Consider the following 56277-nt stretch of genomic DNA (forward strand, 5'->3'; position numbering starts at 1 on the left):
TGGCGGCGGAGACCTGCGGGATATCGTAATGGAGAAGTGGGGTAATCATATGGACTTGTAAATCGGCGTTTATCAAAATCGACGCGAATAAGCACCGTATGCGTCATAAGTCGGTCTCTGAGTGTCCTCACCGTATGAACAATACGGCTCCGGTACTCAGAGACCGGCTTATTTAGCCTACGGCACTTCTTCGCGCCGATTTTCCTGTTATCATGTAAAATTCACAAAACCTATTTACATTTTTTATAGAAAAGAGATAAATAGCTATTTATCTTCGATGGGGTCGATGATAAATTACGGTTTAACCTCTAGCCCTGATAGCCTCCCTCTCTGAGGGAGGTGTCGGCCGCCTGTTTTTGGCGGCTGACGGAAGGAGTGTTGCTCTGTATGGCGCGGGAACCGCGCCATACAGAGCCCGCGGCAAAAGCCGCGGAAGAACATAAGGTCAACTCTCCCTCACCCCGCTTCGCGGGGAGCTCCCTCAAAGAGGGCGCCTTTAAGGGCAAAGCCAAAAGCTAAACCGCTGTTTATCATCGATAGGGTAAAAGCTAAATCGTGATTTATCTTTTTCCTAACCTGATTTACGGTGCGGTTGTCACTTCGTCAAGGCAGTCGAGACAGAGAAGTTTACCTTCGCAGACGCGGAGCCAGGGTTCGGCGGTCGGTTCGCCGCAGCGGGCGCAGCGGCGCGACTGGTAGATTTTTGCCTCGCGCGGCAGGGCGAAGCGCGCCTCCTCGATCTTGAATATCTCTTCCGTGGGGGCTTCGCGCATGAATTTTCGTTTTTCCTCTTTGGAGGCGAATTCTTTTTCTTTCAGCACGATACGGAAGGAATCGCCGCTTTTTCTATTGAAGAAGGTAAAGGCCTGTTTGCCGCGCAGCCGCAGGATGAGGTTGCCCTTGCCGGCAGTACAGCCAAGCAGCGCCTGTACCGCGTCTATCCCGCAGGCGTCGTTCTCCGCGACGCAGACGATTTCTTCGTCGGGCGACGGCTCCGTGAGCGCGAACTGTTCCATCGCGCAGAGCGCCGCGCGGAAGCCGATGAGCAGGCCGCCGCAGCTGTGGCCGTGAAAATCGACGCATTTTTTATATAGAAGTTCTTTATCCATCTGTCTGGCCTCCATTGTATTTGCAACTTAATTTCCCTGGGAATTATTATATCGAATAAAGATAAAAAAGATAATTTGCAATTCAACTTATATGGAGTTAAACTTTTTTAATCGGATTTGTGCGGAGGTATGGAATATGAAAAAAGAAGACGTATTTGCAAAATCGCTTGATATGCACAGGGAGCTGGGGGGCAAACTGGATATCGAGTGCAGAAAGAAGATAGAGAGTATGGCGGACCTCTCCCTCGTATATACGCCGGGGGTGGCGGAGCCATGCCGCGCTATTGAGCGCGATCCGGAGGAGCTCTGGAATGTAACGATAAAGAATAATCTGGTGGCCGTCATCACGGACGGCTCGGCGGTGCTGGGGCTCGGAGATATCGGCCCCGCAGCCTCGATGCCGGTGATGGAGGGCAAGAGCTGTCTCTTCAAGCGTTTCGCGGGGATAGATTCGATCCCGCTTGCGGTGTCGACGAAGGATGTCGACGAATTCGTCAGCGTGGTGTCGAAGATCGCCGTTTCATTCGGCGGCATCAACCTTGAGGATATTTCCGCACCGCGCTGCTTCGAGATCGAGCGCCATCTCCAGGAGAGGCTGGATATTCCCGTCTTTCACGACGACCAGCACGGCACGGCGGTGATCGCGCTCGCCGCCTATAAGAACGCCCTGCGCCTGACGGGACGCGGCATTGAGGACGCGGTGCTCGTCATTAACGGCGCGGGAGCGGCGGGCAGTTCGATCGCGCGTTATTTTCTCGCCGCGGGTGTAAAGAATATCATTATGTGCGATGTGGGCGGCGCGCTCTGCGAGGGATATACGGAGGGGCTGAATCCGGCGCAGATCGAGCTTTCCAGGATAACGAATCCCGAAAAGCGGCGCGGCAGCCTCGCCGAGGTGATAAGAGGAGCAGACGCCTTTCTCGGAGTTTCGCGCCCCGGTCTGCTCACCGGCGAGATGGTGCGCGGCATGGCCACGAACCCCGTCGTTTTTGCGATGGCGAACCCGACGCCGGAGATTTTTCCCGACGAGGCGCTTGCCGCCGGCGCGGCGGTGGTCGCTACGGGGCGAAGCGATTTCCCAAATCAGGTGAACAACTGTCTCGGTTTTCCGGGGATTTTCCGCGGCGCGCTTGATGTGCGCGCAAGGTGTATAAATGAAGAGATGAAGCTCGCCGCCTCGGAGGCGCTTGCCTCGCTGGTATCGGAGTCGGAGCTTTCCAGGGAGTATATTATTCCCTCCGCTCTCGACCCGCGCGTGGTGCCGGCGGTGGCTGCGGCGGTGGCCGCGGCCGCGCGCCGCACCGGCGTATCCAGGATATAGGAGGAAGGCTGATGTTTCTGAAAAACGAAGAGGCCTTTGAGATAGTCCGGGAGTTTGGTTCTCCGGTCTATGTCTACAGCGAGGATATATTGAGGCAGAGGTGCCGAGAACTGCTTGACGCCTTTGACGGGCGGCTTTCGCCGAGTTTTTCCGTTAAGGCGAATTCCAACCTCTCTCTGCTCCGCATCATCCGTGAAGAGGGGATCGGGGTGGACGCGATGTCCCACGGCGAGATTTTTCTTCTTGAGCACGCCGGTTTCAGCGGCGATGAGATTTTTTATATCGGCAACAATGTCTCCGCCGACGAACTGCGTTACTGCATAGACAGGGGGATACTCGTCAGCGCCGATTCGCTCTCCCAGCTGGAGAGCCTTGGGCGGATAAACCGCGGCGGGCGCGTCGCCCTCCGTTTCAATCCCGGCGTCGGCGCGGGGCACTGTGAGAAGGTGGTGACGGCAGGCCACAAGACGAAGTTCGGCATCGATCCCCGGTTCTGCGCGCAGGCCAAGGAGCTGCTGGCGAAGTATGATATGAAGCTCGTCGGCATAAACCAGCACATCGGCTCTCTCTTCCTGGAGCTGGAGCCCTATGTCGAGGCGGCGAAAAATCTGCTGGCGATGGTGCTGGAGAATTTTCCCGGCCTTGATTTTATTGATTTCGGCGGCGGTTTCGGCGTTCCCTACCGCCCGGATGAGAAGCGGCTGGATTTCGCCGCTCTGCGCGGACAGCTTTTCCCAGTTCTTGATTCGTTTGTCGAGAGTTATGACAATAAGTATGTCCATTTTAAATGCGAGCCCGGACGTTATCTGGTCGCCGAATGCGGCCTGCTTCTCGGCACGGTCCATGCCGTGAAGGAGAATTACGGCGAGACTTATGTCGGGACCGATATCGGTTTCAACGTCCTGATGCGCCCCGTCCTTTATGATTCATATCATGAGGTCAATCTGCTGAAAGGCGGCGGCGAACATGACGGCGGGGCGGAGAGAGAGGCTTCACCGGTGACGGTGGTCGGCAATATCTGCGAAAGCGGGGACATTCTCGGGGCTGAGCGCCGGTTGGACGGCGTGCGCGAGAATGACTTGATCGCGGTGGAGAACGCGGGAGCCTACGGTTATTCGATGGCCTCGAATTATAACTGCCGTCTGCGTCCGGCCGAGGTGCTCAAGACGTCGCAGGGTGAGATAAAACTTATCCGTGCCGCGGATACGCTTGAGAGTCTGATCGAGAATTTTTAGAGAGAATAGTGATGGGAGGGGACGGATTAGAAAAAATCCGTCTTTTTTCTATGAGGCGCAACCGTTGATTTTTATTGTGGTAAAATAAATTCGTTATCGTTGAGCCGTTGTTGGAATGCAGTTATCTTTGATTCATAAACTTGGAAGGACTGAATCATTTGAATAAAGAGTTGTTGGTCTCTGCCGGAATAGATTATGACGGAGGTGTCCGGCGTTTTATGGGAAACGCCCCTCTATTTGAAAAGATGCTTTGCAAATTCCTCACGGATCAATCCTTCGCGGAGGCACGGAAGAGTTTTGAAAGCTGCGAATGGCAGTCTTTTATGCGGAATGTGCACACTCTAAAGGGACTCAGCGGAAATCTCAGTATAAATGTCATTTACCATACGGCCTCACAAATAGTTTCATTGCTGCGCGCTGATGACCTCACGGATCAATCCTTCGCGGAGGCACGGAAGAGTTTTGAAAGCTGCGAATGGCAGTCTTTTATGCGGAATGTGCACACTCTAAAGGGACTCAGCGGAAATCTCAGTATAAATGTCATTTACCATACGGCCTCACAAATAGTTTCATTGCTGCGCGCTGATGACCTAGAAGGGGCAAAGGCGCTGTTTCCCTCGCTGGAGGAAGAATACGGCGCCGTCTCTAAGGCTATAGGGCTGGCCGCAGAGGCAGACCAGCGATGACGGCTGAAAAAGGCGTTCTCATCGTTGACGATCTTGAGTTAAACAGGATATTGCTGGCGGAGATATTCAAGGGCAGTTACAGGGTATTTGAAGCCGGCAACGGTATCGAAGCCCTTGAACTGCTGCGGCGGGAGACGCCGCGGATAGACATGGTGCTCCTGGATATCGTGATGCTGGTAATGGATGGTTTTGAGACTCTCGCCGAGATGCGGGAGGATGCCGGGCTGTCCGGTATTCCGGTGGTGGTCATCACGGCGGGGGACGACCCCGACGACGAGATAAAGGCGCTGAACCTTGGGGCCACGGACTTTATCACCAAACCCTTCGATCCGCGCGTCGTCATGAGCCGTGTGCGCAACATAATCGAACGGCGCAAGATAGACGAGATAAAACTTGAAAATAAGATGCTGCGCAGACAGACGCTCGCGCAGGTCCAGCTTCAGGCGATCCTGGACAACATGATCGGCGGCGTCGCGCTTATTGAGTTTTCGGAACAGCCGCACGCGATCTATATGAGTCCGGGGTTCTATAGTCTGACAGGCTGTTCAAAAGAGGTATTCGAGGCTCACAAGGATGATTTCTTTTTCCGGGTCCACCCGGACGACCGTCCGAAGCTTGAGGCGGAGATCAAGGCTGGGATGGACAGGAAGGCCCCCATCAGCTGTGAATTCCGCGTGATCAGAGTGGATGGCAGGCCCTGCTGGGCTCATGTTCAGGGGATTAAGATATCATATCCCGACAGCCCTCACCCGGTCATGATAATGATATTCACCGATATTACGAATGAGAAAGAGAACGAGCGGCAGCTTATGGAGGCCAACGCCGAACTGCGTTATATGGCCTATCATGACTCGCTGACCACGATATTCAACCGAGAAGCCTTCTCAGATATGACCAGCGCGATGCTGCGGAATAACCCCGACAAGGAGTTTGTGCTCATATGCTGGAATGTGGAACGGTTTAAGTTTATAAACGAGCTCTTCGGAAAAGATACCGGGGATCTTATTCTTAAGGATGTCGCGGCGCTTTTGAAAAGAGAGATTGCCCATATCGGAACGTATGGAAGGCTGGAGGCCGACCATTTTGCCGTCTGTTTCCCTAAAAATGATATCGATATTGACGCTCTGATAAGAAGGATAAAACCCTGTGAAGACTTCCAGCGGAACCATTATGAAATAGTCATCCATGTGGGGATATACGAGATAGAGGACCCGACGGTGCCGGTAGACCAGATGTGCGACCGCGCGAACCTTGCCCTCCAGTCCGTTAAGGGCAATTATCTGCGGCGCTGCGCCTATTACACCGACGATCTGCGTTTCCCGCTGCTGCGCGAACAGGAGGTAGTGCGGGAGATGAGCCAGGCTCTTGAGGAGGGGCAGTTCGTCCCCTGGCTTCAGCCGCAGTACAACCATGCCACTGGGCGTATCTCCGGCGCGGAGGCGCTGGCGCGCTGGGAACATCCAGTACGCGGACTGATCCCCACCGGCGGCTTCATTCCTATTTTTGAGAAAAACGGTTTTATTTCAAAGCTCGACGAGAATATCTGGGAGCAGGTCTGCCGTCTTCTGCGGCGGTGGCTTGACGAGGGACGTCCGATGGTTCCAGTATCGGTCAATATCTCGCGGGTAGATATCTATAACCCCAAACTTGAATCCATTCTCACCGGCCTTGTCAAGAAATATGACATCCCTATCTCGCTCTTCCGTCTGGAGATCACTGAATCAGCCTGCGTAGAGAATCCCGCTCAGCTTATCAAGGTCATCAGCTCCCTGCGTGAGAGAGGCTTTTTCATAGAGATGGACGATTTTGGCAGCGGCTACTCTTCGCTCAATTCTTTGAAGGATATGCCGATAGATCTTGTAAAGCTGGATTTGAAGTTTCTGCTTGGCGACGATGAGTACCAGCGGGGAGGAAATATTCTCGCCTCTGTCGTGCGCATGACGAAGTGGCTCAGCCTACCCGTAATCGCCGAGGGAGTGGAGACGGCGGCGCAGGCTGATTTCTTAAAAAGTATCGGCTGTAACCTGGTTCAGGGCTATCTCTACGCGCGTCCGATGCCGGTCGGAGACTTTGAGGCGCTGATGGCCTCATCCTCTTTTGACACGGAGGAGCTTGTAAGAAAATCGGAAAATATAATTGACGTTAACGAGTTCTGGCGCCCAGATTCGCGGAGTTCTTTTGTTTTTAACGCGCTGCTCGGTCCGGCGCTGGTATTTGAATATAACGATGGAAGTATCGACATGCTGCGGGCAAACGACGGGTTCTTTTCCCTGCTCGGCCTTGACGGCGACCACGCTCCATTCCATAAGCTGTCCCTCATCGACCAAATTTGTGACGGCGACAGAGAACGGTTCATCTCCATGATCGAAGCGATGTCTGAAAGCGGGGAAGAGCGGGCCGCCAGTCTCTGCTGGAGGAACGGCAGCGGGGAAGAGCTGCGGCGCATAAAGGTGCGGGCGCGTATGCTGGCCGAAAGCGACGGCCGCAAGATAATCTTCGCCTCCCTGGAAGATATCACCGATTTTTGCTGAAGCTAAATGAAATAAAAACCCGCGGGGCCATTTCGCTCCGCGGGTTTTTTGTTGTGCCTCTAATAATAGGGGTGAATTGTTATCTTACCGAGCAGACGCTGCCAGCCGCCGTCGGAACTATGAGGCGGTCCCCCGCGATCGCTGGTGTCGCCACGATGTCGCCCTCAAGCTGCAGCTGCCAGGCAGGGTTTCCCGTGTTTATATCGAGGGCGTATAGGTTGTCGCTGTTTGAGCCGATATAGACGCGGTCGCCGAGCGCCGCCGCCGAGGAGAAGACGGAGCCGCCGGTGTTGTATACCCAGGCTTTGGAGCCGTTCTGCGCGTTGAGCGCCGTCACGTTGCCGGAGATGTCGCCGAAGACCACTTTGCCGTTATGCACGAGCGGCGCGGTCTCGATCTGCGCCTTCACGTCGTAGCGCCAGATCACCGCCTGATGTTTGATGCGCGCGCAGTAGATCTTGCCGTCCTGGCTTGTAAAGTAGAGCAGGCCGTCCGCCACCGCGGGAGCCGCCGTTATCGGCCCGCCGACGATGGCGCGCCATTTTAGTTTGCCGGTCGCGGTATCGATGGCGTACATTTTGCCGTTGCGGTTGCCGATGTAGACCACGCCGTCGGCGACGACCGGCGAGCCTGTGACGGCGGCGTCGGTCTTGAATTTCCATTTCTGCCATCCGGTTTTGATCGAGACGGCGTAGACGTATCCGTCGTTTGAGCCGAAGTAGACGGCGTCATCGGCGACGGCGGGCGAGGTCGCCACGCTGTTGGAGGTCGTGAACTTCCATATCTGTTCACCGGTATCGGCGTTAAGGCAGTAGAGACGGCTGTCAAAGCTGCCGACATAGACCCGTCCGTTGACCACGGCGGGAGATGAGGTTACCCAGTTGTCGGTGGTGAACTTCCACGCCTGCTGTCCGGTGTTGATGTTGAGCGCGTAAACTACGCCGTCGTTTGAGCCGAAGTAGACCTTGTCCTTGTAGACGGCGGGCGAAGAGGCGATGTTCTGCCACAGCTGCGTCGTCCATTCGCGCTGACCGGCGAGGCGCGCGGACGAGACGGTCTCTGTCGGCATCGTACCGCTGCGCAGAGCGTTGTTTTTGAAGAGCGGCCAGTTCTCCGCGTGGGCGGTAGCCGCCGCGGAGATGATCGCCGCCGCGGCGATAATGACCTGTATCTGTCTTTTCATGATTATGTTACCTCCATTAATCATTTATTTTGGCGTGATTATACTATACTTCCTGGCAAAATAGCCTTCATTCGCAGTCATTTATCTTTAATGGTAACGGCAGATTTTTTTAAGGTGCGTTGTGGTATAATTACCAGCTTCAATCCTGATAGTCGCCGCGCTCCGTCACCACCTCGTAGCCGATGGCGCGCATTCTCTTTTCGAGCGAGGCCCGCGCTTCCGCCGCTTCGTCGCCCGTGCTTATCTTATTGTCGTAAAGCATGTATTTTTTGCGCACGCTGAGCGGTGAGAGGTTGGGCATCACGACGTTGCACCCCGCAAGCACGCCGAGCTCGCGTCCGTTGTCCTCGATCGTACCCAGCGCCGTCGTCGCCGGCAGCAGTACCTTGGGATTCATGAGGCGCACGATCGCCAGAAGGAAGAGCATGAGCTCCGCCGTCCCCGCCCTTTCGTGCGCGAAAGGGGTGTCGTGGTGGGGGATGAAGGGCCCCATGCCGACCATCTGCGGGGCGAAGCTCTTTATAAAGAGCAGGTCGTCGACGAGGTTTTCGAGGGTCTGGTAGGGTGAGCCCACCATCGAACCGCAGCCGACCTGGTAGCCGATTTCTTTCAGGCAACGCAGGCACTCGATCCTGTTTGCCAGCGAGAGTTCCGCGGGATGCAGCTTCGCGTAGTGTTCCGGCGTCGCCGTCTCATGGCGCAGCAGATAACGGTTGGCCCCCGCGTCATAGAGCCGCTGGTAGCTCTCCCGAGTTTTTTCTCCGAGCGAGAGGGTGATCGCGCAGTCGGGATATTTTGCTCGGATGGCGCCGATGATCTCCGCCATCATATCGTCGGTGTAATACATGTCCTCGCCGCCCTGGAGCACGAAGGTGCGGAAGCCGAGGCCGTAGCCCGCTTCGCAGCACTGCATGACGTCTTCTTTCGTGAGGCGGTAGCGCTGGGCCGCGGCGTTGCTGCGGCGGATGCCGCAGTAATAGCAGTCATTGCGGCAGTAGTTGGTCATTTCGATGAGGCCGCGCACATATATTTTGTTTCCGAAATGGGCGCGTGCCACGGCGGCGGCCCGTTCGAACAGCGCTTGGGAAATATCGGCGCTGCGGTTTTCTATCAGCCAGAGCAGGTCTTCGCGCGAAGCCTCCTGTTTTTTATAAAGGGAATCTATTATATCTCTTGCCCTCATGGCTCTCACTCCCATATTTGAAAACGTTTGAAATACTAGTGGCAATTATATCTTATTTTCCCCTAAAATATGTTAGAATGGACCGTTCGTATTCTACAGTATATTTTGAGGCCAGCTTTTTAGGAAAGAAAGGGTCACCATGTTTGTAAATGATTCAGCATTCAGCGTAACCAAGGGAGTACTTTCCCTGATAAATGATAAACTCGTCGACCACGGCGTCCGCACCGCCTATATATTGAAGTCCATGATGTCTCTGCAGGGTGAGCTTGACCGGGAGACGATGAAGAAGATCCTCTTTCTCGGCATCTTTCACGACGTCGGTGCGAACAAGACCGAAGAGATCGCCAATTTGATGGAATTCGAGACGACAGAGACGGTCCCGCATTCTGTTTACGGCTACCTTTTTTTGAAATATCTCTCGCGGCTAGGCGACTGTGCGGAGACGATCTTATATCACCATCTTGCCTACGCTGAGCGCGGCGGCTGCCGCTCCGACTACAGGGAGCTCGCCCTCAAGCTGCATCTCGCTGACCGCGTCGACATCTGCGCGATGGGCGAGAGTTCCGACCGCCTTGTGATAGAGACGGTGGAAAGGTACGGCGGAGAGCAGTTCGACCCGGCGGATATAGAGCTATTCAAGGCCGCCGACAAAAAATTCGGCGTCATAAGGACTCTTCGCGGCGGCGGCTGCGAAGAGGATGTCAGGGAGTGTTACCGGGGGCGCTGGCCTTTTCCGAGGATGAGCTTATGGATCTTGTTCAGACGCTTGTATTCGCGATAGACTTCCGCAGCGAGCAGACGGTGCTCCATACTATACAGACCGCCAACTACGCAGAGATGCTAGGGGAGCACTCGGGGCTGGGAAAAGATGACTGCCGTAAGCTTTATTATGCCGGATTGCTGCACGATATCGGTAAGATCAAAGTTCCGGTGGCGATCTTAGAGAAGCCCGGCGCGCTGACGCGCGAGGAGATGTTGGAGATGCAGAGGCATGCCACCTATACGCGGCGGATAATCGAGGGCCATGTCGACGGGGAGATAGTTGAGATCGCCGCCCGTCATCACGAAAAGCTGAACGGTTTGGGGTATCCTGACGGGCTCACGGGGGCGGAGCTGACTCTTCCGCAGCGTATCATGGCGGTCGCCGATATCACGAGCGCCCTCTTCAGCCGCCGCTCATATCGTGAAAAGATGCCGAAGGCCGACGTCCTGGATATTCTTGGAAAAATGGCGCTGAATGACCAGCTAGATGCCGCGGTGGTGGGGATCATGACAGAGCGGTATGACGAGATAACCGCCGCCAGCGCCGCCAAATCCTCCGATATCGTACGCAGCTACGAAGCTCTGAAAAAAGAATATCCCCTGTGCGTGAAGGAATATATCAAAGGGGCAAAGGATGCCTGCCGCCGTTCGGAGCTCTTTTTCTAAAAGGGGAGCGCTGTCATTGCTGAGATATCAGGGTTTGCCCAAGGCAAACGTATAAGTTGGCAGCCTGTGCCCGCGATGCCGGACAGCGCCATTTTTATCGTTTTCACAACGTTCGCCGTAAGTTATCTTAGAGATATTAAGAAAAATTTCTCGGTTTCCAATCTGTAAATGTTCACCGCGCCCTGCCGCTGCCATGTGAAAGCGAAAAATGCCTCCGCCCGCCATCGCGGGCTGCTCAATGATTGCCAAAAGACTTGATAAGTTTGCCGCCAAGGTTTACCCTCCGCCGTATTCACGTCCGTCTTTTGCCCGCGATAATGGTATGATATTTATAGTATTGGCGGAGCCGCCCGGCGATCCTGCCGTCCGGCTCCTTTTTATAGCTTCGGCAGACTGGACTGCCCGTTGACTGACGGAGGGTAATGATGGCGGCGACGATCGAAAGTTACTATAACATCACGGAAAAAGAATACAGGCTGCGCGCCTTTTACAATAAATACGGTGCGGAGGCGCTGTTTATCGTACCCTCCGGCCTTGACCGGGATGCGCTGCTTGACATTATCTGCGGCGGCGATCCCTATTTCGGAGACCGCCCGACGGTCTGGACCGTCGGCGACCTGTATAAAGAACTGCAGCGTATCACCGGCTCGTCTGTGCGGGTCATCGACCCACCCGACCACAACCTGATCCTGCGCTGGCTGCTGGAAGAATTCCTCTCCGAGATGGAGGAGGCGGGCGTCGCGCTGGCTCCCGGCCTCTACCATAAGGGGTTTGTCTCCGTTCTGGGAGATAATATAAAGGAGCTGCTCTCAGAGGAGGTTTCCTGCGAAGGGCTTTCGCAGGCGCTTTTTGAAGAGGAGGAGCCAGATCCGGCTCTGCCTGAGGCGATCCTCATCACTTTGTATGAACGGTATACGGACTATCTTGCGGAGTACGGCCTCGCCGACGCGGCGCAGATCGCCACCCTGACGCGGCTGAAGCTCAACGTGCCGGAGGCGCTGGAATTCGCCACGGGCAAGAAGCTGGTGCTCGCCGGTTTCCTCTCCTTCACGGGGGCGCAGCTGAAACTTGTCCGCGCGCTCTGCGATATCGCCGAGGTGCTGATGCTGCAGCCTGAAACGGGGCTGGACAGTTTCCATGACGGCATCAGCCAGCTGGGAAGCGAATATTACGGCCGTCCCGAGTGGAACGTCCCCATCGTGAAGCTCGAAGCGAGCAACGCCTATCTCGAGCTGGAGGCGCTGGCGCGCGAGACGGCGCTCTGGATCGAGGGCACGGGCGGTTTTACGGAGCTGGGCGGCCTCGACGACTACGGCGAGGTGGGGCTGCTGATATCTCCCGACCGGCTGCCGGTTATGGAATACGCGCTGTCGCGCTACAAGATACCTTACAATATCCAGGTACGGGGCACGGTCGGCGAAACGCTGGCCGGAGATCTGCCTTCGATGATATGGCGGGTCTGGAACTCTAACTGGGACAATTACAACACTGCGATACTGCTCGCGAATCCGCTGCTCTTCTCGGAGGAGGGCGGATTTGCGGCGGAATATGACGAGAGCTCTTTTCCCGAGGGTTACGACGAATGGCGGCGGGCGCTCTCTCCTTCGGCGCGAAAGAGGCTGGCCGAGATACGCGCGCTCTGCCTCGCCTTTGAAAAGGGCGGCACGCCGGCGGATATACTATCGCTATGGCATGATTTTCTAGAGGGGGCCGATGTAGTCGGCGGCGCGGTAAGCGTCGCCTCCGGCGAACCTGCGCTTGACGAGAGGGTGAAGGATGTTTCCCACGCCCTCTATGAGCTCAAAAAAAAGATAAAAAACCTTAACGACGAGGCGAAATACATCGGCCCGGCGGCGGGGGTGGTGCTGCGCGGCGGCGAGGCGGTTGCCTTCATCAACGACTGGGGCCGTACCGCCACGCTGCCGATACAGCTGCCGCAGAGCCACTCTCTGACGCTGTACGCGGGGATGCCGCCTATACTGACGGAGCACCGCTACTGGCTGATGGCGGGCGTCGATTACAACAGCTGGCCGGGGATGCTGAGGGAATCTTTGCTGCTGCGCAATGATAACAAGGTGAGGTTCAACGCCGGTTCGACGGAGGATGATGAGCATCCCCATCTGCCGGAGATACGCGAAGAGCGCGAGCAGAAGGAGGCCATTTTCCGCCGCCTGCTCGCTACGGGTAGAGAGGGCCTGGTCATCGCCCGCTCTCTGACCGATGCGAGCAAAGATCCCGTAGCCGAGTCTCAGTTTGTTGCTCCGCTGTTTAAGCGGAGGGACCCTAAAAGGGGCTGGCATGAGGCGGGGAAGGTCTGCTACCCGCTTGACGCTGCGCTTCCGGACGGAAACGGCCCGTGGTTTCTGCAGGCGGAGATAATCTGCACGCCGGTAAGCTCCTCCCCAGCGCAGAAGATACCTGAGGGACGCGCCGATGAAGAGGGAAAACCCGTCGTGCGCATCAGTGACATCGATACATGGAACGTCTGCCCATATCTCTACTGGTGCCAGAGCCGTATGCGTTTTGAACGGCCGCGCTCCGAGCTGTATGACCCGCGCGTTGCGGGAACGCTCTCCCACCGTATATGGGAGGAGGCCATCCAGGCCAAAGCGGCAGAGCCGAAGCTCTCTCTGCAGGGATATGTGATGGAAAACTGGCGCCGTTTTAAAGACGAATGTTATCCCGCGCTCGACGCGGACCCGCGGCTCGCGCGGCATGAGAAAAATCTCATGCGCCAGCTGTTCGGGATGGCGGCCCTGCAGGATGAAATAGAGGGGCGTATCCCCGAGGGCGCGCGACTGAAGATAGAGACGGAATGCGCTCTGGACAGCTTTGAGCTGAACGGCGTTCTCTTCAGGGGGCAGGCTGACAGGATAGATTATTACGCCGACGGAGCCGTCGTGATGGACTATAAGCTTGGCAGAAGCGCCGCGCATGAGAAAGAGCTGCAGGTTCCAGCCTACTGCGCGATATTGAAAGAGGCGGGGATCGCGGTGCAGGGGCTCGGGTGGTTTGGACAGCGTGACTGCTCGGTCTCCGGTTATTTCAACGGCGGATATTTTGATATTTACGCGGCGGGCGGAACGAAGCGAAGCCGTCAGAGCGCCGCCGAGAGGATAGAAGAGGCGCTCTCGGTGATGGAGCGGATGGCCGAGTCCGTTAAAAACGGGAGATACCTCCCAAAATACGACGTAAAGGCCCTGCGGTGCAAGAGCTGCGCCTTTTATGTGCTTTGCCGCAAGCGCGATACGCAGGGCTATATAGCGGCGGAACCGGAAGAGAGCGAGGGGAATGGCGATGAGTAGCGGCGGCCCGCGGTGGCATTCGCTTATCAAGGGCACGGAGGCGCAGATAGAGGCGCTGACGAGCGATAAATACCTGACAGTGGTCAGCGCGGGCGCGGGAACGGGCAAGACGCAGACTCTGGCGCAGCGCTTCGCCTGGCTGCTCGCCTCCGACCCGGAGTGCGGCGTCGGCGAGGTGCTGGTGCTCACCTTCACCAAGAAGGCGGCGCGCGAGATGCAGGAACGTATAAAGGGCACGCTTGAAAGGTGGTACGCGGAGTGTCCCGACGAGCTGTCACACCTTAAAAGCAGGATCGAGGGCATCGACGACGCCTACATATCGACGATCCATTCATTTGCGATGAAGCTCATCCGCGAGTCGGGGCTTGCGCTTGACATCGATCCCACGGCCTCGATCATGCCGGCGCCAAAGGCCGATATTTGGTGGCGCGGGTTTGCCTCGATGCTTTCCGCGGCCTCCGAAGAGAGGATACTGGCGGCTCTGCCGGACGAGTGGCGCGTGCGCGCCTCGGCGCTTATGCGCGAGCCGGAGTTTATCGAAATGCTGAACGCCTTCGGTCCGGAGGCGGTGGCCGAGGCGGCCAAGAGCTGTTCGGAAAAGCTCTACTGCGCGGGGCAGAGCCCGGAGTCTCTGTGGGAACATGACGATACGGAGCTGACAGCCTCGATAGATTCCCTGAAAGAGCTTAAAAAAGATATCTATGTGCTTTGGTCGCGCGACGTTTTCCCAGCGATATTGTCGACGCCCGAATTCAGCGGCGGCAGAAATAGGAAGCCCACGAAGGCCAAAGAGAAGCTCGCCCCCTTCATCGAGCGCTGGCGCGCCGCTCCGGCGGCTTCGGATGATGAGCTCCGGCAGTTCTGCGGCGAGCTCTTTGAAAGCGTCCTCATTCCGCTGCCGGGCGGGAAGATCAAAGATGCGATCAGCGAGGCGCTGGGCGCAGGCCTCAAGGAATGGCGCGACGAAACGAAGGCTCTGCTGGCGCTCGCCGTCTCTCCCTCAAAGGAGGAAAAGAGGATCAACTGCCTTCTCTGCCGCGTCTGCGCCATAGGCTGGGCCTGTTGGGACGAGTTCCGCCGCCGGGAGAATCTGCTGTCTCTCTCAGACCTCATCTATTACGCCTCCGAGGTGCTGCGCTCCTCCGCCGACTACAAAAGAAAATTCAAGCACATCATGGTCGACGAGTTTCAGGACACCGACCCCCTACAGGACGGCCTCATCGAGGCGCTTTGGGTGACACCGGAGACGGAGAGCGACTTCCATAATACGCTTTTTCTTGTCGGAGACCAGAAGCAGTCGATCTACCGCTTCCGCCACGCGGACCTTACCCTCTTCCGCGGATATATAGAGCGCTGCCGCCGTCACGGCGCGGAAGAATACTGCAAATATGTTTCGCTGGACCAGAATTTCCGTACGGCGAGCGGCTTGCTGGAAAAATTCAACGGCCTCTTCGGCGAGCTGTGGGGCGGCGGTTCGGAGATCTTCTACGAGCCGCTGCTGCCGCCGCAGGACGAAGAGATCCGCGGGCGGCGCAACGCCTCCGTCGGGAAGCCGCAGCTTGAGCTGTTGTGCGCGGTATCCCCCTATGGCGACAAAGACGAAAAGATATTGATGCCGGAGCTCCGCCTGCGCCTCTACAGCGAGCTGGGGCGCAGGATGGCGCGTATGCGCGAGGAGGGGCGGCTGATATGGGATAAGGGGCGGGGAGAATTCCGCCCTGTGAAGTGGCGCGACTTCGCCGTGCTCGTACCGGCCCGCACCGAATACGCAATGATCGAAAGGGCCTTTGAGCGGCTCGGCCTTCCCTATCTGCTCTCCACGAATAAAAACTATTTCGCGCGCGGCGAGATCGGCGACCTTGTAAACCTCATCTCGCTGCTCGCCGAACCCGACGAGCCTCTCTTCCTCGGAGGATGGCTGGCCTCGCCCTTCAGCGGGGTATCCATCGAAGAGGCGGAACGGATGCTGGCGGCGGCGCTGGAGAGCAGGGAGAGCCGAAAGGCGCTGCCTCTCGCGGAGGTCGTCCGCCGCGAGCATCCGGAGCTATGCGCGCGCCTGGAGCACCTTCGCCGGACGGCGCTTCTTTCTGGCGTCTCCGCCGTGATCCTCGAAATACTCAGGGAACCCTCGTTCCTGGAAAACTACGGCGGTCTGCGGCGGCGGCGCGTGAACGCCAATATCGTCTATCTCGCCCAGCTTGCGGAGGAGTACGAACGCTCACAGGGAAAATCGCTGAAGGGCTGTGCGGAATATCTGCTCTCGGCGGCCTCCTCCGAGGGTGCGAAGGAGGAGCCGGACTCCGCCGACGAGGATACGGACGCGATCCAGGTGATGACGATACACGCCTCCAAGGGGCTGGAGTTTCCCGTTGTGGCGCTGATATATGCCGATAAGAGGGGGCCGCGGAGCTCCGCGCTCCAAGTGTCGAAAAGGTACGGCGTCATCGCGAAAGAGACGCCGGATTTTCTTCTCCGTGACGAGCCGGGCGGAAAGAATATCTCCGCGATGTGGGAGATGAAAGAGGAATCTGAGGCCGAGTCGGCGGAGCGCGACCGGCTTTGGTACGTCGGCTTCACGCGCGCGCAGGACCGGCTGATTCTCTGCGCGGCCTATCAGGAGTCAAAGGCCGACGCGGAGGGAAGTAAACGCCCAAATCTGCTGAGCCGTACGGCGGGCGGCCTGCCGCCGGAGGATATCTCCTATATAACGGAGGAGCCGGAGGGACTGCCGAAATACACGCCGTACGAAGCAAGGGCGCAGGCAGAGGGGATGGCTCTGAAGATCGTGAGCCCCGCCAAGCTTGGGCGTATATCGGCCTCGGCCTATGCGCTGATCTCCTGGTGTCCGGCGGCCTACCGCACCGTATACCGCCAGGGCCGGACTATAAGCTGGACCGTAAAGGGCGGCGAGGGGGGCGGCTCGGACTTTGGCTCGCTGACGCACTGGCTGCTGGCGCGCTGGGACTTCCGCGCCGAGAGCCTCGTCCGCTGGCTGCCCTTCAGCCGCGAGGGGCAGGGTTACGAGGCTGTTATGCGCCGCCTGCCGGTCGAACTCAGGGATGAATTTGCCTCGGGTGCGAAACGCCGCGAAATACGCGAACTTCTGCAGAGATACGTGCAGAGCGAAGAGTGTTCCCTCTTCGCGGAACTTGCCTCGGCGGAGAGCCGTATCAGGCTCTTCCGGGAGATGCCCTTCCGCGTGCCGGACCGTGGCACCGTCCTCGTCGGCGCTACGGACCTCTTCTGGCGCGACGATTCGGGGCTGCATCTGCGCGACTGGAAGAGCTCGTCAGAGGAATACGCTCCCTCATATTATTATGAGCGGCAATTGGAATTCTACGCCTACGCGCTGCACCGCTTCTTCGAGCCGCGGGGCGGCGTCATTCCCATTGATTCGGCGGTCATATATCTGCGCTCGCAGGATAAGGAGAGAAAGATACGCGCCTACGGGGCGGAAGATTTCGCGGCGGTCGGCGGTCTGATCGAGGCGGCGGCCATCGAAGCTCTTTCCGGCGGCTTCGTGGGTAAAAAGGAGCGCTGCGCCGTCTGTCCGTGGCGGGCGGACTGCGAAGTCCGGTAAAAGTTCCCGTAGCGTCATTTTTATTCAAAAACACAAAATTATAAAATCAATTAGGCTATTATACTTAGAGGGACCGGAAAGTTCAGTTCCGGTCCTTTTTACGGTCTAATTTTTCCATCTGAAGGACTCAGAGGTTAACCTTAGAAAAGCATTTGGGTAAAAAAAGTCGAAATTTAGGCTGGTTTTGCGAAAAATGTTAGGTACGTTCAGACATTAGGCCTATGAAATATCCTCCCTGCTGGACTTTAACAGTTGTTTATTTTTACATACTTTTTCCGATAAAAAAGCTCTTAAAAGTAATAAAAAGCCATTTTATGAAAAGTTTCATGATATTTTATGGTAATGTGTGAAAATTGACGCAATTTAAAGATGCGGTTAAAATCTTATAGTGTATTATGGGTGATCTTATGATTATGGAGGGGAGGTGATCTTATTGGCAGAGAATCTGGCACAGGAGATCAGAGATCAGGAGGCTATCGCGAAGAGCATTGTTTCAAACGCCAAAGCCGAGGCTGCTAAGATATTGGCGGCGGCGACGGCGGATGCGGAGCAGTCTGTCAAAAGCACAAAACAGCAGTGTCACAGACAATGGCGCGAACGAGTCGCCGCCGCAGAAAAAGAGGCCGAAGCCAAAGCGCAGGAGATAACTGCGAAGGGCGGGGCCGACGCGAAGTCATTCTACGAAAAGAAGAAGAACGAAACAGACGGAGTTGCAAATTGGTTGGTTAGAGAGGTGATGGCGACTTATGGCTCTCGCCGAAATGTGTAAGGCGCGTATAGCTGTTCACAGAGCTGTTGCGGATGAGCTTGCGGCAAAACTGCAGGCACTTGGCTGCTGCGAATTCGTGAACAAAGAGGGCGAAGCCGGACATAGCGAAGCGATGTTCAGGCTGCGTGAGAAACGGCATCACATCGACGAACTTATCGGCGACGCTAAATTTCTCATTCGCCTGCTGGAACCGTACGAGACGAAGAAAGAGGGCTCGCTGGCGAAGATGCTCGGCGATATCCCGACGCTCACCTTTGATCAGCTTGCCGCGCAGGTCAACGAAAAGAAATTTACAGATTTTACCTCTTCGATGAGGGATATCGAGCGGAGGCTCACCGAGACCCGCGCCGATGTCTCGCGGCTGAAGGGGCTGCTTTCCCAGATAGCGCTGCTGGAGAGCGTCAAGTATCCGCTTGAGTTCTTCACTACGGGCACCGAGTTGGTCGCCGGGGCAATCTATGCCGCTCCAAAAGCTACGGCGCAGGCTATGGCCGCGCGTCTTACAAAGGAGCTCGGCGAGATGGTCGAGATGCAGCAGCTTCCGGGAAATGAAAAAGACCCGAACGAGACGTTTGCCGTGCTCTGTCAAAAGAGCGAGTACGAAAAGGTACAGGAGACCACCGCCGAATTCGGCGCGGCGCGTATCGATGTACCCAAGGATTTCCTGCTTACGGCCGCCGCCGAAAAGGAGGCGCTTGCGTCGGAGATATCCGGCCTCGAAGCGAAAGAGGAGGGGCTCGTCAAGGAGCTCGCCGGTTCCGCTGACGAGGGGCTTTACATGGCGCGCAACTATGGGGACTACTGGACGATACTTCGTAACCGCCTTGAGGCCATGGAGACCGGCGTCCCCACGGAAGAGGTGCTTATCTGGGAGTTCTGGGTCCCTAAGTCGTTAATGAAGAAGGTAGAATATACCGTGGAGGCCTATTCGGCCTATACCGAACTCGCCGTCGTCAAGCCGGATGAGGGCGAAGAGCCGCCGACGCTTTTGAAAAACGCGCCGTGGTCCTCCTGCATCGAGCCGCTGACGATAATGTACGGTACGCCGACATACGGCAAGGTGGACCCTACATCGCTGATGGCCCCATTCTTTTTCGTATTCCTCGGCATGTGTTTCGGTGACGCGGGGTACGGACTCGTCGTCGCTGGCATCCTCGGATACCTGCTCGTCAAGCACAAGCTTACGCCGACGCTGCGCAAGTTCTTTGTGCTCATGACAGTCGGCATGGGGATGACGGTAATCTTCGGAGCCCTGACAGGTTCATGGTTTGGAGATTCCGTGACCGCCTTCCCGTTCCTCAGCGGCCTTGTGCCGCTGGTACACGGCATACAGGTGCTGGACCCGATGAACGACCCGATGACGCTGCTTCTCATATCGCTGGGACTTGGCTTCATCCAGGTGATGTTCGGCCTGGCGATCGCCTTTGTTGAAAACTGGAGGGGCGGCGATAAGATGGCCGCCGTTTCAGACCAGGGCGGATGGATGATATTCCTTCTCGGCCTCGTGCTTATGGGCTGCTCGATGACGGGCTATCTTCCCTCTGCATGGGTGCTTCCCTCTAAGATCGTAGCCATAGGCGGCGCTCTGCTGCTGGTAGCGACTCAGGGCAGAGAGAAGAAGGGTATTGCCGGCAAGCTTTTCTCAGGCGTGCTCAGCCTCTACAATGTCACCGGCTTCCTTGGCGACGTATTGAGCTATAGCCGTCTGCTGGCGCTTGGACTCGGCTCTGCCGCGGTCGGCATGGTCATCAACCTGCTCGCGAACCTCGTTGCCGGGACCCCCTACATCGGCATATTCCTTGCCGTGCTGATTTTTGTCCTCGGACACACCTTCAGCATCGTGGTGAACCTTCTCGGGGCGTTCATACACTCCCTGAGGCTCCAGTACGTTGAGTTCTTCGGTAAGTTCTACAACGCTACGGGAAAAGATTTCACCCCGCTCTGCAATGCGGCCCAGTATTCCCGCATTCAGGAAGATTCTTCCGTAAATTAACTAAAAAAGATGCTACACATTTACTCAAGGAGGTAAAGTTCATCATGGAAACAATTCTCTCAACAATGGCTGATCAGCTTGGACAGATGCTTGTTATACTTGGCGGCGCGCTCGCCGTCGGCTTCGCGGGTTCGGGCTCCGCGTGGGGCATAGGCATAGCTAATGAAGCCGCCGCCGGCGTAATGACCGAAGATCCAAAGAAATTCGGCTACGCGCTCGTTCTTCTCGCCCTTCCCGGTACGCAGGGCATCTACGGCCTGCTTGTCGCGGTTCTCGCGATGCAGAAGGCCGGACTGCTCGGCGGCGCCGGCGCGGTCGCCCTCACCGTGTGGCAGGGATTCGGCATCTGCTGCGCCTGCCTTCCCATCGCGATCTCCGGTTTTTATTCCGCCATTTGGCAAGGCAAGTCCTCTGCGGCTACGATCCTCATGATCGCCAAGCGTCCGGAGCAGATAGGTAAGGCGGTCATCCTTCCGGCCATGTGCGAAACATACGCCGTATTCGGACTCCTTGTCAGCATCTTGATGCTCAACGGAATCAAGCTTTAGTTGAAGAAGACCGGAATGCCATGTCTTTAGCCCAGATTACAGAAAAAATCAGGAATGACGCTCAGAAAGAGGCTGATGAGATTCTCTCAAAGGCTAAAGCACAAGCGGATTTCATCACCCAGAAGGCCGGACAGGAATGCGATGAAATAAAGGCGGGCTTCGACGCCCGTTTTGAGGCTGAGCGTCCCGAGATAATGAAGCGCAGAGAGATCGTGGCCAATCTTGACGTTGAAAAGATGATGCTGCGTGCCAAAAGGGATCTTATCGAAGATGTCTACCACGGCGGCCTCGCCAAGATGGCGGAGCTTCCGAAGGACGAATATCTCAGCTTCTGCGCACGCCTCCTCGACGAGGCCGTCAGCTCACGCGACGAGAAGGTGACTGTAGGCGCAGGAGAGAAATACATTGACCGTGAGTGGCTCGCCGCCTACAACGGCGAACATGGTTCGAATCTTGAGCTCTCTGAGGAAAAGGCCGATATCACAGGCGGATTCATCCTCGTAAGGGACAGGACGAACATAGACTGCTCATGGGATATGCTTATTAAGGTTTTACAGGAAAAACAGGAATCCGACGTTGTAAAGCGTTTGTTCCCGTCAGAATAATGAAGGAGGTGGTCTGATGTCACGTAAGGAGGCTTATGGTTACGCCGTAGCGCGAATACGCGCTATGGAGCAGCGCCTTCTTGATGCCGCGGCCTTCGCAAGGCTGCTGGATGCCGAAGACACGGCCTCCGTCCTCAAAATTCTTGGGGAGACATCTTACGCGTCTGTACTGACATCAGTCTCCGGCGAGAGCGGTTTTGACAAGGTTCTTGAAACTGCCCTCCACGATACATACGAGGAAATCAGCTCCTTTGTTCCCGATAAGGGACTGATAGACCTGCTACGCCTGCAATATGACTTCAGCAACGTCAAGGTGATGCTGAAGAGCCTTTTCAACGCGAGGAGCGGCGGCAAAAAGAGGTGGGACCTGCTCACCTCGCTTGCCTCCTATCCCGTAGACAGGCTCATTTCAGACGCGGAAGCCGAGGAATACCAGCTTCTGCCCTTTGGCCTCAACACACTCTATCCCAGGTGCATTTCAGTATGGGAGCAGAGCAAAGATGTGCTTGAAGCTGAGAGGCTGCTTGACCGCCAGATGTTCGAGGTAATGCTGAAAGACGCGAAGGCGCTGGGTATGCCGGAGATACTTGACTGGGTACGCACGAGAATCGATGGAGAGAACATTCGTTCGCTCCTGCGGCTCAAGAGGTTTGGCTACGACGCGGCGTGTGCGCTGCCGTTCATGCACGAGGGCGGAAAGATCGATCTGAACGTCCTTGTGCCGATGATATCCGAACCTTTCGAGACCTGGGGCAGGATGATCGACTACACGGACTTCTCGCCGCTGCTTGGTCAGGTGGACAGTGCGGCAGGATTTGCCGAGATAATAATGGATATTGAGAGAGCGCTCGACGACTTCTATCTCGATTCCATCGCAAAAAGCAAGTACAGCCCCGACGCCCCCGGCAATGTCATTGCCTACCTGTGGGCGAAAGAGCTTGAGGTAAAAAATATTCGGATGATCTTTGTCTCAAAGTCCAACAGGCAGGACAAAGATCAGGTAAGGAGGCTCCTGCGCCATGTCTACGTCTAAACAGAGAGCGCCGATGGCCGCCGTCGGCAGTTACGAAAGCATACTGCCCTTCAAGGCTATCGGTCTGGACGTGGTAGTTCTCACGGAAGAGAACAGCGAGAGCATCGCTCCGGTCCTTCATAAATACTCGCGTTCGGGCTATGCCGTGCTGTTTCTCGAAGAGGAACTCTTCGTGAAATACAGGGATACCGTGGACGAGATAAACGAATATACAGACCTTAGCATTATACCCGTACCAAACCAGAAGGGATCCATGGGGATAGGCATTGAGTCAATACGCCGCAACGTCGAACGCGCGGTCGGCATGGATATATTTGGTGAGAAATGATGATAATGATGGAGGCGATGTAATTGACCACACCCAACGCCGTTACTGGGTACATCGAAAAGATATCCGGCCCGCTTGTAATTGCAGGCGGTATGGCCGGCGCCTGTATGTTCGATGTCGTTAAAGTTGGCAACGCGGGCCTTGTCGGCGAGATAATAGAACTCAAGGAAGACAAGGCGTCCGTTCAGGTCTATGAGGAAACATCCGGGCTGGCTCCGGGAGAACCCGTCGTCAGCACCGGTGAGCCGCTCAGCGTTGAGCTTGCGCCGGGACTCATAGAGGAATTCTTCGACGGGATACAGCGTCCCCTCGAAGCGATAGAACAAAAGGCTGAAAGCCCCTATATCCTGAGAGGTATCAGCGTTCCCGCCGTGAGCCGTACGCATAAGTGGCCCTTTGAGCCCTGGCTCAAGGAAGGCGACGAAGTAGGCCCTGGGGACTTCATCGGCTCCGTTAAGGAGACGGTGCTTGTCGAGCACAAAATAATGGTCCCGCACCGCGTCAGCGGCAAAATAAAAGAGATAAAGGGCGGCGAGTTTACCGTCGACGAGACGGTCGCGGTCGTCGTGGACGCCAAGGGCAGGGAGCATGAGCTCAAGCTGCTCCAGCGCTGGCCCGTCCGCCGCCCGCGCCCCGTCGTTAAGCGTCTCCCCCCGGAGGTCCCCCTTACGACCGGACAGCGCGTCGTAGACACCTTCTTCCCGATCGCGCGCGGCGGCACCGCCTGCGTCCCCGGACCATTCGGCTCCGGAAAGACGGTCATCCAGCACCAGCTCGCGAAGTGGGCCGACGCGGAAATAGTCGTCTATATCGGCTGTGGTGAGCGCGGGAACGAGATGACCGACGTTCTTCTCGAATTCCCTGAACTTGAAGACCCCCGTTCGGGACAGCCGCTTATGAAGAGGACGCTGCTTATCGCGAATACATCTAACATGCCGGTCGCCGCCCGTGAGGCCTCTATCTATACCGGTATCACGATCGCGGAGTATTTCCGCGACATGGGTTATTCCGTGGCCCTCATGGCCGACTCCACCTCACGTTGGGCCGAGGCTCTCCGCGAGATGTCCGGCCGCCTTGAGGAAATGCCCGGTGAAGAGGGATACCCCGCCTACCTCGGTACGCGTCTTGCCTCCTTCTACGAAAGGGCCGGTCGTGCGATCTGCTTCGGCAAAGACGGCCGCGAGGGCGCGGTCTCCGTTATCGGAGCCGTTTCGCCTCCCGGCGGCGACCTTTCCGAGCCGGTAACGCAGAACACCCTCCGCGTCACCAAGGTATTCTGGGGCCTTGACGCGCAGCTCGCCTACCAGCGCCACTTCCCGGCGATCAACTGGCTTAACAGCTACTCGCTCTACGCGCAGAAGCTCGGCGAATACTGGGACGGCTTCTACGACGGAGAGTGGAGCGTCTACCGCACAGAGGCGATGGCCCTGCTCGAAGACGAAGACAAACTCAAAGAGATCGTCCGTCTCGTCGGCGTCGACGCCCTCTCGAAAGAAGAGCGCATGGTGCTCGAAACCTCTAAGTCAATTCGTGAGGACTTCCTCCACCAGAACTCCTTCCACGAGATAGACACCTACGCGTCGATGGACAAGCAGTTCAAGATGCTGCGCAATATCCTAACCTTCCATCAGCTGGGAATGCAGGTGCTGACGCGCGGCGGTTCGCTGCGTTCCGTCATCGAGCTTTCGATACGCGACGAGATCGCGCGTATGCGTTATGTGGAAGAGACGGATATCGCGAAACTCGACGAACTTGAGACAAAGATAAAAGCCGAACTTGGCAAACTGCTTGCAATGGGAGGTGAGCACGATGAGGTTGCCTGAGAAATATAGAACCATATCCAACCTTTCGGGCCCGCTTATGATGGTCAACAAGGTGCAGGATGTAAGCTATGACGAACTTGCCGAGATCACCCTTGGTGACGGGGAACACCGCCGCGGACGCGTGCTCGAAATAGATCAGGACAGGGCTCTCGTTCAGGTCTACGAGGGAAGCAGCGGCATCGACGTCAATTCGACGGAGATCCGCTTCCTCGGAGACGTCCTTAAACTTCCCGTCTCGAAAGACATGCTCGGGCGTATATTCAACGGACGCGGAGATCCCATCGACGGCGGCGCCGCGATCATTCCCGAGGCCTATCTTGACGTCAACGGAAACCCGATGAACCCCTTCTCGCGTGACTTCCCCTCGGAATTCATTCAGACGGGAGTCTCGACGATAGACGGTATGAACCCGCTCGTCCGCGGACAGAAGCTGCCCATATTCTCGGGAAGCGGTATGCCGCACAATAAAATGGCGGCGCAGATCGCGCGTCAGGCGACGGTCATCAGCGGACACTCCGACTTCGCCGTCGTCTTCGCCGCGATGGGCATCACCTTTGAAGAGGCCTCCTTCTTCATGGAGGACTTCCGTAAGACCGGCGCTCTTGAGCGTACCGTCATGTACGTCAATCTCGCGGACGACCCCGCGATCGAGCGTATCTCCACGCCCCGTCTCGCGCTGACCGCCGCGGAGTACCTCGCCTTTGAAAAGGGAATGCACGTCCTCGTCATCCTCACCGACCTTACGAACTACTGCGAAGCTCTGCGAGAGATCTCGGCGGCGCGTAAGGAAGTTCCCGGACGCCGCGGCTACCCCGGATACCTCTACACGGACCTTGCGACCATGTACGAGCGCGCCGGACGCCTTCGCGGCAAAAAGGGCTCGATCACGCAGATACCGATCCTCACGATGCCTGAAGACGACAAGACTCACCCGATCCCCGACCTTACGGGATACATAACGGAGGGACAGATCATCCTTGCCCGTACTCTGCACCGCAAGGGCATCTATCCGCCGGTCGACGTCATGCCTTCGCTTTCGCGTCTTAAGGACAAGGGAATCGGCAAGGGCAAGACACGCGAGGACCACGCGGACCTCATGAACCAGCTTTTCGCCGCCTACTCGCGCGGTAAAGAAGCTAAAGAACTTGCCGTCATCCTCGGCGAAGGCGCGCTTTCCGAAGAGGACAAGGCCTTCGCTAAGTTCGCCGACCAGTTTGAAGACCGCTATGTGCGTCAGGGCGAATACGAGAACCGTACCATCGAAGATACGCTGCTTCTCGGATGGGAGCTTCTCACCATCGTCCCCGTCCGCGAATTGAAGCGTGTGAGAGACGAATACATAGAGAAATATCTGAAGCCGCTCGTCGCCGCGCAAGAGGATCTCGAACAGCTGGCAAAGCCGTAGGAAGGGGTGACCTCTGATGGCAAAGGCGCTTAATGTCAACCCCAATAGAATGGAGCTCTCGAGGCTCAAAAGGCTGCTCGTCGTCGCCAAGAGGGGACACAAGCTTCTCAAGGACAAGCAGGACGCGCTCGTAAAGGAATTTCTTGTCCGCGCGCGAGCCGTCTACGAGCTGCGCAAAGAGGTAGAGAGAGAGCTCAACGACTGCTACGGAGGCTTTCTCATGGCCCGCGCGCAGACGCTGCCGCAGATGCTGGAGCAGACGCTGATGGCCGCCGGCGGCGACCTGCGGGTCGAGATCGAGTACAAAAATGTGATGAGCGTGCGCGTTCCCGTATATGTGCTTCCCGAACAGCGCGCGGAGCTTAACTATGGTCTCGCGACCTCGCCGGGCAGCCTCGACGTGGCACTTGAGAAGTTCCTCAAAGTAATGCCGAAGCTCGTCCACCTTGCGGCGGAGGAGAAGGCGGTGCGCTCGATGGCCCTCGAGATCGAGAGGACGCGGCGCAGGGTCAACGCCCTGGAGCACGTCATGATCCCCTCCTACACCGAGGCGATCCGCTCCATCTCCATGAAGCTCGAAGAGATGGAACGCTCGACGCTGAGCAGGCTGATGGTTATCAAGGAGATCGTCAGGAACCACTAACGGCCTCCTGACAAAAGATAAAATACGGTGCGTCCATTGGGCGCACTGTTTTTTATTTTTAGATTATAATAACAAAGAGACTACTTGGGAAAGCGGTGAAAAATATGGAATATATCGATTTTGGCAAAACTGGAATGAGGGTGTCGCGCTTTGGCCTCGGCTGCATGAGGCTGCCGGAGGAGCTGTCCGAGGCGGTCGGCATCGTCCGCTGCGCCATCGACAGCGGCGTAAATTATCTTGATACGGCTTATATTTATCCGGGAAGCGAGGAGATCGTCGGTAAAGCTCTTACGGGTGGTTACCGTGACAAGACTTACCTGGTGACGAAATGTCCCGTGATCCATGTCAGCAAATACGAAGATATGGAAAAATTCCTCGACGAGGAGCTGCTGCGCCTCAAGACCGATTACGTGGACATCTACATGCTGCACAACCTCAGCCCCGGAGTCTGGAAAAAAGTTAAGGATCTGGATGGCTTCAAGTTCCTTGAGGAGATGCAGAAGAAGGGCAAAATACTGCACAAGGGTTTTTCTATCCACAATACATTTGAGGCCTTCAAAGAGGCCGTAGACCTGTATAACTGGGATATGGCGCAGATACAGCTCAATATCCTTGACGAAAAACCGCAGGCCGGCGGCACCGAAGGGCTGAAATACGCCGCCTCGCGCGGACTGCCGGTCACGATAATGGAGCCGCTGCGCGGAGGTTCGCTGATCTCCGACCTTTCGCCGGAGGCCAGGGCGCTGATTGAAGACTTTCCAGTCAAACGTTCGCTTGCCGAATGGGCCTTCCGCTGGCTTTACAACAAGCCGGAGGTCTCCGTCATCCTCAGCGGCGTTTCGACTATGGAGCAGCTCAAGGATAACCTGCGCATATTCGAGGATACCGCCGCCGGGGTGATGACGGAGGCGGAAGAGGAGCTGATCACGAAGCTGCGCGAGACCTTTGAGATGCAGAAGCGGATCGGCTGCACGGACTGCAAATACTGTCTGCCCTGTCCAAAGACGGTGCTCATCCCGAGCGTCTTTTCCTATTACAACAAATACATGCTGACCGGGGACGAATCGCTCAAAGAGGCTTACCGTGCGGGACAGAGAAAGGCCGATAAATGCGTTTCCTGCCACCTCTGTGAAAAGCACTGCCCGCAGGGGCTGAAGATTGCGGAGCTGCTCAAAGAGGCCCACGCGGTACTCGAGGGATAACGCGGAGGCGCCTGTCTCTTTACCCTTTAGATTATGTTATAATATCCATTCGGAGTATCTAATCCAGCCGCCGGCGCATCGCGCGGGAGGAAAGTCCGGGCTCCAAAGGGCAGGATGCAGGAGAAATTCCTGCGGGTGCGAACCCAGGGAAAGTGCCGCAGAAAAGCAGACCGCCGCGGCGACGCGGTAAGGGTGAAAAGGTGGGGTAAGAGCCCACCGGCCGTCAGGGGAACCTGCGGGCCTGGCAAACCCCATCCGGAGCAAGGTCGAATAGGGAAGGCTGAGGCGGCCCGCTGACTTCCGGGTATGACCGCTCATTCCCGTATGCAAGTACGGGGTTAGATAAATGGCTGGAGGGAGCGAAAGCTCTTTACAAAACCCGGCTTATTGGGTGCTCCGTACGGCGCCGCGGACTGCATATTGCAGCCGCGGCGCCGTTGTTTTCATGCGCATGTTACCGCCTAGTACTCATACTTCCTCACGATTACTAAAAAACAATATCCGTGAGTACATCTAGTATTCGCCGTTGTGGACTGCACGATTTATAATACCTTTTTATTTTGAATAAAATTGGTCTGTGAGGCGCCTTGTGAAAATGCTTAAATGGTTTAAAATGATAGAGAAAAATGATGTTCGATTATAAAGGTGGAGTCAGCGTGAAGGCTGGAGATACCAGATATGCCGTATCTTTGGGGGTACGTGTCGGGTTTATATTTCTATTGTCGCTTCTGACCATAATATTTGTAGCCTATTATATACTTTCTGAAAATTTTCACAATCAGCTGACAGATTATACGGTCAAACTTATACAGGCAATGGTCAATCAGGGTGTGGAGACCGTAGAGCATCAGCTGGAAACAGAACAGAGATATGCCGTTTTTTTGGCGGACTCTCTTAATCTAACCGCTTCTGGCGGGGCGAGCGTCAAGTTCCCCGCGGTCTCTTCTGGACGCGGCGAGCTACGTTTTCTCTATGTCACAAAAGAAGGGACGACTGCGTCGGACGGACGCCGGCGCGACGTCAGAACACGCGGGGATATACGTGCGGCCTTTGGCGGCAAAACCTCAGTCTACGGCCCTTATTTTAATGAAGAAAATGAATTCGTGGTCTGCTATTCTGCTCCCGTGAGGCGTGGAGAAAATGTCGTCGGTGTGTTAAGTATTGAGAAGGACGGCTATCTTTTCTGTAAACTGATAAAAAATATCCGCTTCGTTGACTCTGGAGAGTCATATATCATTAATGCCGATGGGACCGATATAGCTGTCAGCGACCCGAACCATATCGACTGGGTAAATTCCCAATATAACGCAGTGAAATTGTTGACGGAACATGAGGAACCAGTTACACGCTCGGTGATGGAACTGGAGAGCAAGGGACTTGCCGGCGAATCAGGAGTGGGCACCTATTACTGGAAGGGAAGCATCTGCTATGTGGTCTACGCGCCAATTCCTGCCATGCACTGGGTGCTGCTGGCGGGGCTGCGTGAGGTGGAGATCGCCAGTATGACGCAGTCCGCCCTCTATTCCGCGATTTCAAACGGTCCGGCGCTTAGTATATGCTTTGTTATTTTTATTCTGCTAAGCGGATTGATTGTATATTGGATTATTTCTAGTATGAAAAAGAATGCCGAGATTAACGAGAAGCTGGAAATTATTGCCAATCACGATTCACTCACAGGTCTTTTGAACCGGCGTTTTCTTGAAACAAATCTTTTGGATTCGTGGAAATACCCCATACGTGTTTCTGGGCAGGCGGCTGTCTTTATGATGGATATAGACGATTTTAAGAGATATAACGACGCTTTTGGACACCAGTATGGTGACCGTTGTCTCTGTCGGGTGGCAGGCCTTTTTAAAAACGCCTTTAACGGGTATGACGCGGCTGTGATGCGATATGGCGGCGAAGAATTTCTTACCGTTGTATTTTCTGTAGATAGAGAAGCGGCGCTGGAACTTGGAGATAATATCTGCCGGTTGGTAGAGAACGATATGATTCCCAACGGTTCTGATGGCGTAGTTACCGTCAGTGTTGGTATCTGCTACGTGGTTACGACGCTTGACATGCCGTTGTATAGTTGTATTCGGATAGCCGACGAGGCCCTATACATGGCGAAGAAGGGCGGGAAAAACAGGACGGAACTTCTATCCCCAAGCTCTGAGATTACCGCGCCGCTGTGACGATGCTCTCGGACATGGGCGGTCGTTTGCTCTGCTATACAAATATAGATTGGATGCACAACTGGACGGAGGCGGTGTGTGCCGCTTAACGATCCAGATATTGCCTGCGTTCCGGGTAAGACTGCGGCCCGACTTGTTGTTTACCCATGGTTCGGCGGCTAAGAGCTTGGTTCCTGCATTTTTATAGATGCATGGAAATTCCGTTCATAGCTTTTCTCTGTCGCTTTTCTTCACAACCTTTTATTGCCGAGACTATCAAAGATTCCGGATCGGTACCCTCCTCCGGACAACGGACAAAATACCAGTCAGCGTGGATATACTCCCTGTTTTCCCTGATCTTAGTCTTCCAAAGCAGCTCCAGGGATATACCTCTCGCGATATCTCCCGCCTCTTTCATTTCCATTTTTTCAAATATCGCCACCGCATAGCCCGCTTCGCCCATTCTGGCGGTAATGTGCGGACTGTAAATATAATCCCGAAGACAGCGCATCGTGTGTTCCATATATTCGTTCTTCTGTTTCTCATCCATAATGCGCGCAAGCCGTATATATTCGTCCATAGCAAAATAGATGATAGTATATTCATTTTTGCCGCGGCTGGCGGCGAGACGCTTTAGCTCTTCCAGAAAGCCATCGCGGTTTAAAAAGCCCGTCTCATGATCAAAGCTCAATATGGAGGATATTTGCCGGCGCTGTCTTAGCGTGATATAGAATAAAACTATGCAGCCTGACAACAATATAATGACAAACGCGCCGCCGCCAAAGAGCAGCAGCCTGCCGCGCGGCGAAATCCATCCGCCAATAGGCCTGATCATCAGCGTCCATTCCGTAGGCATATAAAAGGTACACCTTTCAGCGTCAGAGAGGTCGTTATGCGGATCGGAGGCCTCAACGACCTCTTTGTTTCCATCCTGCGGAGAGACTCGCCAAAGCTCATACTCATAGCCGCTTTGCCGCAGATAGGCCATATTCAGCTGTTTTAAGACATAATCGGCTTTGGCGGCGACAATGACCTCTCCTAAATAGCGTTTGCCCTCAAACATGGGATGGATAAAAAAGAAGCAGCTTCCTTTACCATCTATATCGACAGGGCCTCCGACAAAAGAGCCGCGAATTAAACGTGACAAGCTGAAAGCATAGGGATATTCCCGCAGCTGCCGCCCGATCTCCTCGGTAAACTTGCCTTTCGGCCAGATACTCACGACCTTATCGTCCGTCACTAGATAGGCGCAAATCGCCGTCTCTTTTTTGAGTATTTTATCCGCGTACCGCAGAAAAAGCACAGGATCCGCCGGTGCCCTCTTCATCATCTCTGCCAGCTCTACCGCCTTATTCATGCCGCCAAAAAGCGTCTCCTGTAGATTCCGGCGCGTCAGCTCCAAGACTACGCGCGCGTTTGCCCGGCGAAAATCTTCAAAGCTGCGGTCAAACCAGAAAAGAAGCGCCACCGCCGCGAACAGGGAAATGACCGCGGCGCAAAAGACAAACCATGTGCGGCATTTATCATATCTCACGGAAATTCTCCTTCGAGTAGATGTGATATGTGCCCTTTCCATGTTGTTTTACATAGTAGAGCGCCTGGTCCGCGCTGCTGACCAGATAGTCGAGCTCCGCCCCGCTTTTGTACAGCGCTACGCCGATGCTGCAATGGATCATAATGTCTTCGCCGAATTCCGCCAGCGGAAAATGCAGACGAGACGCCAGCTCGCCCAGCACGCGGCGCAGTTCGTCAACATTTTTCAAGCCGGTCAGCAGCATGACGAATTCATCGCCGCCGTAACGTCCGGTCAGCCCGTCAAATTTCTTTTCATATTCACGCAGGATATAGCCGATATTTTTGAGTGCGAGGTCTCCAGCTCTATGTCCGTAAGTATCGTTGAGTTTTTTCAAATCGTCCAGATCTATAAAACAGAAGGCCGCGACATCTTCGCTGCCGACAAGGTTTTTCAAACGCCCGTTGACCTGGCTGACAAAGACGGAGCGCGTGACTACGCCTGTAAGGCTGTCGGAGAGGCCGTTGCCCGTCAGCTGCAGCACCTCATTAAAATCGAGGTTATGCGGATTTTCATCTAAATACAGCTTTCTCTCAAGCATCTGTACCGACTGGATCAGCGAATCGACGGTCATTCGCTGAGAGCGCATGTAGCGGCTTACAAGCCAGGCAAAGAGGATGAAAGACAGAATGAAGATAATAACGGCCGGTATATCGCCCATCAGCTGCGACCAGTAGACAGTCCAGAAATCTGTCGTCACGATGATACTCCAGGAAGTATTTTCCACTGGAGAGTATAGTGAGTAATAGAGGTTGGGCAGGCGCAGAGCCCAGAACCCGCCGTCTTTTCCCCCCAGCAGATCCGCCTCGATCTTATTCTTAGTATTGCCAAAGAGCTTAAATTTTCCCAGATAGTCCAGATAGCTGTTCCCGTAACGTAATTTGTCGGTGACAGACATCATCTGATTACGCGAACCCAGCATTGTCGCTTCGACTCCGCTTCTTCGGGACGCGCCGACCAGCAGCCTCTGTATCTCTTCAAAATAAATCGCGCAGAAGATACTGCCGGAGATTCTTCCGTTCCAGTAGAGCGGGACCGCCACGGTATAATTGAGCGTCACACCGTCGGCTCCGGCGGCGAAACTGTCCGTCACCTGTACTTTGCCGGTTGTGAACAGCCGCTGCATGTATTCGCGGCTGGCCAGGCTGGTGGCTCCCCTGGCGGAATATACGTTTATATCCTGGTCCACATAACGGATCATCATATAGCCGAAATGTTTGTTGATTTGGTCCAGGCTGTTCACTTTGCCCATATATGGAAGAGACGGGTCTCTGTACTGCTCTTGGGCGGCACAGGACTCCAACAGCCGAATTGACTGTTTTATCCGATATTCAATTTACCATTTCGCGGCATTCATCGTCGTTTTAGACGTCCACTTCATCTCTTCGAAGCTGTGATATATCCCGCCAACGATGAAGGTAAGAAGTATCAGTATGCAAAAAATGAGGTTGTATTTAAAGACAGGCTTGTATGATAATAGGAATTTTTCGCCTTTCCTTTTGTCTGTTTTCAACTTATTCCCTCCTGTCAACCGTTGAGTTACACCAACATGCTGCGTACAACTTCGAACCATATCTGCAATAGTTTCCATTCTAACACCACCCAAATTGTAAAGCAACATGCCGCGTCCGGTCGTAATCATCAGATTTCACACGGCAGCCTGTATAAAATAGCGCGCGGAACTGCTATCGGGGAGGCGTCATGTGTAAGTGGCCGAGCGAATTGGCAATGCGCGGTGAACTTTCTCCTTTGAGCCCTTCTATTTGTGTTTAGCCAAGAAAACACGCGGATAGTTGGCGAAAACTATTATTAAACGACTTGGCGGGAGCGCTTGCATTATAGCGACTCAGAGCTGCCGCGAATATTTATCCCGCCAGTATATAAGAGTGGGACTTTGGCGGTGTAGCTGCCCTTGGACAGCAAGATATTAATATTTTTTAATTGAATACGTAAAATTACCTAAAAAAAGCAAGAATAGATGATTTGTTTGTATGCATACTTTCAGGCAATATTTGCTCTAAAGAGGCATAAAAAGTAGTTAAAATTCGCTTACAGACTGCCTTTTCTAAACAATAGGTCTATAGACCCTATTATGTTCACCACTTTGGATTCCTTTGCGTTGCGGAATCAACTTTGAGAGTATAAGGTGTTATAAAGTGGGATAAAGTGGTAGAAAGTGGGTGAATTGTTGATGCTAGTGGGAAGTTATAACCATAAACTGGACGGTAAAGGCAGAACAGTGCTTCCCGCTAAGTTCAGAGGCGAACTTGGTTCTACCGTCGTCGCGACGATAGGCATCGACCGCTGCATAGCCCTTTATCCCGTCCCGCGCTGGGAAGAGCTGCTTTTGAAGCTCAAAGACCTCTCCTCGTTCAAGAAAAAGGCGCGCGATTTTCGCCGCGTACTTCTTTCGATGGCGACGGAGCAGGAGATAGACGGCGCGGGCAGAATACTGATACCGCAGATCCTTCGTGATTACGCGGGCGCGAATACTGAGATCACGCTGATCGGCGCGGAGGATCATATGGAGATATGGGATACGGCGAAGTGGGAAGAGCATCGCGCAGAGGTGCTTCTTGATTTCAGCGATATGGCAGAGGAGCTTGACGACGCGGCGGACGCGCCGGCTGGATTTCCTCATAAGGTAAATTAATATGTCCGTAAAAATGGATGGGAGCCGCATACTATGAGGGAACATCTGTCTGTAATGCTGAATGAAGTTTTGGAGGCCGTCGGCGGCGAAACGAATGTCCGTACGGTGGTGGATGCGACGCTCGGTCTTGCGGGACACAGCATTGAGATACTTAAAAGGCATCCGGAGGCGTTTCTTTACGGCTTCGACCAGGACGCCGAGGCCCGTGAAATCGCCGCGGAGCGGCTCGCCCCCTTTGCGCCGCGTTTTGAGATTATCGCCGATAACTTTAGGAACATCGGCCTGCTGAAGGAAATAGATGGTTTTAGTGGCGCGGACGTAATCCTCTTCGACCTTGGAGTTTCGAATTTGCAGATCAGCGAGCCTGAACGTGGTTTCTCATTTCAGTATGACGGCCCGCTCGATATGAGGATGGATGCCGGCGACGAAGAGTCCTGCCATCCGAAGGCCGAGGAGATTCTGCGCACCGCCGGCATCAAGGAATTGACGGAGATTTTTCGGGATTACGGCGAGGAGCGCTACGCCTTTCAGATCGCGAAGGGCATCGTCCGCCACCGCGAGCACGGCGGCGAGCTGCACAGCACGACGGAGCTTGTAGAGCTTATAAGGAAGATTCTCCCCGCTCCCGTGCAGCGCAAGATGGGCGGCCATCCGGCGAGAAAGATCTTTCAGGCCCTGAGGATCGCCGTCAACGACGAGATTAACGCCCTCAGTGAGGCGTTGGATGGAGCGGCGGCGTTGCTGAATCCCGCTGGAAAGATAATCGTCATCTCCTACCACTCGCTGGAGGACCGCATGGTTAAGCACCGCTTCCGTAAATGGAAGGAAGAAGAATTGGGAGAGCCGAATCCGCGCAAGGCTCTTTTGCCGGCCGAGGATGAGGTCGAGGCGAATTATAAGTCGCGCAGCGCAAAGCTCAGGATATTTGAGAAGTATGAAGAAGACGAAAAAGTGGAGGATGAATTTTAATGCGTTACAAGGAACACAAACATGAAAGCGAGACAAAGCATTCGTCGCTTTTCGTAATAAGTTTTCTGTGCGTATTCCTCTGCGCGGCGGCGCTTGGAACGCTCAGACTTTATGGCCTTTATCTTGAACACCGTATTTCGGAGACCGCAAGAAGGATAGATCTCTGCAAGGAGGAAAATCTTGTCCTCTCCCGCCGCTACGCGCAGCTTCTCTCTCCGGCGAGGGTCTATAACTATGCCCGCCGTGATCTCGGCATGAATAACGCCGAGAATATAAAGGTGATAAAGCTTGATGAGCAATCGGTAAGGCTGGCGCAGGCGAAGGAAGAGACTGTGGAAAAGGGCGGGTTCATCGAAAATCTGAATCCCTTCGTAAAGCAGGCTCATGCCAAGAATTAGGAGAGAACCTGGGGACGAGCGGCGCCGTTCAAAATCGGTGTGGTTCGCGGCCTTTATAGTTTTGACTATACTGGCGGTTGGCACGGCTAAGGTACAGCTCTGGCCCGACCGCCGAATTGTCTCACAGTCCCAAAAACAGTACTGGGCGAATGTCGCGGTGAGCGCGTCGCGCGGCAGGATAGAGGACCGCAGGGGGGTGCCGCTGGCAATATCGGTACCCTCCACAAGTTTTTTTATCGACCCCAAGTATTGGAACCCCGCGAGCGCCGACGTGCTTAAGGGTACCTTCGGAGCGGCGACGGCAAAAAAGTTTTCCCGTGAGCTTCCCGGGCGTTTTTACTGGGTTGCGCGCAACATTCCCAAGGAACGGGCGGACAAGCTTGCGCAGATGAAGATCCCCGGCCTTTATACTTTATCCGAAAAGAGAAGGATGTATCCGCATGAATCGCTGGCCTTCCATCTGTTGGGCTTCTGTGATATAGACGAATACGGACAGGCGGGTGTGGAGCTCTCCTGGAATCACATTTTGTACTCGCCGCCGCGCACCCGTTTTCTGACACGTGACTCCAAGGGCAACGCGATGGATACCATGAGCGGCAAGTCCGGCGTCGTAAAGGATACGGCCGGTTCGATCAAGCTGACGGTCGACTCGCGCGTGCAGCAGATCCTGGAGTGGCGGCTCAGCGAAGGGGCTAAGGCGGTCGACGCCGGCTGGGCCTCCGGCGTCTGCGTCGATCCCTACACCGGCGAGATAATCGCGCTCGCGAGTTATCCCACCCTTAACCCCAACGACAGAAAGAATCTCGTAAATACAAACGCCGTACGCAACAACGCCGTGGGGCGCGTATTCGAGCCCGGCTCGATCTTTAAGCCGATAACGATGTCGATCGCGCTGGAGACCGGCGCGGCCGGCAGAAATACGACCTATACCTGCCACGGTACGATGAAGCTCTTCGACCGTACGATGAGCGACGTCAACAGAAGGGCCCACGGCAAACAGGACCTGACACATGTCCTGATGAATTCGTGCAATATCGGTATGTCCCTGATGTCTATGGGGGTGCCTAAATACCAGGCTTATGGTATGCTGAAACAGTTTAGCTTCGGCGAGAAGACCGAGGTGGAAATCGCCGGCGAAGAGTCTGGGCTGATAAAACAGCCGGAGGAATGGCTAGGCACGGTCCCCGCGAACATCTTTATCGGCCAGGGCATCGCTGTCACGCCGCTGCAGATCGTTATGGCGATCTCAAGCATCGCCAACGGCGGTATGCTGCTTAAACCCTATGTGATCGATGAGGTGCGCGACAGTATGGGTAATGTGATTCACAAGGGAGCGCGCCGCGTACGTTATCAGGTCGTCTCCAAACAGACCTCGGACTTCATCAGGGAGGCAATGCGCCGGGTGGTGGCCGAGGGCGGCGGTAAGCTTGCCAAATCGGAGAAGGTGGCCATCGCGGGAAAGACAGGCACCGCGCAGATCGCGGCTTCGGGACAGTATGCGAAGGGGCAGTACGTCGCCTCTTTCGTCGGTTTCTGGCCCGCCGAGAAGCCGCGGTATGTGATGCTTATCAGTATCGGCGAGCCAAAGGGCGCGCGCTATTACGGAGGGCAGATCGCGGCTCCGGTCTTTAAATCGATAGTGGAAGACATAGTTCAGATATCTCCCGGAAAGATATAGGGGGCGCCGTTAAAACGGCAATTTAATATTGAGGTTTTATTAGAGAAGGGGTGCTGGTTTATGAATTTATGCAAACTTATTTTGATGTTGGAGAAGAGCCATATAGAACACAGAATACATCTTCCGGAGGGCTGCGCCGCGGACGATATCGAGCTTAAAGGTATGGTCTGCGACAGCCGCAGGGCGGGACCCGGGATGGTCTTCGCCGCCACGAAGGGCGGCCACCGGGACGCCCATGACTTTATCCCCACCGCCGTGGCCGCCGGTACACCCGCGGTACTCTGCGAACATGAGGTCGACGCCGGCATACCGCAGATCATCTGTCCCAATGTGCGCTCGGCGATGGGAGATGTGGCCTCTCTGCTCTATGAGGAGCCGTCGAAGAAGATGACGATGATCGCCCTTACAGGGACGAACGGCAAGACGACCTCCACCTTTATGACGCAGGCGATATTGAACCACGCCGGTATCAAGACCGGGCTTATGGGGACGGTCCTCTATGACGACGGAGAGAAGATCGAGGAGGCCGAACATACGACGCCCGAGGGCTGCGATATCCAGAATATTCTCGCGCGCATGGTTACTAACGGCTGCAGGGCCTGCGTTATGGAGGCCTCGTCGCACGCGATCGTGCAGGGGCGGATCGACGGCCTGCGCTACGACCGCGCCGGGTTCACGAATCTTACGCTTGAGCACCTTGATTTCCACAAGGACATGGAGCACTATTTTCTCGCCAAGAAGTCGCTGTTTGACCATTATATGAGGAACAACTGGAAGGCTTCGATAAACATAGACGACCAGTATGGACGCCGCCTCTGCGAGGAGCTGGGAAAGAGGGTCATCTCCTACAGTATGCTAGACGAGGAGGCGGACTTTTTCGCCTCCGTGGTAAACATCACGGTAGAGGGTCTTGAAATTGAAATAAAAACGCCGGAATCTCCGGAAAAGAAAAAGATAAAACTGCCCATTTTGGGAGCTTATAATGTGCTGAACGCGCTGCAGGCGCTGTCGCTTTCCTGGTCGATCGGCGTCTCCGCGCAGTCGGCGCTTGAGGCGCTGGAGAATATGCCCCAGGTTCCCGGCCGTCTTGAGCGCTACCGTTTCGATAACGGAGCCTCCTGCGTGATAGACTTCGCGCACAGCTCGGACGGGCTGGAGAAGGTTCTCAGCGCGGTTCGCCCGATCTGCAAACGTAAGCTCTATGTTGTATTCGGCGCAGGCGGAGACCGCGACACCTCAAAACGTCCCGTTATGGGGGAGATAGCCTCGCGTCTCGGCGATTTCGTCGTCGTCACCTCTGACAACCCGCGCAGCGAAGACCCCGCCGCGATCATGGCCGCGATCGAACCCGGCGTCAAAGAGCATGACACTCCATACACGATGATCTCCGACCGCCGCCAGGCCATCTATTACGGGCTTGACCAGGCGGGTGCGGACGATATCGTCGTCATTGCCGGACGCGGTCCCGAGACACACCAGATATTGAAGGACGGGCCAATACCGCTTGTCGATAAGGAGATCATGGAGGACTGGTGCCGTCAGAGCGGAAAGAGGGTGATCTGATGGCTCTCTTCTGCGCCTCCGAGGGCGCCGCGCTCTGCGGCGGCCGGCTTTACGGACCGGACATAAAAATATCCCGCGGCTGGAAGTGCGACAGTCGGGAGATCGACCCCGGCGACAGTTTTGTCGCGATAAAAGGGGCCGCCACCGACGGGCATCTCTATCTCCACCAGGCGATCGAGCGCGGCGCGAAGCTGCTGCTCGCAGAGGCCGCCGAGCTTGAACGCCTCAACATCCGCGGCGACGCGTATTCAGGCGTGAGCTTCATCGCCGTGGAGGATACACAGCGGGCCCTCGCGGCCCTCGCGGAGGAGTATCTGCGGCGCGTCTCGCCGAGGGTCGCCGCGATCACCGGCAGCGTGGGGAAGACGACGACGCGGGAGCTGACGGCCGCGGCGCTGAAAAAAAGCTTCCGCGTGCACAGCGCGATCCGCAGCTTCAATACGCTGGTCGGCTGCAGCCTCACGATCCTCGCGATGGCCGAGGATACCGAGGTGCTTGTGCTTGAGCTGGGGACGAACCATTTCGGCGAGATAGAGGAGATGGTCAGCCACTTTTCGCCGGAAATCGCCGTCATCACCGAGGTAGCGCCCTGCCATCTCGAGGGCTTTGGCAGCCTTGAGGGGGTCCTGCGGGCGAAATTGGAGATCTGCGGCAGCCCGAGTCTTGCCGCCGTGGTCTTCAATAATGACAACGGCCTCCTGAAAAACTATATGTCTTATAATTTAGATAACATTAAAAAAATCGCCGTCGGCAGCGGAGAGGGAGCCTCTCTTACAATCAAAGAGGCGGAGGTCAGGCTTGACGAAAACGGCCCCCGGACCTCCGCCGTTCTTTGCAGAGAGGGGAAGGATATCTCTTTATCCTGCTCGCTCTTCGGAACGCAGCACGCCTATAATATGGGCTATGCCTTCGCCGTCGCCTCGTGGCTCGGACTCTCCGACGAAGAGGCGGCGGCCGGCATCGCGGGGATCTCCCCGATATCAGGCCGCGGCCTCTGTAAGCGCAGCGCTCCGCGCGGCTGGGTGATAGACGAGGCCTATAACGCGAACCCCGCCTCGATGAGCGCCGCGATCAGGAACACCCGCGCCGCCGCCGAAAGCCTCGGCGTCAGAAAATGGGCTATCCTCGCGGGGATGCGCGAACTTGGCGAAAGCGCCGCGGAGTGGCACCGCCGGATAATCGCGGAGCTGGCCGACTTTGACGGCGTGATGCTGCTCGGCGAGGAGTGGCGCGGCTGCGGCCCCCTGCCGGAGGGAGCGGCGCTCTTTTCATCTCTGGAAGAGCTTATTTCAAAGATCGATTACAACGACCTGAATGAGAAAGTGATTCTCGTCAAGGGGTCGAATTCCTATAGTCTGAAGCGGGTCGTGGGAGCGCTTACGGAGGCCTGAGGATGTTTATCGATTTCACGGCGATCCTCTTTTTTACATTCGCGCTGGAGATATTTCTCCAGCGGAGCTGGATCAGCGTCATGCACAGCCTGAAGATAGAGCAGGTGACCAAGCTCTACGGTCCGTCGTGGCATGAGAAGACGAAGATGGGTACGCCGACGATGGGCGGCATCGTCTTTATCCCCGTGCTACTGCTCGCCATCCCGCTGATAATAATGATGGACGGGGATTTTTCCCTCAGCGGCGCGGCGCGGATCGTCTCTTATCCGGTGCTCGCGGCGGCGGTCGGTTTCGTCGACGACTGGCTGAAATACAGCCGCCGCTCCAGCGACGGCCTTAAGAGCCTGCAAAAGCTCGCCCTGCAGGTCGCCGTCACCCTGCCGTGGGCGCTGTGGGTCTCCGAGCCGCCGTTTGTGATATTCCCCGGGTTTGAGGTCTCGCGCTTGCTTTATGTCGCGCTGGTGACCTTCGTCGGCGTTGGGCTTCAGAACGCGGTCAACGTTACGGACGGCCTTGACGGCTTGGCCGCCGGCTGCGCCCTGATATCCTTTATGTTTGCGCTCTCCTTTATAGACGGCGGTTCGACGATGATGCTTATCATCGCGGCGGCCTGCGGCATCTGCCTCGGTTTTCTCTGGCACAACGCCAATCCCGCCTCGGTATTTATGGGCGACGTTGGCGCGCACTTTCTCGCCGGCCTTCTGCTCTCTATCTGCCTTAACTCCGGCGTCCTTATTTTTGTGATCCCGCTCGGCTTTTTCTTCGGGGTGGAGATTTTGTCGGTCACGATCCAGATAATCGCGATCCGCTGTTTTCACCGCAAGGTATTTAAGATGAGCCCGATACACCATCATTTTGAGATGTCAGGCTGGAAGGAGACGCAGATAGTTACGCGTTTCTGGGTGATGCACATCATCGGCATCTGTCTTTTGATGAGCCTCTTATTTTATTTTGCACTTCGGAATTTTTGAGTTATGATATTAGATTAGATTTTTAAGATCTGGAAGGCTGTTGGTGAAGATGACGGAGAATATGCAGTTGGCTGGAAAACGGATATCGGTGGTAGGCGCGGGCGTCAGCGGACGCGCGCTCGCCGAACTCGCAGCGGAGCTTGGCGCGGATGTATTCGTCTCCGATATAAAGGAGCCGGACGCGGCGGCAGTCAAGGTTTTTGAGGATAAGGGAATAAAATGGGAGGGCGGCGGCAACACGGAACGTGTGCTTGAGGCCGACGAGATCGTCGTCAGTTCAGGCATCTCGCCCAAGGCCCCGATAATCGAGGCGGCGCGCGCGAAGGGGATCACGGTCACGGGCGAGCTGGATTTCGTCTCTCCGTACCTTTCGGGAATCGTGATCGGCGTCACCGGCAGCAACGGCAAGACGACGACCACCTCTATGATCGGTTATTTCCTGGAGCAGATGGGCTATTCCGTGATGACGGGCGGCAACATCGGCAACGCCGTGGCCCACGCCGCGGGAAAGGATTATGACTTTATCGTTCTTGAGCTCTCCAGCTTCCAGCTGCATTGGGCAAAGGATTTTATCTGCGACCTCGCCATAGTGACAAACCTTGCCCCCGACCATATAGACTGGCACGGCTCATATGAAAATTATGTCGCGGCGAAGGCGAACCTGATAAACTGCCTCGCGCCGGGCGGCGCCGCGATCTATCAGAAGCGCGACGAAGAGGCGCTCAAGATTGAGAGGGAAGATGTCGAAAGGTATCCGCTCTGCTGGGGCGAAGATGATCCCCACATGAAGGGTCTCTACCTTGACGGCGAAGTAAGGGCCGCCTGGATAAACGGAGGCGACTGCCGCATGAAGCATCGCCTTTTCCTCTTTGACGACGTCAAACTGCTTGGAAACCACAACATCGAAAATACCGCGATGGCCCTTGGCGCTCTCGCGCTCTTTAATATTATGGACGTCCCGCCGTCGGTGATCGGCTCCTATGTGCCGCCGAAGCACCGCTGCGCCTTTGCCGGAAAGATCCGCGGCGTGACCTTCGTCGACGACTCCAAGGGCACCAATGTCGCGGCGACCGTTACGGCGATGACCTCACTTCCCGGCACTAAGGTCATAATCCTCGGCGGCCAGGGCAAAGGAGAAGACTATGCGCCGCTCGCCGAGGCTGTGAAGGAAAACACCCACGCGGCGGTGCTCCTCGGCTCCGAAAGAGAGAAGATCGCCGCCGCCCTGTCGGCGGCCGGCGTTACGGACTATAAAATCGCCGCCGATATGGAAGAGGCCGTCAAGACGGCCTACGGCCTGGCCGCCGATGGCGACACGGTGCTGCTCTCCCCGGCCTGTACGAGCTGGGATATGTATCCGAGCTATAATGTCCGCGGAGATCATTTCTGCGCGATTGTAAAAGAGATAATCGCTTCGGAGGAGTAAGAGAAAATGGAACCGAGGCTTGACGGCTCGCCGGATAACCGATATAAGGCCAACCCCTTTATATGGGTGATCCCGCTGATACTGAGCGGGATCGGTATACTGATGATAACCTCCACCACGAGCCCGACCTCGTTCCTTTACACCGGCACGCCCTTTCAGATGGGGATAAAGCAGCTCCAATGGCTGGGGATAGCGATGCTGGGGATGTTTTTCGTCTATTCCGTGCCGGTGCGGATATGGTACCGTTTCTCCGGTCCGCTCCTTGTCCTCATGTGGCTGCTGGCGTGGCTGCCGCTCGTACCCGGAGTGGGCGAGGCCATCGGCGGCGCCAGAAGGTGGATAAGACTGCCCGGGCTTGGCGTATCGCTGCAGCCGGGGGAGCTTCTCTGTCTCGCCGTCGCGCTGCACCTTGCGAAGCTGCTATCGCGCGGCGCGGAGCGCGATCCGCTGAAAAGTTTTATCAACACGGTGATCCTTGTCGTGCTTGCCGTGCTGCCGCTGCTCGTGCAGCCTGACCTTGGCACGACGATCCTGATATTCACCGTTTCGATGGGCATGTATGTTGAAAAGGTCGGCTGGCGTTATCCGGTCATCGCCGGCGGTGTGCTGGGCGGCGTCATTTTTCCGCTGCTGATACTGCTGGAGCCCTACCGGATGAGGCGCGTCACCGCCTTTCTAGACCCCTGGGCCGACCCTCTGAACAAGGGCTTTCAGGCGATACAGGGGCTGATCGCCTTTGCCAACGGCGGACTCTGGGGCTCTGGGCTCGGCCACGGTTTCCAGAAGCTCAACTATCTGCCCGCCGCCTACACGGACTTTATCTACGCCGCGGTGGGTGAGGAGCTTGGCCTCATCGGCACCCTCTGTATCCTTGGGCTCTTCGGCTTTTGGATGATGCAGACCAGGGCCAGTTATTTTCGGACCGAGGACCCCTTTAGATCTTCGCTGATCTGGGGAATTTCGCTGACGGTGCTTTTGCCGCTAGTGATAAATGTCGCTGGAGTCACAAAAATGATACCGCTGACGGGAATGCCGCTGCCTTTCATCAGTTACGGCGGCACCTCGCTCGTCACCATGTGGTCGCGCGTCGGCCTGATGCTGAGGCTTGAGAAGGACAGTTGGCTGGAGGAGGGCGAAAATGGCTGAAAATGATAAACGCAGGCTTTTACTCGCGGCGGGCGGCACCGGCGGACATATTTGGCCGGCGCTCTCCTTCGGCAGTTGGATAAAGGAGCGTCACCCAGAGTGCGAGGTCGGATATATTTGCGGCTCGCGGCCGCTTGAACTGGAGATTTACCGTGCCGCCGGCGTCGAACCGGTGGTGCTGCCGATGGAGGGTTCGCCCCTCTCCGGCGTCGGTCTCAGGCAGAGGGGCAGGCGTCTGGCCTCGCTCTTCTCAGCCTACGGCGCGGCGTCGGGGGCCGTCGCGCGTTTCAAGCCGGACGCGGCGCTGCTCTTCGGAGGTTATCTCTCTTTTCCGCTGATCATGGCCTGCAAGAGGGCCGGGATACGGTGCGCGATGCACGAACAAAACGCGCGCGCCGGCAAGGTGACGTGGTTCGCCGCGAAGCTGGGGCTGGATATATACAGCGGCTGGAAGGAATGCCTGCCGCTTGCCCCGAAGGACCACCTGCGGACGGGGGTCCCGGTGAGAGATTTTGAGCTGCCCTCCCAGAGAGAGGCCTGGCGGAAGCTGGCCCTCTCCGATGAGATGCCGGAGGGGCCGAAGGTCGTGGTCTTTTCGGGCTCGCTCGGCAGCCAGTCTATAAAGGAAAGTATCTGCGAGATCGCGGCATCGGGGGAGTTTCTCGGTTGGAACTTTATCCTTCCCGCCGTCGCCGAAAAGATGGAACGCCGCGGCGGCAACGTCTGGCTACTTCCCAAAGTCTGGGAGGCTTCGCTGCTCTACGCGGCGGCGGATATGCTGGTGCTGCGCGCGGGCGGTTCGACGCTGACGGAGGCGGGAGTGCTCGGAATTCCGGCGCTCATCATCCCCTGGAAGGGCGCCGCCGACAATCACCAGTACCACAACGCGCTGTCATTTGTAAGTGAAAACGCCGGTCTTATATGGACCGGAGACGAGGGGATGGATATCCTTGCCTCATCCCTGCTGCGCCTGAAGGCGATGGGCCGAAAAGGTAAGGGCCGCGGCCTTTACGGGCAGGGTAATATAATTTGCGAGAACCTTTGGAGCGCAGTATGGAGCCATTGACGGCCCATCATTTTTTCACCTTTTGAAGGGAGAGTATGGACAAGTTGGAGAACAGGGATATCAGCCTAAAAAACAAAAGCATACACTTAATGGGGATCGGAGGGGCCGGAATGAGCGGCCTTGCCATCCTTTTGGATCAGATCGGGGCGAAGGTCTCGGGATGCGACACGATAAAGACCCCCTATATGAAACACCTTGATGAACGTAACATTTCTATTATTATAGGACATGAAGCCAGGCACATAGATGAATTTATGCCGAATATCCTTGTCTATTCCAGCGCCCTGCCCAACGACCATCCGGAGATCCTCAAGGCGTGGCAGCAGGGGATACAGGTATCGCGCCGCGCCGAGGTGCTGAGTCAGATATTTAACGTGCGCCGCGGCGTCGGAGTGGCGGGAACGCACGGAAAGACCACCACCTCCTCGATGATCTCGCTGGTCGCGGAAAACGCTGGGCTGGACCCCACCGTCGCGATCGGCGGCGAGCTGCTGCAGATCGGCACGAACGCCAAACTCGGCACAAGCGACTATATGGTGGCCGAGCTGGACGAGAGCGACCGCTCTTTCGTCTACTTCCACCCCGAACTGGCCATCGTCACCAACGTCGACTGGGACCACCGGGACCACTATATGACATTCAAGGCCGTCACCGACGCCTTTGCCGAGTTTCTCACGAATGTCAAGAGCGAGGGCAAGGTCATCCTCTGTATGGAGGACAGCGGCGTGCGCAAGCTCCGCGAAGAGTACAGCGTCTCTCCCTCCGCAGTCACCTATGGCTGGGGGCGCGGCTGGAACTGGGGCGCCGCGGAGGTGAAACACTTCGCCGGCGGCGGCGTCTCCTATGTGCTCTTTCACGACGGCGAAGAGCTCGGGACCGTCGAGTTCTCCGTATCGGGAGAGCATAACGTGCTCAACTCGCTCGCGGCCTACGCCGCCTGCTATGAAATGGGCATCGCGCACGACGACATCGTCAAAGGGCTGAAAATATTTAGGGGCGCGAAGCGCAGGCTGCAAAGGACGGGAGAGGTGGGGGACATCCTTATTTATGACGACTACGGCCATCACCCCAACGAGATATCGGCGACACTGAACACCGTGCGACGGATATTCCCCGAACGCCGCATCGTCGCCATCTTCCAGCCGCACCGCTTCAGCCGCACCGCCGCGCTCTACAAGGAGTTCGCCGACGCCCTTTCTCTTGCGGACCGGGCTTTTATACTGCCGATATATGGCTCCGACGAAATGCCGATGGAGGGCGTCTCCTCCAAACTGATCTTTGACGCCGCCTCGGACGACACGCGCTCGCACTACGAGCTTTCGGGAAACTTTGACGACCTCATCTCCTCGGTCTGCAAGGCCGCCCGCTCCGGCGACATCATCCTGACGGTCGGCGCGGGGTCGGTGGGGACTCTCGGCAAAAAAATCGTTGAAAAGCTGACGGAAATACAGGCGTAGATGGAAAAAGGGGCGCTGATCTCCAACTGTTCTCTGAAGGAGCTCAACACCTGGCAGTGCGGAGGCCGCTGCCTCTGGCTCGCCGCGCCCGCTTCGGCCTCAGAGGCTGTGCCGCTGATCGAGAGAGCGCGGGATTCTTCGACTGAGCTCTACGTACTCGGCGGTGGATCGAACATTCTAGTTCAGGACGGTTTGCTGAACGCGGGGGTGATCTCCTCGGCGGCGATGGATTCGCTTGCCCTCCGTGAGGAGGGGGGCGCGGTATTCGCCGAAGCCGGAGCCGGTCTCCCCGTCAGAAAGATGCTGGCGCTGGCCCTGGAAAGAGGGCTGGGAGGACTCGCCTTCCTCGCGGGAATACCCGGTACCGTCGGCGGCGCGCTCTACGGCAACGCGGGAGCGGTGGGCGAAAGCTTCGCTCCGCTGGTCGAGTGGATCGAGACGCTGTCACGTAACGGCGAGCCGCGCCGCTGGCGGCGGGATGAGCTGCGCTGGCAGTACAGGGCGTCGCCCTGGACGGAGCCGCCGCTGCTCATAACGAAGGCGCTTTTTCGCCTCTCATATGAATCAAAAGGTAATATTATCAAAAATATAAGACATTTTTCGGAGCTTAAAAAGGGGCAGCCAATCGGTGCCAAGACGGCGGGATGCGTCTTTAAGAATCCTCCCGGATATTCGGCGGGACGGCTGCTCGACCAATGCGGCTGCAAGGATCTCTTTGTCGGCGGCGCGCGGGTTTCTAAGCGTCACGCGAATTTTATCGAAAATCACGGAGGCGCGCGCGCGGAGGATATATATAATTTAACGCGGCTGTGTCAAAAAAGAGTATATGATGAGTTTGGGGTAACGCTGATCTATGAAATTAAATTCTTTGGGGCGTTTTAGACACCGGAGAAAATTAAGAAAGATATTGATGGTCCTCTGCGCGCTGCTGGTCGGTTTTATGATCGCGGCGGAGAGCCGTTTTGCCTTTATGCGCATCGGCGATATCCGGCTGGAACCGGCTAACATTCTGCCGCAGTACGCGGTGTGGGGCGTCATCACTCCGGACCAGGAGCGATTTTGGCCCTCGTTCTGGCTTGCGAAGAGCGATTATGTGAGGCTTCTTGAGGCATATTACCCGGTGGATGTCGGCCTTGAACTGCGCGGCTGGGGAAAATTTCACCTGAATGTTACGCCGCTGATCCCCATTTATAAGGTCTACTGGGGAGGCAAATTTTGGTATCTCTCTGCGGAGGGCAAGCTTTGGCTCTCGTCTCTGCCTGAAAATAAGATCCTCGCGGAGCATATCGCCGAAGGACTGCCCGTGCTCACTTGGGGCGCCGACCGGGCTACGCCGATAGACATATCCCAAGTCGAGGGCAACATCCACGAGTCGAGTCTGCCCATCCCGCTGATAAAGAGCTGGTACAGGATGACGAAGGAGCTGGGCTGGGATAAATATGTGAAGTTCATCCAGGCGGGAGTTAAAGAGGGTACGCCGGTCGTAAGGGTGATTTTCTATACGGCGGGTAATGAAAACGGCGCGCAGCTGCTGCTGCCAAACGAGGCGGACCGGTGGGCGGAGACCGGGCTGGCTGTCAAAAAACTTTACGGAGGCATTTCGAATCTTCCTCCCGACGTCTTTATCGACGGGACATATAAGGGGAAGATCCTTATCAGGAATCTAATAGAGGATAAAAATGGTGAGATAAAGACAAAGGCGCAGGAGGCAAAGGAAAAAACGAAAACCAAGAAACCGTAACGGTGTTTTTAGCTTGAAATAATATCTTTATCATATATATTTAATCGAGAAAGATTTATAATGTACAATATAGGGATAATGAATCCCTAAAAAGAGGGGGAAATAGTTTTGTTTAAAAAGGCATCAAGTTATCCGCAGAACAGAGAGCCGGATCTGCTTGTCGGCCTTGACTTGGGAACAAGCAAGGTGACGGTGGTGGTGGCCGAGCGCGAAGCGGAGGGCGACGAGGCTCAGGTCATCGGGGTGGGGCAGGCGCCATCCAACGGAATACGCAAGGGACTTATCGTAAATCTTGACCAGGCGGTGCGCTCTGTCCGCCAGGCGGTGAGCGACGCCCAGAATATGGTAGGGCAGGATCTCAGCGAAGTGACGGTCGCCTTTGGCGGCGGCGAGGTCACCAGCATCCGCTCCAAGGGCATGGTCTCTCTCGGTCGCACGCCGCGCCCGGTCATGCGCCTTGACATAGAACGCGTTATCGACGCGGCTCAGGCCGACGTCGTTGTACCTACGAACCAGAGCATCCTCCATACAATACCTGTCGAATATTCTCTGGACGGCAATGTCGGCATTGACGACCCCCTCGGTATGAATGCCATGCGTCTCGACATAGAGGTGCAGTCGATAATCGTTCCGACCGCCACCATTCAGAACGTCTATAACTGTGTGAACAAGGCGGGGCTCAAGGTGAGCAGCCTCGTTATAAAACCACTCGTCTCCGCTCTCGGCGTCCTGACGCCGGAAGATGCTCTCGCGGGCGCGGTCGTCGTCGATATGGGCGGCGGCACCACCGGAATCGCTGTATTCGCCGACGGCAGGCCGAAACATCTGGCGCTGCTGCCGGTAGGCGGGGATCATATCACGAACGACCTCGGCAGCGTATTGAGGCTGCCGCTCAACAAGGCGGAGGAGCTCAAACGCTCCGTCTCGCTCAGGGCGGAGTTTGATCCGGAGGAGACGCTCAACTTTACGCACCTCTCCCGTGAGTACAGCATCTCGAAAGAGGACCTCTACGAGATAGTCCGCTGCCGTCTTGAAGAGCTTACCGACGACCTCATCCGCCCGGAGATAAAGGCGGCTAAGATCTCCATGCTCCCCGGCGGTATCCTGCTGACCGGCGGCGTATCGAAGACAGAGGGCATCGACGATTTTATCCTTGAAAAGATGGACCTGCCGGCACGCGTGGCGATGCCGGTGGACGCGAACCGCATGCCTCCCGGCCGCAACAGCCAGGAATATTCATCGGCGGCGGGTATCATAAAATACATACTGGAGAGGGAGCGCGATCCCTTCCGTTATCTTGACAATCCGACGATCGGCAAGACGGAGCAGCTCAAGAGCACGGTAAGCTACGCGCCGCCCTCCGAGGGCATCCCGATCGGCCAGAAGGATAAGGACGGTCCGGGCTTCAATCCCGTGGACGCCGTGAAGAAGCTCTTTGGAGACCTCTTCTAAGAACGCATGGAGGAATTATAGGAATGGGAGCTATGTCAGAAATTTTTCAGCTTGATAAATCAAGCTTCCCGGCAAGGGAAGTGATAAAAGTCGTAGGCGTGGGCGGAGCGGGGAACAACGCGCTGAACCACATCATCCGCGGCGGCGTGAGCGGCGTGGAATTTATCGCTGCCAACACCGATATCGCCCATCTTGAGCTGTCGGAGGCGACCTGCCGCATCATCCTCGGCAAGGAGCTTACAAAGGGCCTGGGAGCGGGTTCCGATCCTGAGATCGGCTGCAAGTCGGCGATGGAGTCGCGCGAGGAGCTGCGCGCGGTGGTCGAGGGCGCGGATATGGTCTTCGTCGCCGCCGGAATGGGCGGCGGCACCGGTACGGGAGCCGCGCCGGTGATTGCGGGGATCGCCAAAGAGGCGGGAGCGCTCGTTGTGGCGGTTGTCACCCTGCCCTTCACCTTCGAGGGACGCCGGAGGATAAGACAGGCATCCTATGGCATAGAACAGCTGCGCGACAAGGTCGACGCTCTGATCATCATCCCGAACGACAGACTGCTCGGGATCACCGATAAAAAGACCTCCGTCAACGACGCCTTCCGGATGGCGGACGGCGTGCTGCACCAGGCGGTGCAGGGGGTGACGGACCTTATCAAGCGTCCCGGCCTCGTCAACGTCGACTTCGCCGACGTCAAAACGATCATGTCGAACGCCGGAACCGCGATCATGGGCATCGGCGAGGGCTATGGCGAGAAGCGCGCGGCTACCGCGGCCTTTAACGCCATCAACAGCCCGCTTATGGACAGCAAGATGAGCGGCGCGAAGGGCATCCTCTTCAACATCACTGGCGGCGCGAGCGTCGGCATTCATGAGATAAACGAGGCGATCAGCATCATCACCGAGGCCGCCGACGAGGACGCCTTCATCATCTGGGGGCATATATTCGATCCGGAGATGGAGGATTCCATCCAGATCACGGTCATCGCCACGGGCTTCGACGACGATAAAAAAGAAACGGGCGAGCCGAAGGCCGCTGTCGTTTCCGCCCCCGAACCGGCGCCGGTACGCACCGCGTCGCAGAGCGCCAGGCCCGCGTCTCCCGGAGTGACGACCCAGGGGCTAGATATCTCCGCCGTTAAAAACCTCAACAGCTACACGGCGGCCAAGAGCGCGCCGGTACAGCCGCAACCGGAAGCCGTTCCTGAAAAACCGGTTGAACAAAAGGCCAAGCGTCATGAACAGATAACAAAGACTGCCCAAAGTGCGGTAACTGCCGACGAGGATCTCTTTAAGCAGAGCGGGGCTCCCGTCGACCAGTACGACATTCCGGCCTATCTCAGAAAGAGGCGGCAATCCTGAAAAAAGAGAGCCGCGCTCCACGCAGGCCCGCGAAAATAACCGCCTGGCAGAGCTGGGAAGACTACAGAAGAGACGAAGAGTGGATCACAGAGCTGCCCAAGGGAGGAGATTTGCCTTGGGCTCTCTTTTATCCCGCCGATTACTCGATCGGCGCGGCTAACCTCGGCTTTCACTATGTATTTCAGCGGCTGCGCGAGTCGGGGGTGGCGGTGGAGCGTTTCTTCGCCTCGCCGGTGCCATACCGTTCCGTCGACGCCGATACGATGCTTGAACGTTTTTCCGTCATCACGGCGAGCGTCGCCTATGAGGGCGACATTCCCGCCTTTTACCGCTGGCTCTCCGGAGCCAATATCCCCCTGCTCGCGGAGGAGCGTATCGCCGGTTCATTTCCCGTGATAGGCATGGGCGGCGCGCTCTCCTACATAAACCCGCTCACCGTCTCGGGAGTATGCGACTTTATCATCCTCGGCGACGGCATGGAGGTCATGGATCATGTCATCGAGGCGCTGCGCCTCTATGAGGGCGGCTGCGGACGCCGCGAACTCTGGCGCAGACTAGCCGAAAGCCCCCATATTTTCGTGCCGCCGGTCGACATAAAGGACGGCCGGTTGGTCCGCGACCTGCGGATCGGCCGTTCGCTCGACCTCAACGGACCATATCCGGTGCACAGCGCCTGGATGACGGAGAGGGGCGCCTTTGGCAAGACGCTGCTGCTGGAGCTTCAGCGCGGCTGCGCGCGCTCTTGCAGCTACTGCACGCTGCCGCGCTGCTTCGGCAGTATGCGCTGGCGTAAATTCGAGATCGTCGAAAGGGCTCTGAATGAGATCACCTCACGCTTTGAGGTGCCTCAGGCCGGTCTCGTAACGCCGGAGGCGGGGGATTATCCCTTTCTGCCGCAGCTGATCGACAAACTGATCGATAAAAATATCGGCGTCTCCTTTGCCTCCCTGCGTCTCGACCGTCTCAGCGAACAGATGATCTCGGCCCTCTCCGGCAGCGGCAGACGCAGTATAACGGTCGCGCCGGAGACCGGCGGCGAGAGGCTGCGCTTCGGCTGCGGCAAAAAATTCACCGACGACCTGATCCTGGAAAAGCTCGTGATGGCGAAAGAGGCCGGGATCGACCGGGTGAAGCTCTATTTTATGATCAGCCTTCCCGGTGAGAGCGACGAGGATATCACGGCGATGACGGAGCTCTGCCGCCGCATAATCGCGGAGACGGGGCAGAGCCTCACTCTCTCCGTCAACCCCTTCATCCCTAAACCCGGGACCCCGTGGCAGGATGAAATTTTCTGCGGAAAGCACACAATCAGGCAAAAATATGAGAAAATAAAAAAAGATATGCGAACTATTACTAAAAAAACGCCCCAGCTGAGGCTTACGGGAATAAAAGAGGCCGAGACGGAGTTCAACCTTGCGTGGTACGGGTATAATGAAAGCCTAGAACTTGCGAGAAATATTGAATCCGGTATAGCAAAACTGCCCATATCGGACAGAGAGACGACCGGAATAGAGCTCGGATGCTTTATGTAACTGGAAAAGAGGTGGCTGTATGGTTATTTCCCGCAAGACGCGCGCGCGCGACTATAAAGAGAGAAAACCGATCACGGCGTTCGGTCAGGTAATACTGCCGCTCACGATGATCATGGCCCTCGCGCTGCTTTATCTCAGTGTGAAATTGTTTTTTTTCGCTCCGGAAAAGCTTGCGACGGAGCAGCTCCCCTATACTATCCCCAAAGACGAAGTCATTGCCATGCCTAGCGGCAGGCAGACTTCCGCCGATGACGCCTTTATTGACGATGATCCGGAGGACGAGGTGACGGTCACTCCCAAAAAGAAGGTAAAAACAACTCCGCCCGCGAAACCGGTACAGCCCTCGGTTACGGTGGTGAAAAAGCCCGTGCAGACGGTAAAGACCAAGAGGGACGATCCTCCCAAAAAGAATGTGACGACGCCCGCCGCGGTCAAACCGGCGGCAAAGGCGGAGAGCGGAGCGAGATGGGACATCCAGATCGGCGGCTTTTCCGCGAAGGAGGGTGCCGAGCTCACCGTCAAGCAGGCGAAGGAATCCGGATATTCCGTATATATCGTGGACTCCGTGCTCAACGGCAAGCCCTTTTACAAAGTGAGGGTGAGGGGCGAGAGCGACAAAAAATCGTCCCAGGAGCTCTCGAAGCGCCTCGCTAAGGCGGGTTTCCCCGTATATCTGGTAGAGATAAAACGTTAAATGCGGCGGGCGCGGGGCATGCGCATCTGGCTTTCCGTCTGGTGGATACCGCGCGGCAGAGGTTTTGACAACAGCTTTTCATGCCGCCGCCCCCGGGCACGGAGGCGGAGACGTCTTATCCGCGCCTGTGATATGATAGACTGACATACTAAAGATCATAAACATGGAAGGTCGCTGATTATTCTATGGCTGGTTTCGTAAAAGAGGTGACGTCGAGGAAGAGGGCGCTGGAAGATATCACGGAGCGCCTTCTCTTTCCGTGGGGATATCCCGTCAGGGAGCTCCCGCTGGGAGAGGCCGTCGGCAGAAGAAGCGCCTCCGAGATAATAAATAACCGGCCCTATCCTCCCTTCAGCAGAAGTCTGCGCGACGGCTACGCGGTCAGGCATTTGGACGCCGCCGGCGCGACGCCGGGCACGCCGCTCTTTCTGACGAAGGCGGGAGAGGTCTTTATGGGGCGGTGTCCCGATTTTGAGATATCCTCTTCGGAGGCCGCCGCGATACCGACGGGCGGCATTCTGCCTAAGGGCGCCGACGCCGTCGTGATGCTTGAGGATACGGAGCTTGCCGGCGGCTGGGTGGAGGTCCGCCGCGGCGTACAGGCCGGTGAGAATATCATCCTTGAGGGCGAGGAGATCCCCCGGGGGGAGAGGCTGCTTGCGACGGGCGGCATGGTCGACTTTAAGACTATCGGCATGCTCGCGACCGCGGGGGTCTCGTCTCTCTCCGTGATCGACCTCAGGATATCGATCCTCTCCACGGGCGACGAGATAGTTCCCGTGGAGACGAAGGAGCTGCCACCCGGCTGTATTCGCGACGTCAACGGCTGGAACCTCAAGGCGCTGCTCTCGCGCTACGGCTTTGAGGCTAAATACCGCGGCATCGCGAACGACGACGGCGCGGAGTTTGAGCGGCGTTTCCACGAAGAGCTGGTGGACTGCGATCTGCTCATCCTCAGCGGCGGCTCTTCGGTGGGCGTGCGCGACCATTGTTCCGAGATGCTGGCCTCGCTGCCGGAGCCGGGGCTTCTTGTGCGGGGGCTCAACATCGTTCCCGGAAAGCCGACGCTCATCGCCGCCGACGCGGCGGCGAAAAAGCTGGTTGTCAGCCTTCCCGGCCACCCGCTCTCCTGCCTTGCCGTCGCCTTCACCGTACTGCTGCCGCTGCTCATGCGCCGTATCGGCGCGGAGGAGCGCGAGTGCGGCACGCGGCTGAGGCTGCGCCTCGCGCGCGACCTGGCGGCGCGCACGGGACCGGAGGAATTCGTCCCCTGCGTCTTGTGCGCCGATGGCAGCGTTGCGCCGATAGCCGCTAAATCAGGTTATATTTCAGCGTTGGCAAAGGCCTCCGGACTTATCTGCATACCGGAGGACCGTGAAACGATCAGAGCAGGCGAAGATGCGGAGGTCTGGCTATGGCAGTAAAGTTTCCCGAACATATAACGCTTGACGAGGCCTGGGGGATACTATCCTCGGCCTTTGAGGGATATTCAGAAAAATTTAAGACAAAACTTGAAATATCGGCGGCGCTCGGAGATATTCTGACGGAGGACATCTCCGCCTCCCGCAACGTCCCGCACTATGCCGCCTCGGCGGTGGATGGTTACGCGCTGCGCGCCTCCGATACCGCGGGGGCTACCCCCGCCACTCCCGCGCGTCTGCCGGAGGGCGGCTGGCAGTGGATGAACACCGGCGCGGCGCTGCCCGACTGGGCGGACGCGGTGCTGATGGTGGAGGATTCCTCGCAGGAGGAGGGCGAGCTCGTCGTCTACCGCTCCCTTACGCCCTCCGCCAACGTGCGCCCTCTCGGAGAGGACGTCATGGCGGGGCAGATCATCGCGCGCGAGGGCGAACCGGTGACCCCGGCCCTGATCTCCCTCTTCCTCTGCGCGGGTATCGACGAGGTGCCGGTCAAAAGAAGGGTGCGAAGCCTCTTTATCCCGACTGGAGACGAGATAATTTCCCGCGAAAAATGGCTCGCGCAGGAGAGCCAGCGCTCCGGCACGGTCGCCGAGAGCAATTCGCTCTTTATCGCCGCCTCCTTCAAGAGGTGGGGCTTTGAGGTTGACGTCGCCCCGATACTTCCCGACGTGCCGCAGATACTGAGGGAATATGTCGAGAGGGGCGCGGCGGAGTATGACCTAGTGCTTGTCGGCGCGGGCTCCGCGAAGGGCAGGCGCGACCATACCATTGAAGTCTTTGAGGAACTTGGCGAGGTCCTCTTCCGCGGCGTGCGCATGAAGCCGGGTCGTCCGGCGATGGCCGCCGTGATCGCCGGAAAGCCGGTGATATGTCTGCCGGGCTTCCCGATGTCGACGGCGGTCGTGCTCTGGTCGCTCGTCTACCCGCTTCTCCGGCAGTTTGCCGGTGAGAGCGGCGACCTGCGGCAGCTTGTGCGTGAATCCCTCGGCGTGAAAGATATCATGGAGACGAGGCTGCTTGTGCAGCATTCCTCCTCCGCTGGTATAGAAGAGTGGCTGCGTATGAAGGTCGCGCGCGTCGGCGACAGGCTCTATTCATGGGCGCTCACCTCTGGCGCTAGCGTCCTCTGGGCTCTCGCGGAGTCTGACGGCATCGCGATGCTTCCCGCCTCGGCGCTCGAGTGCGAGCGGGATACCAGGGTGGACGTCTGGATGACGCGCGGCATAGACCTTGACAGGCGGGTGCTCTTCCAGGGTTCCGACGACCCCGCGATACAGCTGCTGGTGACGCCTATACGCAGGCGCGGCGCGGATTTTGCCTCGCGCGCCGTCGGCAGCATGGGCGGCCTTGCCGCGCTCTCGCGCGGAGAGTGCCACCTTGCCGCCGCGCATCTGCTTGACGAAGATACGGGCGGCTACAACGACGTCTTTATAGAACGCTTCTCCAAGGGGCAGAAATGGGCGCGTATCCTCGTCTTTTACCGGACGCAGGGCATCATCGTCCAGAGCGGTAACCCCAAGGGGATAAACAACTTTCACGACCTCTGCGCCAAGGATATCGTCTTTTCAAACAGACAGCCGGGGGCCGGTACACGGGTGCTCTTCGACCATCTGCTCAAAGAGGAGGGCGTGGCGCCGGAGAATATCAAGGGCTACGCGCAGATATGCACGACCCACATGGAGGCGGCGAACCGCGTCTACACGGGGCTGGCGGACGCCACGCTAGGCA

At 56.6% G+C, this 56277-nt stretch carries 46 protein-coding genes and 1 other RNA gene; 40 read left to right on the forward strand and 7 right to left on the reverse strand.

Annotated features, from left to right (window positions below; translation table 11 throughout):
* Positions 1 to 387 precede the first annotated feature (387 nt).
* Entirely contained in the window at positions 388 to 519 is a 132-nt protein-coding gene (locus LIO98_RS09700) for a hypothetical protein (protein WP_291956212.1), read from the forward strand.
* 62 nt (positions 520 to 581) lie between these two features.
* On the opposite strand, the gene LIO98_RS09705 is transcribed toward LIO98_RS09700, so the two are convergent.
* Positions 582 to 1109, reverse strand: coding sequence for an FmdE family protein (locus LIO98_RS09705; RefSeq protein ID WP_291956215.1), 528 nt, complete (start codon positions 1107 to 1109; stop codon positions 582 to 584).
* A 136-nt stretch (positions 1110 to 1245) separates the two neighbouring features.
* Here LIO98_RS09705 and LIO98_RS09710 point away from each other — a divergent pair, with 136 nt between their 5' ends.
* The 4 genes from LIO98_RS09710 (at position 1246) to LIO98_RS09725 (ending at position 6882) form a co-directional block, all read left to right on the forward strand.
* Positions 1246 to 2430 carry a malic enzyme-like NAD(P)-binding protein gene (locus LIO98_RS09710; protein ID WP_291956218.1) on the forward strand — a complete coding sequence of 395 codons (1185 nt, stop codon included), beginning with the start codon at positions 1246 to 1248 and terminating at the stop codon, positions 2428 to 2430.
* A gap of 11 nt (positions 2431 to 2441) precedes the next feature.
* Positions 2442 to 3665 carry a diaminopimelate decarboxylase gene (lysA, locus tag LIO98_RS09715; protein ID WP_291956220.1) on the forward strand — a complete coding sequence of 408 codons (1224 nt, stop codon included), beginning with the start codon at positions 2442 to 2444 and terminating at the stop codon, positions 3663 to 3665.
* A 218-nt stretch (positions 3666 to 3883) separates the two neighbouring features.
* Positions 3884 to 4351 (forward strand): Hpt domain-containing protein, encoded by a 468-nt coding sequence (locus LIO98_RS09720; RefSeq protein WP_291956223.1) that lies wholly within the window; start codon positions 3884 to 3886, stop codon positions 4349 to 4351.
* Positions 4348 to 6882: an EAL domain-containing response regulator gene (locus LIO98_RS09725; protein ID WP_291956225.1), complete on the forward strand. Its 2535-nt coding sequence runs from the start codon at positions 4348 to 4350 to the stop codon at positions 6880 to 6882. Before LIO98_RS09720 ends, LIO98_RS09725 begins: the two co-directional genes overlap by 4 nt.
* Before the next feature lie 79 nt (positions 6883 to 6961).
* Here the strand turns inward: LIO98_RS09725 and LIO98_RS09730 are convergent, their stop codons facing one another.
* A complete protein-coding gene (locus LIO98_RS09730) occupies positions 6962 to 8065 on the reverse strand; it encodes a PQQ-binding-like beta-propeller repeat protein (RefSeq protein ID WP_291956228.1) in 1104 nt (367 codons plus the stop codon).
* 139 nt (positions 8066 to 8204) lie between these two features.
* On the reverse strand, positions 8205 to 9248 hold the full coding sequence (hydE, locus tag LIO98_RS09735) for a [FeFe] hydrogenase H-cluster radical SAM maturase HydE (protein ID WP_291956231.1): 1044 nt from the start codon (positions 9246 to 9248) through the stop codon (positions 8205 to 8207).
* A 139-nt stretch (positions 9249 to 9387) separates the two neighbouring features.
* On the opposite strand from hydE, the gene LIO98_RS09740 reads away from it, so the two are divergent.
* Both LIO98_RS09740 and LIO98_RS09745 read left to right on the forward strand, forming a co-directional pair.
* On the forward strand, positions 9388 to 10029 hold the full coding sequence (locus LIO98_RS09740) for an HD domain-containing protein (protein WP_291956234.1): 642 nt from the start codon (positions 9388 to 9390) through the stop codon (positions 10027 to 10029).
* A complete protein-coding gene (locus LIO98_RS09745) occupies positions 9996 to 10676 on the forward strand; it encodes an HD domain-containing phosphohydrolase (RefSeq protein WP_291956236.1) in 681 nt (226 codons plus the stop codon). Before LIO98_RS09740 ends, LIO98_RS09745 begins: the two co-directional genes overlap by 34 nt.
* A 27-nt stretch (positions 10677 to 10703) precedes the next feature.
* Here the strand turns inward: LIO98_RS09745 and LIO98_RS09750 are convergent, their stop codons facing one another.
* On the reverse strand, positions 10704 to 10949 hold the full coding sequence (locus tag LIO98_RS09750) for a hypothetical protein (protein ID WP_291956237.1): 246 nt from the start codon (positions 10947 to 10949) through the stop codon (positions 10704 to 10706).
* A 152-nt stretch (positions 10950 to 11101) separates the two neighbouring features.
* Between LIO98_RS09750 and LIO98_RS09755 the strand changes: the two genes are divergently transcribed.
* The 14 genes from LIO98_RS09755 to LIO98_RS09820 all read left to right on the forward strand — a co-directional run bounded on the left by LIO98_RS09755 (position 11102) and on the right by LIO98_RS09820 (position 30087).
* A complete protein-coding gene (locus LIO98_RS09755) occupies positions 11102 to 13981 on the forward strand; it encodes a PD-(D/E)XK nuclease family protein (RefSeq protein WP_291956240.1) in 2880 nt (959 codons plus the stop codon).
* Positions 13968 to 17561, forward strand: a complete 3594-nt coding sequence (locus LIO98_RS09760) for a UvrD-helicase domain-containing protein (protein WP_291956244.1) — start codon at positions 13968 to 13970, stop codon at positions 17559 to 17561. Before LIO98_RS09755 ends, LIO98_RS09760 begins: the two co-directional genes overlap by 14 nt.
* Before the next feature lie 433 nt (positions 17562 to 17994).
* Complete coding sequence (locus LIO98_RS09765) at positions 17995 to 18330, forward strand: hypothetical protein (protein ID WP_291956247.1); 336 nt, start codon at positions 17995 to 17997, stop codon at positions 18328 to 18330.
* The gene (locus LIO98_RS09770; RefSeq protein WP_291956251.1) at positions 18308 to 20323 is read left to right on the forward strand and encodes a V-type ATP synthase subunit I; all 2016 of its coding nucleotides are present in this window, start codon (positions 18308 to 18310) and stop codon (positions 20321 to 20323) included. Before LIO98_RS09765 ends, LIO98_RS09770 begins: the two co-directional genes overlap by 23 nt.
* A gap of 44 nt (positions 20324 to 20367) precedes the next feature.
* On the forward strand, positions 20368 to 20871 hold the full coding sequence (locus LIO98_RS09775; RefSeq protein ID WP_291956254.1) for a V-type ATP synthase subunit K: 504 nt from the start codon (positions 20368 to 20370) through the stop codon (positions 20869 to 20871).
* A gap of 20 nt (positions 20872 to 20891) precedes the next feature.
* On the forward strand, positions 20892 to 21476 hold the full coding sequence (locus tag LIO98_RS09780) for a V-type ATP synthase subunit E family protein (RefSeq protein ID WP_291956256.1): 585 nt from the start codon (positions 20892 to 20894) through the stop codon (positions 21474 to 21476).
* Between the two features lie 16 nt (positions 21477 to 21492).
* Positions 21493 to 22509: a V-type ATPase subunit gene (locus LIO98_RS09785; protein WP_291956258.1), complete on the forward strand. Its 1017-nt coding sequence runs from the start codon at positions 21493 to 21495 to the stop codon at positions 22507 to 22509.
* Complete coding sequence (locus LIO98_RS09790; protein WP_276796765.1) at positions 22496 to 22837, forward strand: V-type ATP synthase subunit F; 342 nt, start codon at positions 22496 to 22498, stop codon at positions 22835 to 22837. The genes LIO98_RS09785 and LIO98_RS09790 overlap by 14 nt, the downstream gene beginning before the upstream one ends.
* A 23-nt stretch (positions 22838 to 22860) precedes the next feature.
* On the forward strand, positions 22861 to 24660 hold the full coding sequence (locus LIO98_RS09795; RefSeq protein WP_291956265.1) for a V-type ATP synthase subunit A: 1800 nt from the start codon (positions 22861 to 22863) through the stop codon (positions 24658 to 24660).
* Entirely contained in the window at positions 24647 to 26065 is a 1419-nt protein-coding gene (locus LIO98_RS09800; RefSeq protein WP_066744511.1) for a V-type ATP synthase subunit B, read from the forward strand. Before LIO98_RS09795 ends, LIO98_RS09800 begins: the two co-directional genes overlap by 14 nt.
* A gap of 16 nt (positions 26066 to 26081) precedes the next feature.
* On the forward strand, positions 26082 to 26708 hold the full coding sequence (locus LIO98_RS09805; RefSeq protein ID WP_276796772.1) for a V-type ATP synthase subunit D: 627 nt from the start codon (positions 26082 to 26084) through the stop codon (positions 26706 to 26708).
* 104 nt (positions 26709 to 26812) lie between these two features.
* Positions 26813 to 27910 carry an aldo/keto reductase gene (locus LIO98_RS09810; RefSeq protein WP_291956269.1) on the forward strand — a complete coding sequence of 366 codons (1098 nt, stop codon included), beginning with the start codon at positions 26813 to 26815 and terminating at the stop codon, positions 27908 to 27910.
* Between the two features lie 51 nt (positions 27911 to 27961).
* Positions 27962 to 28312, forward strand: an RNA gene (rnpB, locus tag LIO98_RS09815) — RNase P RNA component class A.
* 227 nt (positions 28313 to 28539) lie between these two features.
* Positions 28540 to 30087, forward strand: coding sequence for a sensor domain-containing diguanylate cyclase (locus tag LIO98_RS09820; protein WP_291956272.1), 1548 nt, complete (start codon positions 28540 to 28542; stop codon positions 30085 to 30087).
* Between the two features lie 181 nt (positions 30088 to 30268).
* Here LIO98_RS09820 and LIO98_RS09825 read toward each other — a convergent pair whose 3' ends face one another.
* The 3 genes from LIO98_RS09825 to LIO98_RS09835 form a co-directional block, all read right to left on the reverse strand.
* Complete coding sequence (locus tag LIO98_RS09825; protein ID WP_291956274.1) at positions 30269 to 31600, reverse strand: hypothetical protein; 1332 nt, start codon at positions 31598 to 31600, stop codon at positions 30269 to 30271.
* Positions 31590 to 32891, reverse strand: a complete 1302-nt coding sequence (locus tag LIO98_RS09830) for a diguanylate cyclase (RefSeq protein ID WP_291956277.1) — start codon at positions 32889 to 32891, stop codon at positions 31590 to 31592. The genes LIO98_RS09825 and LIO98_RS09830 overlap by 11 nt, the downstream gene beginning before the upstream one ends.
* 84 nt (positions 32892 to 32975) lie before the next feature.
* Positions 32976 to 33152, reverse strand: a complete 177-nt coding sequence (locus LIO98_RS09835; RefSeq protein WP_291956280.1) for a hypothetical protein — start codon at positions 33150 to 33152, stop codon at positions 32976 to 32978.
* 678 nt (positions 33153 to 33830) lie between these two features.
* Here LIO98_RS09835 and mraZ point away from each other — a divergent pair.
* The 19 genes from mraZ to LIO98_RS09930 form a co-directional block, all read left to right on the forward strand.
* Complete coding sequence (mraZ, locus tag LIO98_RS09840) at positions 33831 to 34292, forward strand: division/cell wall cluster transcriptional repressor MraZ (RefSeq protein WP_291956332.1); 462 nt, start codon at positions 33831 to 33833, stop codon at positions 34290 to 34292.
* Between the two features lie 33 nt (positions 34293 to 34325).
* Positions 34326 to 35261 (forward strand): 16S rRNA (cytosine(1402)-N(4))-methyltransferase RsmH, encoded by a 936-nt coding sequence (gene rsmH, locus LIO98_RS09845; protein WP_291956283.1) that lies wholly within the window; start codon positions 34326 to 34328, stop codon positions 35259 to 35261.
* Entirely contained in the window at positions 35261 to 35659 is a 399-nt protein-coding gene (locus tag LIO98_RS09850) for a hypothetical protein (RefSeq protein WP_291956286.1), read from the forward strand. Before rsmH ends, LIO98_RS09850 begins: the two co-directional genes overlap by 1 nt.
* Positions 35646 to 37337, forward strand: coding sequence for a penicillin-binding protein 2 (locus tag LIO98_RS09855; RefSeq protein WP_291956289.1), 1692 nt, complete (start codon positions 35646 to 35648; stop codon positions 37335 to 37337). The genes LIO98_RS09850 and LIO98_RS09855 overlap by 14 nt, the downstream gene beginning before the upstream one ends.
* A gap of 60 nt (positions 37338 to 37397) precedes the next feature.
* Positions 37398 to 38900 carry a UDP-N-acetylmuramoyl-L-alanyl-D-glutamate--2,6-diaminopimelate ligase gene (locus LIO98_RS09860; RefSeq protein ID WP_291956292.1) on the forward strand — a complete coding sequence of 501 codons (1503 nt, stop codon included), beginning with the start codon at positions 37398 to 37400 and terminating at the stop codon, positions 38898 to 38900.
* Entirely contained in the window at positions 38900 to 40291 is a 1392-nt protein-coding gene (gene murF / locus LIO98_RS09865; protein WP_291956296.1) for a UDP-N-acetylmuramoyl-tripeptide--D-alanyl-D-alanine ligase, read from the forward strand. Before LIO98_RS09860 ends, murF begins: the two co-directional genes overlap by 1 nt.
* Positions 40292 to 40293: 2 nt before the next feature.
* A complete protein-coding gene (mraY, locus tag LIO98_RS09870) occupies positions 40294 to 41262 on the forward strand; it encodes a phospho-N-acetylmuramoyl-pentapeptide-transferase (RefSeq protein ID WP_291956299.1) in 969 nt (322 codons plus the stop codon).
* 61 nt (positions 41263 to 41323) lie between these two features.
* Positions 41324 to 42688, forward strand: a complete 1365-nt coding sequence (gene murD, locus LIO98_RS09875) for a UDP-N-acetylmuramoyl-L-alanine--D-glutamate ligase (RefSeq protein WP_291956334.1) — start codon at positions 41324 to 41326, stop codon at positions 42686 to 42688.
* A 6-nt stretch (positions 42689 to 42694) separates the two neighbouring features.
* Positions 42695 to 43834 (forward strand): putative peptidoglycan glycosyltransferase FtsW, encoded by a 1140-nt coding sequence (locus LIO98_RS09880; RefSeq protein WP_291956302.1) that lies wholly within the window; start codon positions 42695 to 42697, stop codon positions 43832 to 43834.
* Complete coding sequence (locus LIO98_RS09885; protein WP_291956305.1) at positions 43827 to 44900, forward strand: UDP-N-acetylglucosamine--N-acetylmuramyl-(pentapeptide) pyrophosphoryl-undecaprenol N-acetylglucosamine transferase; 1074 nt, start codon at positions 43827 to 43829, stop codon at positions 44898 to 44900. The genes LIO98_RS09880 and LIO98_RS09885 overlap by 8 nt, the downstream gene beginning before the upstream one ends.
* 35 nt (positions 44901 to 44935) lie before the next feature.
* A complete protein-coding gene (gene murC, locus LIO98_RS09890; RefSeq protein WP_291956308.1) occupies positions 44936 to 46357 on the forward strand; it encodes a UDP-N-acetylmuramate--L-alanine ligase in 1422 nt (473 codons plus the stop codon).
* A complete protein-coding gene (murB, locus tag LIO98_RS09895; RefSeq protein WP_291956310.1) occupies positions 46358 to 47239 on the forward strand; it encodes a UDP-N-acetylmuramate dehydrogenase in 882 nt (293 codons plus the stop codon). It abuts the gene before it with no gap.
* A gap of 28 nt (positions 47240 to 47267) precedes the next feature.
* On the forward strand, positions 47268 to 48098 hold the full coding sequence (locus tag LIO98_RS09900) for a hypothetical protein (protein ID WP_291956312.1): 831 nt from the start codon (positions 47268 to 47270) through the stop codon (positions 48096 to 48098).
* A gap of 108 nt (positions 48099 to 48206) precedes the next feature.
* The gene (gene ftsA / locus LIO98_RS09905; RefSeq protein WP_291956315.1) at positions 48207 to 49550 is read left to right on the forward strand and encodes a cell division protein FtsA; all 1344 of its coding nucleotides are present in this window, start codon (positions 48207 to 48209) and stop codon (positions 49548 to 49550) included.
* A gap of 32 nt (positions 49551 to 49582) precedes the next feature.
* Complete coding sequence (gene ftsZ, locus LIO98_RS09910; RefSeq protein ID WP_291956318.1) at positions 49583 to 50902, forward strand: cell division protein FtsZ; 1320 nt, start codon at positions 49583 to 49585, stop codon at positions 50900 to 50902.
* Positions 50903 to 51012: 110 nt separating this feature from the next.
* Complete coding sequence (locus LIO98_RS09915) at positions 51013 to 52434, forward strand: radical SAM protein (protein ID WP_291956321.1); 1422 nt, start codon at positions 51013 to 51015, stop codon at positions 52432 to 52434.
* A gap of 19 nt (positions 52435 to 52453) precedes the next feature.
* The gene (locus LIO98_RS09920) at positions 52454 to 53128 is read left to right on the forward strand and encodes an SPOR domain-containing protein (protein ID WP_291956324.1); all 675 of its coding nucleotides are present in this window, start codon (positions 52454 to 52456) and stop codon (positions 53126 to 53128) included.
* A gap of 185 nt (positions 53129 to 53313) precedes the next feature.
* Positions 53314 to 54552, forward strand: a complete 1239-nt coding sequence (locus tag LIO98_RS09925; RefSeq protein WP_291956326.1) for a molybdopterin molybdotransferase MoeA — start codon at positions 53314 to 53316, stop codon at positions 54550 to 54552.
* Positions 54543 to 56277, forward strand: a 1735-nt coding sequence (locus LIO98_RS09930; RefSeq protein WP_291956329.1) for a substrate-binding domain-containing protein, incomplete at its 3' end; no start/stop codon positions are given. The genes LIO98_RS09925 and LIO98_RS09930, both read left to right, overlap by 10 nt.

The organism is Cloacibacillus sp. (genome assembly GCF_020860125.1).
In the GTDB taxonomy this organism is placed as follows: domain Bacteria; phylum Synergistota; class Synergistia; order Synergistales; family Synergistaceae; genus Cloacibacillus.

What these genes read in the sequence shown, in the direction of transcription:
- murF (WP_291956296.1), top strand. Translation starts at nt 38,900, where the DNA reads ATGGCTCTCTTCTGCGCCTCCGAGGGCGCCGCGCTCTGCGGCGGCCGG.
- mraZ (WP_291956332.1), top strand. Translation starts at nt 33,831, where the DNA reads ATGCTAGTGGGAAGTTATAACCATAAACTGGACGGTAAAGGCAGAACA.
- LIO98_RS09705 (WP_291956215.1), bottom strand. Translation starts at nt 1,109, where the DNA reads ATGGATAAAGAACTTCTATATAAAAAATGCGTCGATTTTCACGGCCAC.
- murD (WP_291956334.1), top strand. Translation starts at nt 41,324, where the DNA reads ATGCAGTTGGCTGGAAAACGGATATCGGTGGTAGGCGCGGGCGTCAGC.
- LIO98_RS09755 (WP_291956240.1), top strand. Translation starts at nt 11,102, where the DNA reads ATGGCGGCGACGATCGAAAGTTACTATAACATCACGGAAAAAGAATAC.
- LIO98_RS09745 (WP_291956236.1), top strand. Translation starts at nt 9,996, where the DNA reads ATGGATCTTGTTCAGACGCTTGTATTCGCGATAGACTTCCGCAGCGAG.
- LIO98_RS09805 (WP_276796772.1), top strand. Translation starts at nt 26,082, where the DNA reads ATGGCAAAGGCGCTTAATGTCAACCCCAATAGAATGGAGCTCTCGAGG.
- murB (WP_291956310.1), top strand. Translation starts at nt 46,358, where the DNA reads ATGGAAAAAGGGGCGCTGATCTCCAACTGTTCTCTGAAGGAGCTCAAC.
- LIO98_RS09785 (WP_291956258.1), top strand. Translation starts at nt 21,493, where the DNA reads ATGTCACGTAAGGAGGCTTATGGTTACGCCGTAGCGCGAATACGCGCT.
- murC (WP_291956308.1), top strand. Translation starts at nt 44,936, where the DNA reads ATGGACAAGTTGGAGAACAGGGATATCAGCCTAAAAAACAAAAGCATA.
- hydE (WP_291956231.1), bottom strand. Translation starts at nt 9,248, where the DNA reads ATGAGGGCAAGAGATATAATAGATTCCCTTTATAAAAAACAGGAGGCT.
- LIO98_RS09855 (WP_291956289.1), top strand. Translation starts at nt 35,646, where the DNA reads ATGCCAAGAATTAGGAGAGAACCTGGGGACGAGCGGCGCCGTTCAAAA.
- rsmH (WP_291956283.1), top strand. Translation starts at nt 34,326, where the DNA reads ATGAGGGAACATCTGTCTGTAATGCTGAATGAAGTTTTGGAGGCCGTC.
- LIO98_RS09860 (WP_291956292.1), top strand. Translation starts at nt 37,398, where the DNA reads ATGAATTTATGCAAACTTATTTTGATGTTGGAGAAGAGCCATATAGAA.
- LIO98_RS09920 (WP_291956324.1), top strand. Translation starts at nt 52,454, where the DNA reads ATGGTTATTTCCCGCAAGACGCGCGCGCGCGACTATAAAGAGAGAAAA.
- LIO98_RS09900 (WP_291956312.1), top strand. Translation starts at nt 47,268, where the DNA reads ATGGTCCTCTGCGCGCTGCTGGTCGGTTTTATGATCGCGGCGGAGAGC.
- LIO98_RS09885 (WP_291956305.1), top strand. Translation starts at nt 43,827, where the DNA reads ATGGCTGAAAATGATAAACGCAGGCTTTTACTCGCGGCGGGCGGCACC.
- LIO98_RS09830 (WP_291956277.1), bottom strand. Translation starts at nt 32,891, where the DNA reads ATGGGCAAAGTGAACAGCCTGGACCAAATCAACAAACATTTCGGCTAT.
- LIO98_RS09850 (WP_291956286.1), top strand. Translation starts at nt 35,261, where the DNA reads ATGCGTTACAAGGAACACAAACATGAAAGCGAGACAAAGCATTCGTCG.
- LIO98_RS09820 (WP_291956272.1), top strand. Translation starts at nt 28,540, where the DNA reads ATGTTCGATTATAAAGGTGGAGTCAGCGTGAAGGCTGGAGATACCAGA.
- LIO98_RS09800 (WP_066744511.1), top strand. Translation starts at nt 24,647, where the DNA reads ATGAGGTTGCCTGAGAAATATAGAACCATATCCAACCTTTCGGGCCCG.
- LIO98_RS09760 (WP_291956244.1), top strand. Translation starts at nt 13,968, where the DNA reads ATGGCGATGAGTAGCGGCGGCCCGCGGTGGCATTCGCTTATCAAGGGC.
- LIO98_RS09880 (WP_291956302.1), top strand. Translation starts at nt 42,695, where the DNA reads ATGGAACCGAGGCTTGACGGCTCGCCGGATAACCGATATAAGGCCAAC.
- LIO98_RS09710 (WP_291956218.1), top strand. Translation starts at nt 1,246, where the DNA reads ATGAAAAAAGAAGACGTATTTGCAAAATCGCTTGATATGCACAGGGAG.
- LIO98_RS09725 (WP_291956225.1), top strand. Translation starts at nt 4,348, where the DNA reads ATGACGGCTGAAAAAGGCGTTCTCATCGTTGACGATCTTGAGTTAAAC.
- mraY (WP_291956299.1), top strand. Translation starts at nt 40,294, where the DNA reads ATGTTTATCGATTTCACGGCGATCCTCTTTTTTACATTCGCGCTGGAG.
- LIO98_RS09770 (WP_291956251.1), top strand. Translation starts at nt 18,308, where the DNA reads ATGGCTCTCGCCGAAATGTGTAAGGCGCGTATAGCTGTTCACAGAGCT.
- LIO98_RS09720 (WP_291956223.1), top strand. Translation starts at nt 3,884, where the DNA reads ATGGGAAACGCCCCTCTATTTGAAAAGATGCTTTGCAAATTCCTCACG.
- ftsZ (WP_291956318.1), top strand. Translation starts at nt 49,583, where the DNA reads ATGTCAGAAATTTTTCAGCTTGATAAATCAAGCTTCCCGGCAAGGGAA.
- LIO98_RS09730 (WP_291956228.1), bottom strand. Translation starts at nt 8,065, where the DNA reads ATGAAAAGACAGATACAGGTCATTATCGCCGCGGCGGCGATCATCTCC.
- LIO98_RS09780 (WP_291956256.1), top strand. Translation starts at nt 20,892, where the DNA reads ATGTCTTTAGCCCAGATTACAGAAAAAATCAGGAATGACGCTCAGAAA.
- LIO98_RS09740 (WP_291956234.1), top strand. Translation starts at nt 9,388, where the DNA reads ATGTTTGTAAATGATTCAGCATTCAGCGTAACCAAGGGAGTACTTTCC.
- lysA (WP_291956220.1), top strand. Translation starts at nt 2,442, where the DNA reads ATGTTTCTGAAAAACGAAGAGGCCTTTGAGATAGTCCGGGAGTTTGGT.
- LIO98_RS09790 (WP_276796765.1), top strand. Translation starts at nt 22,496, where the DNA reads ATGTCTACGTCTAAACAGAGAGCGCCGATGGCCGCCGTCGGCAGTTAC.
- LIO98_RS09810 (WP_291956269.1), top strand. Translation starts at nt 26,813, where the DNA reads ATGGAATATATCGATTTTGGCAAAACTGGAATGAGGGTGTCGCGCTTT.
- LIO98_RS09775 (WP_291956254.1), top strand. Translation starts at nt 20,368, where the DNA reads ATGGAAACAATTCTCTCAACAATGGCTGATCAGCTTGGACAGATGCTT.
- LIO98_RS09925 (WP_291956326.1), top strand. Translation starts at nt 53,314, where the DNA reads ATGGCTGGTTTCGTAAAAGAGGTGACGTCGAGGAAGAGGGCGCTGGAA.
- LIO98_RS09700 (WP_291956212.1), top strand. Translation starts at nt 388, where the DNA reads ATGGCGCGGGAACCGCGCCATACAGAGCCCGCGGCAAAAGCCGCGGAA.